Origin of the sequence: Mesorhizobium sp. (assembly GCF_024509055.1) — a bacterium.
Taxonomy (GTDB): Bacteria; Pseudomonadota; Alphaproteobacteria; order Rhizobiales; family Rhizobiaceae; genus Mesorhizobium.
In genome coordinates this window covers 1-57,671 of sequence record NZ_JANINM010000444.1, presented here as the reverse complement: position 1 = coordinate 57,671, position 57,671 = coordinate 1, and the positions used below count along the sequence as shown (strand labels likewise).

The 57,671-nt window shown below is 60.4% G+C and carries 45 protein-coding genes, 1 pseudogene and 1 riboswitch (1 of these 47 running past the window's edge); of the genes and pseudogenes, 34 read left to right on the top strand and 12 right to left on the bottom strand.

Translation table 11 applies throughout. From position 1 onward, the window contains the following. The 6 genes from Q0L57_RS25040 to Q0L57_RS25015 all read left to right on the top strand — a co-directional run. On the top strand, positions 1 to 595 hold the 3' end of the coding sequence (locus Q0L57_RS25040) for a TerB N-terminal domain-containing protein (RefSeq protein ID WP_296745750.1). It extends 1,520 nt beyond the left edge of the window; 595 of the gene's 2,115 nt are visible here — the last part of the coding sequence; its start codon lies beyond the left edge, outside the window; it ends in the stop codon at positions 593 to 595. After that, positions 592 to 1,911, top strand: coding sequence for an ATP-binding protein (locus Q0L57_RS25035; protein WP_296745749.1), 1,320 nt, complete (start codon positions 592 to 594; stop codon positions 1,909 to 1,911). The genes Q0L57_RS25040 and Q0L57_RS25035 overlap by 4 nt, the downstream gene beginning before the upstream one ends. Continuing rightward, on the top strand, positions 1,883 to 4,114 hold the full coding sequence (locus Q0L57_RS25030) for a DEAD/DEAH box helicase (protein WP_296745815.1): 2,232 nt from the start codon (positions 1,883 to 1,885) through the stop codon (positions 4,112 to 4,114). Before Q0L57_RS25035 ends, Q0L57_RS25030 begins: the two co-directional genes overlap by 29 nt. A gap of 97 nt (positions 4,115 to 4,211) precedes the next feature. Further along, the gene (locus tag Q0L57_RS25025; RefSeq protein ID WP_296745748.1) at positions 4,212 to 5,444 is read left to right on the top strand and encodes a hypothetical protein; all 1,233 of its coding nucleotides are present in this window, start codon (positions 4,212 to 4,214) and stop codon (positions 5,442 to 5,444) included. Between the two features lie 115 nt (positions 5,445 to 5,559). Next, positions 5,560 to 6,207, top strand: a complete 648-nt coding sequence (locus tag Q0L57_RS25020) for a hypothetical protein (protein WP_296745747.1) — start codon at positions 5,560 to 5,562, stop codon at positions 6,205 to 6,207. Between the two features lie 507 nt (positions 6,208 to 6,714). Continuing rightward, positions 6,715 to 8,154, top strand: a complete 1,440-nt coding sequence (locus tag Q0L57_RS25015) for an ATP-binding protein (RefSeq protein WP_296745746.1) — start codon at positions 6,715 to 6,717, stop codon at positions 8,152 to 8,154. A 208-nt stretch (positions 8,155 to 8,362) separates the two neighbouring features. On the opposite strand, the gene Q0L57_RS25010 is transcribed toward Q0L57_RS25015, so the two are convergent. The 5 genes from Q0L57_RS25010 to Q0L57_RS24990 all read right to left on the bottom strand — a co-directional run bounded on the left by Q0L57_RS25010 (position 8,363) and on the right by Q0L57_RS24990 (position 15,091). Beyond that, positions 8,363 to 8,824 carry a phasin gene (locus Q0L57_RS25010; RefSeq protein WP_296745745.1) on the bottom strand — a complete coding sequence of 154 codons (462 nt, stop codon included), beginning with the start codon at positions 8,822 to 8,824 and terminating at the stop codon, positions 8,363 to 8,365. Between the two features lie 258 nt (positions 8,825 to 9,082). Next, the gene (locus tag Q0L57_RS25005; protein ID WP_296745744.1) at positions 9,083 to 9,640 is read right to left on the bottom strand and encodes a hypothetical protein; all 558 of its coding nucleotides are present in this window, start codon (positions 9,638 to 9,640) and stop codon (positions 9,083 to 9,085) included. Between the two features lie 161 nt (positions 9,641 to 9,801). After that, entirely contained in the window at positions 9,802 to 11,784 is a 1,983-nt protein-coding gene (locus Q0L57_RS25000; protein WP_296745743.1) for a TniQ family protein, read from the bottom strand. A 2-nt stretch (positions 11,785 to 11,786) separates the two neighbouring features. Continuing rightward, positions 11,787 to 12,833: an ATP-binding protein gene (locus Q0L57_RS24995; RefSeq protein ID WP_296745742.1), complete on the bottom strand. Its 1,047-nt coding sequence runs from the start codon at positions 12,831 to 12,833 to the stop codon at positions 11,787 to 11,789. After that, complete coding sequence (locus Q0L57_RS24990; RefSeq protein WP_296745741.1) at positions 12,830 to 15,091, bottom strand: hypothetical protein; 2,262 nt, start codon at positions 15,089 to 15,091, stop codon at positions 12,830 to 12,832. The genes Q0L57_RS24995 and Q0L57_RS24990 overlap by 4 nt, the downstream gene beginning before the upstream one ends. Positions 15,092 to 15,189: 98 nt before the next feature. On the opposite strand from Q0L57_RS24990, the gene Q0L57_RS24985 reads away from it, so the two are divergent. After that, positions 15,190 to 15,828 (top strand): hypothetical protein, encoded by a 639-nt coding sequence (locus tag Q0L57_RS24985; RefSeq protein ID WP_296745740.1) that lies wholly within the window; start codon positions 15,190 to 15,192, stop codon positions 15,826 to 15,828. 780 nt (positions 15,829 to 16,608) lie between these two features. Here Q0L57_RS24985 and Q0L57_RS24980 read toward each other — a convergent pair. Further along, positions 16,609 to 17,388: a hypothetical protein gene (locus tag Q0L57_RS24980; RefSeq protein WP_296745739.1), complete on the bottom strand. Its 780-nt coding sequence runs from the start codon at positions 17,386 to 17,388 to the stop codon at positions 16,609 to 16,611. 274 nt (positions 17,389 to 17,662) lie between these two features. On the opposite strand from Q0L57_RS24980, the gene Q0L57_RS24975 reads away from it, so the two are divergent. Both Q0L57_RS24975 and Q0L57_RS24970 read left to right on the top strand, forming a co-directional pair. Further along, positions 17,663 to 18,433: a hypothetical protein gene (locus tag Q0L57_RS24975; RefSeq protein ID WP_296745738.1), complete on the top strand. Its 771-nt coding sequence runs from the start codon at positions 17,663 to 17,665 to the stop codon at positions 18,431 to 18,433. 47 nt (positions 18,434 to 18,480) lie between these two features. Next, positions 18,481 to 18,957 carry a hypothetical protein gene (locus Q0L57_RS24970; protein ID WP_296745737.1) on the top strand — a complete coding sequence of 159 codons (477 nt, stop codon included), beginning with the start codon at positions 18,481 to 18,483 and terminating at the stop codon, positions 18,955 to 18,957. Positions 18,958 to 18,962: 5 nt separating this feature from the next. Here Q0L57_RS24970 and Q0L57_RS24965 read toward each other — a convergent pair whose 3' ends face one another. Then, a complete protein-coding gene (locus Q0L57_RS24965) occupies positions 18,963 to 19,748 on the bottom strand; it encodes a hypothetical protein (RefSeq protein ID WP_296745814.1) in 786 nt (261 codons plus the stop codon). A 284-nt stretch (positions 19,749 to 20,032) separates the two neighbouring features. Here Q0L57_RS24965 and Q0L57_RS24960 point away from each other — a divergent pair, with 284 nt between their 5' ends. The 3 genes from Q0L57_RS24960 to Q0L57_RS24950 all read left to right on the top strand — a co-directional run bounded on the left by Q0L57_RS24960 (position 20,033) and on the right by Q0L57_RS24950 (position 23,777). Then, positions 20,033 to 20,644 carry a hypothetical protein gene (locus tag Q0L57_RS24960; protein WP_296745736.1) on the top strand — a complete coding sequence of 204 codons (612 nt, stop codon included), beginning with the start codon at positions 20,033 to 20,035 and terminating at the stop codon, positions 20,642 to 20,644. A gap of 56 nt (positions 20,645 to 20,700) precedes the next feature. Beyond that, positions 20,701 to 22,710 (top strand): AAA family ATPase, encoded by a 2,010-nt coding sequence (locus Q0L57_RS24955; RefSeq protein WP_296745735.1) that lies wholly within the window; start codon positions 20,701 to 20,703, stop codon positions 22,708 to 22,710. 68 nt (positions 22,711 to 22,778) lie between these two features. Beyond that, positions 22,779 to 23,777: a hypothetical protein gene (locus Q0L57_RS24950; protein WP_296745734.1), complete on the top strand. Its 999-nt coding sequence runs from the start codon at positions 22,779 to 22,781 to the stop codon at positions 23,775 to 23,777. Here the strand turns inward: Q0L57_RS24950 and Q0L57_RS24945 are convergent. Together Q0L57_RS24945 and Q0L57_RS24940 are read right to left on the bottom strand one after the other, a co-directional pair. After that, positions 23,754 to 24,617, bottom strand: a complete 864-nt coding sequence (locus Q0L57_RS24945; protein ID WP_296745733.1) for a PIN domain-containing protein — start codon at positions 24,615 to 24,617, stop codon at positions 23,754 to 23,756. The genes Q0L57_RS24950 and Q0L57_RS24945 overlap by 24 nt on opposite strands. A gap of 406 nt (positions 24,618 to 25,023) precedes the next feature. Further along, positions 25,024 to 25,719, bottom strand: coding sequence for a GntR family transcriptional regulator (locus Q0L57_RS24940; RefSeq protein ID WP_296745732.1), 696 nt, complete (start codon positions 25,717 to 25,719; stop codon positions 25,024 to 25,026). A gap of 131 nt (positions 25,720 to 25,850) precedes the next feature. Between Q0L57_RS24940 and Q0L57_RS24935 the strand changes: the two genes are divergently transcribed. From Q0L57_RS24935 to Q0L57_RS24915, 5 genes are all read left to right on the top strand, one after another. Beyond that, positions 25,851 to 26,966 (top strand): cupin domain-containing protein, encoded by a 1,116-nt coding sequence (locus Q0L57_RS24935; RefSeq protein WP_296745731.1) that lies wholly within the window; start codon positions 25,851 to 25,853, stop codon positions 26,964 to 26,966. Positions 26,967 to 26,976: 10 nt separating this feature from the next. Further along, complete coding sequence (locus tag Q0L57_RS24930; RefSeq protein WP_296745730.1) at positions 26,977 to 27,921, top strand: fumarylacetoacetate hydrolase family protein; 945 nt, start codon at positions 26,977 to 26,979, stop codon at positions 27,919 to 27,921. Continuing rightward, the gene (locus Q0L57_RS24925; RefSeq protein ID WP_296745729.1) at positions 27,905 to 28,936 is read left to right on the top strand and encodes a carbon-nitrogen hydrolase family protein; all 1,032 of its coding nucleotides are present in this window, start codon (positions 27,905 to 27,907) and stop codon (positions 28,934 to 28,936) included. Before Q0L57_RS24930 ends, Q0L57_RS24925 begins: the two co-directional genes overlap by 17 nt. Before the next feature lie 44 nt (positions 28,937 to 28,980). Beyond that, positions 28,981 to 29,733, top strand: coding sequence for an Asp/Glu racemase (locus Q0L57_RS24920; protein WP_296745728.1), 753 nt, complete (start codon positions 28,981 to 28,983; stop codon positions 29,731 to 29,733). A gap of 366 nt (positions 29,734 to 30,099) precedes the next feature. Further along, positions 30,100 to 32,274 carry a cytochrome P450 gene (locus Q0L57_RS24915; protein ID WP_296745727.1) on the top strand — a complete coding sequence of 725 codons (2,175 nt, stop codon included), beginning with the start codon at positions 30,100 to 30,102 and terminating at the stop codon, positions 32,272 to 32,274. On the opposite strand, the gene Q0L57_RS34305 is transcribed toward Q0L57_RS24915, so the two are convergent. Together Q0L57_RS34305 and Q0L57_RS24910 are read right to left on the bottom strand one after the other, a co-directional pair. Continuing rightward, positions 32,263 to 32,586 (bottom strand): LysR substrate-binding domain-containing protein, encoded by a 324-nt coding sequence (locus tag Q0L57_RS34305; protein WP_366940946.1) that lies wholly within the window; start codon positions 32,584 to 32,586, stop codon positions 32,263 to 32,265. The genes Q0L57_RS24915 and Q0L57_RS34305 overlap by 12 nt on opposite strands. A gap of 87 nt (positions 32,587 to 32,673) precedes the next feature. Next, entirely contained in the window at positions 32,674 to 33,138 is a 465-nt protein-coding gene (locus Q0L57_RS24910) for an Lrp/AsnC family transcriptional regulator (RefSeq protein WP_296745726.1), read from the bottom strand. Positions 33,139 to 33,640: 502 nt separating this feature from the next. Here Q0L57_RS24910 and Q0L57_RS24905 point away from each other — a divergent pair. After that, entirely contained in the window at positions 33,641 to 34,801 is a 1,161-nt protein-coding gene (locus Q0L57_RS24905; protein WP_296745725.1) for a PLP-dependent aspartate aminotransferase family protein, read from the top strand. 208 nt (positions 34,802 to 35,009) lie between these two features. Further along, the gene (locus Q0L57_RS24900; protein ID WP_296745724.1) at positions 35,010 to 36,251 is read left to right on the top strand and encodes an MFS transporter; all 1,242 of its coding nucleotides are present in this window, start codon (positions 35,010 to 35,012) and stop codon (positions 36,249 to 36,251) included. A 137-nt stretch (positions 36,252 to 36,388) separates the two neighbouring features. On the opposite strand, the gene Q0L57_RS24895 is transcribed toward Q0L57_RS24900, so the two are convergent. Continuing rightward, positions 36,389 to 37,021 (bottom strand): TetR/AcrR family transcriptional regulator, encoded by a 633-nt coding sequence (locus Q0L57_RS24895; protein ID WP_296745723.1) that lies wholly within the window; start codon positions 37,019 to 37,021, stop codon positions 36,389 to 36,391. A gap of 308 nt (positions 37,022 to 37,329) precedes the next feature. On the opposite strand from Q0L57_RS24895, the gene Q0L57_RS24890 reads away from it, so the two are divergent. The 15 genes and pseudogenes from Q0L57_RS24890 to Q0L57_RS24820 form a co-directional block, all read left to right on the top strand. Beyond that, complete coding sequence (locus Q0L57_RS24890; protein ID WP_296745722.1) at positions 37,330 to 39,735, top strand: FAD-dependent oxidoreductase; 2,406 nt, start codon at positions 37,330 to 37,332, stop codon at positions 39,733 to 39,735. A gap of 128 nt (positions 39,736 to 39,863) precedes the next feature. Continuing rightward, positions 39,864 to 41,705 (top strand): PLP-dependent transferase, encoded by a 1,842-nt coding sequence (locus Q0L57_RS24885; protein ID WP_296745721.1) that lies wholly within the window; start codon positions 39,864 to 39,866, stop codon positions 41,703 to 41,705. A gap of 70 nt (positions 41,706 to 41,775) precedes the next feature. Further along, positions 41,776 to 43,029 carry a sarcosine oxidase subunit beta family protein gene (locus Q0L57_RS24880; protein ID WP_296745720.1) on the top strand — a complete coding sequence of 418 codons (1,254 nt, stop codon included), beginning with the start codon at positions 41,776 to 41,778 and terminating at the stop codon, positions 43,027 to 43,029. An 8-nt stretch (positions 43,030 to 43,037) separates the two neighbouring features. After that, positions 43,038 to 43,304 carry a sarcosine oxidase subunit delta gene (locus Q0L57_RS24875; protein ID WP_296745719.1) on the top strand — a complete coding sequence of 89 codons (267 nt, stop codon included), beginning with the start codon at positions 43,038 to 43,040 and terminating at the stop codon, positions 43,302 to 43,304. Further along, a complete protein-coding gene (locus Q0L57_RS24870) occupies positions 43,301 to 46,150 on the top strand; it encodes a 2Fe-2S iron-sulfur cluster-binding protein (RefSeq protein WP_296745718.1) in 2,850 nt (949 codons plus the stop codon). Before Q0L57_RS24875 ends, Q0L57_RS24870 begins: the two co-directional genes overlap by 4 nt. After that, a complete protein-coding gene (locus tag Q0L57_RS24865; protein WP_296745717.1) occupies positions 46,143 to 46,682 on the top strand; it encodes a hypothetical protein in 540 nt (179 codons plus the stop codon). The genes Q0L57_RS24870 and Q0L57_RS24865 overlap by 8 nt, the downstream gene beginning before the upstream one ends. A 10-nt stretch (positions 46,683 to 46,692) precedes the next feature. Next, positions 46,693 to 47,655: a GlxA family transcriptional regulator gene (locus tag Q0L57_RS24860; RefSeq protein WP_296745716.1), complete on the top strand. Its 963-nt coding sequence runs from the start codon at positions 46,693 to 46,695 to the stop codon at positions 47,653 to 47,655. A 401-nt stretch (positions 47,656 to 48,056) separates the two neighbouring features. Further along, on the top strand, positions 48,057 to 49,655 hold the full coding sequence (locus Q0L57_RS24855; protein WP_296745813.1) for an ABC transporter substrate-binding protein: 1,599 nt from the start codon (positions 48,057 to 48,059) through the stop codon (positions 49,653 to 49,655). Positions 49,656 to 49,732: 77 nt separating this feature from the next. Continuing rightward, a complete protein-coding gene (locus Q0L57_RS24850) occupies positions 49,733 to 50,338 on the top strand; it encodes a molybdopterin-dependent oxidoreductase (RefSeq protein WP_296745715.1) in 606 nt (201 codons plus the stop codon). Continuing rightward, a complete protein-coding gene (locus tag Q0L57_RS24845; RefSeq protein WP_296745714.1) occupies positions 50,328 to 51,104 on the top strand; it encodes an FAD-binding oxidoreductase in 777 nt (258 codons plus the stop codon). Before Q0L57_RS24850 ends, Q0L57_RS24845 begins: the two co-directional genes overlap by 11 nt. 273 nt (positions 51,105 to 51,377) lie before the next feature. Continuing rightward, positions 51,378 to 52,922 (top strand): trimethylamine methyltransferase family protein, encoded by a 1,545-nt coding sequence (locus tag Q0L57_RS24840; RefSeq protein ID WP_296745713.1) that lies wholly within the window; start codon positions 51,378 to 51,380, stop codon positions 52,920 to 52,922. A 68-nt stretch (positions 52,923 to 52,990) separates the two neighbouring features. Further along, positions 52,991 to 54,280 (top strand): Xaa-Pro peptidase family protein, encoded by a 1,290-nt coding sequence (locus Q0L57_RS24835; RefSeq protein ID WP_296745712.1) that lies wholly within the window; start codon positions 52,991 to 52,993, stop codon positions 54,278 to 54,280. 98 nt (positions 54,281 to 54,378) lie between these two features. Beyond that, complete coding sequence (locus tag Q0L57_RS24830; RefSeq protein WP_296745711.1) at positions 54,379 to 55,494, top strand: glycine cleavage T C-terminal barrel domain-containing protein; 1,116 nt, start codon at positions 54,379 to 54,381, stop codon at positions 55,492 to 55,494. Positions 55,495 to 55,741: 247 nt separating this feature from the next. Continuing rightward, on the top strand, positions 55,742 to 56,620 hold the full coding sequence (gene dapA, locus Q0L57_RS24825) for a 4-hydroxy-tetrahydrodipicolinate synthase (protein WP_296745710.1): 879 nt from the start codon (positions 55,742 to 55,744) through the stop codon (positions 56,618 to 56,620). A 488-nt stretch (positions 56,621 to 57,108) separates the two neighbouring features. Continuing rightward, a riboswitch (cobalamin riboswitch) is annotated at positions 57,109 to 57,314 on the top strand. 120 nt (positions 57,315 to 57,434) lie between these two features. Then, positions 57,435 to 57,671 (top strand): annotated as a pseudogene (locus tag Q0L57_RS24820) (Rieske (2Fe-2S) protein); the annotation flags it as partial.

Below are 57,671 nucleotides of genomic sequence, written 5' to 3'. Positions count from 1 at the left end.
ATCAGCTGTCCTCGCGGACGGCCACGCCGCGCCCGACGAGGTCAAGTTTCTCGAGCGGCTATACAAGGCGCTCGGCTATCCGCTGGAGGAGCTCTACTCCGCCCTTCATCGCGGGGCGGTCGCGCTTGACGAGCCCGTCGCCGTCGCGCCCGAGACGCGGGCTACAGGCATTCCGATCCCCGCGAAACCTGCCGCATCTCGGTCTGGCGGTGTCAGAATCGATCATGGCCGTTTGGAGCGGATCAGGTCGGAGACGACCGCGGTGTCGGAGCTTCTTGCGGGCATCTTCGTCGAAGAGGAGCCGCCGGCCGCTTTGCCTCAGGTCAGGGAGCTCGTGGCCACGGAAGGGAAGTTCGTCGGCCTTGACGGCGCCCACGCAAGGCTGCTGGCCCTTCTGGTGGAATGCGGCGGGCTGGACCGCGAGGCATTCGAAGGCGAGGCGCGGAACCTGCGATTGTTGCCCGACGGCGCGATCGAAACGATAAACGAATGGGGGTTCGACAGGTTCGACGAACCTGTCGTCGATGGCGATGAGCGCGTTTCCGTCGTCGAACAACTCCGGGACAAGCTGCAGCAAGCAAGGGTGGAAGCATGACGGGTGTGACGACGATCAAGGGACGCGACCGCGACGCCATTCTGCAGGCGCTGGCCGCCGGGGTCGTGCCCAAGACGGGACTACGTCACGTTCAGGTCGGCCGCGCGGCCGAAGTGGGAGCGTTGGTCCGGGATATCGACCGCATCTGCGACGGCGGGGCCGCGATACGTTTCGTCATAGGCGAATACGGAGCCGGCAAGACCTTCTTCTTGAATCTGGTGCGGCTGGTCGCGCTGGAGCGTAAGTGCGTGACGATCCATGCCGACCTTGCGCCAGACCGCAGGATTCATGCGACGGGTGGTCAGGCGAGGGGGCTCTATGCGGAAGCCGTCCGCAACATGGCCACGCGGACCCGGCCCGACGGCGGCGCGTTGTCGAACGTGGTCGAGCGCTTCGTGACGGACTGCATACAGGAGGCTGGCCAGGCGGGCGTGCCAGTCGAGCGCATCATCGACCAGCGTCTCGCGAACTTGCAGGAATACGTCGGCGGCTACGATTACGCGACGGTGCTCAAGGCATATTGGAGGGGAAGCGAGGAGAGCGACGAAGGTCTCAAGGCTTCCGCCCTGCGGTGGCTGCGAGGGGAGTACTCCACGAAGACGGAGGCGCGCCAGGCGCTCGGCGTGCGCAACATCATCGATGACGACAACGTCTATGATTCCCTCAAGCTGCTGGCGGCGTTCGTGCGGTTGGCCGGATACGCCGGCCTGTTCGTCGTCTTCGACGAGATGGTGAACGTGTACAAGCTTCAGAGCGCCCAGGCGCGCAACCAGAATTTCGAGCAGATCCTGCGCATGCTCAACGACGTGTTGCAGGGCAATTTCGGAGGGTTCGGTTTCGCCTTCGGCGGCACCCCGGAGTTCCTGATGGACACCCGCCGCGGCCTGTACAGCTACGCGGCCCTGCAGTCCCGCCTTTCCGAGAATGCGTTCGCGACGAATGGCCTGGTCGATCTTTCCGGTCCGGTGCTGCGCCTCCAAAGTCTAACGCCTGAGGACCTTCTGATCCTGCTTTCGAACATCCGGGCAGTCTTTGCTTCCGGCGATCCGGCAAGGAACCTCGTCCCAGATGAGGCGCTTCCGGCGTTCATGGAGCATTGCAACAAGCGCGTTGGCGACGCCTACTTCCGGACGCCCCGGAACACGATCAAGGCGTTCGTGCAGTTGCTGGCAATCCTTGAGCAGAACCCTGGAACGGACTGGGCGACGTTGGTGGGCGGTGTCGACATCGCGGCGGATGCCGACAGCTCCCTGGAGGACGACAGCGCCCGCGAAAGCGAGGGTGGGGATGAAGATCTTGCCACCGTCAGGCTCTGAGGCGCCCTCTGGCTTCGACAGGCTTCACGAGACGATCCGGCGCTGGATCTGGGAGCGGAAGTGGGAGGAACTCCGCGATGTCCAGGGCAAGGCGATCGCAGCGATCCTGGGCGGCCAGAGCGATGTCCTGATCGCGGCCGCCACGGCAGCCGGGAAGACGGAAGCCGCTTTCCTGCCTATCCTGACGAAATTGGCGGCGCGGAAAGACCCGGGGATTTCAGTTCTTTACGTGAGCCCGCTCAAGGCACTGATCAACGACCAGTTTCGCCGCCTGGACGACCTCTGCGAGCGGATGGAGATCGATGTCGTCCGTTGGCACGGAGACGCGCCGCAAGCCGCCAAGCAGCGGATGAGGCGCGATCCGCGCGGGGTCGTGCTGATAACTCCGGAATCTATCGAGGCGATGCTTCTGCGCCGTCCGGGCGACGCGAAGAGAATGCTGGGCGCGTTGGACTTCATCGTAATCGACGAACTCCACGCCTTCCTGAGCGGGCCGCGCGGCCTCCACCTGTCGACCTTGCTCCGGCGGCTGGATGCCTTGTCCACGAAACCAGCCAGGCGGATCGGACTTTCGGCGACGATAGGAGACCTGTCCATTGCGGCCGGCTGGCTGAACCCGGCTGCGCCAGCATCTGTTTCGATCGTGGAGTCTTCGGCGGACTCGCCCGAGCTCCGGCTGCAGGTACGGGCGTATGCCGACGGAGAGGACGCGGAGGAAATCGACGGGCTGGAGGTTGCGGAGAAACCAGTCGCGCTCGATCTGATCGCCGACCACATGTTCGCCACGCTGCGAGGGGCGAACAACCTGATATTCGCCGGGTCACGCAGGCGGGTGGAGGCCGTTGCGGACAGGCTGCGGACGCGGTCTGAAAACGGCGCAGTGCCGAACGAGTTCTTCCCCCACCATGGCAGCCTTTCGAAGGAGTTGCGGGAGGAGCTCGAGGACAGGCTGAAGAAGGGTGACCTGCCGACGACCGCGGTCGCGACGACGACTTTGGAGCTCGGCATCGACATCGGCTCGATCAAATCCGTGGCTCAGGTCGGGGCGCCGCGGTCTATCGCATCGCTTCGCCAGCGCCTGGGGCGTAGCGGCCGCCGGCGCGGCGTTCCCGCAATCCTTCGCATGTACGTCCGCGAGCGGAGCCTCGGGAAGGATTCCGACGCGATCGATCACCTGAGGCTGGAGACCGTGCGTGCCGTGGCAGCCGTGCGCCTGCTCGTCGCCAAGTTCGTCGAGCCGCCTTCGGTAGTCGACGCCGTCGCGACAGTCGCGCTTCACCAGACTCTGTCCCTGATCGCCCAAGAGGGAGGGCTGCGCGCCGATCGCCTCTTTGAGACAATATGTTCAGTAGGTCCGCTCTCCGCCTTCGGAAAGGGCGACTACGTCGAGCTGCTGCGCGGCATGGCATCCCAGGAAAATCGGCTGCTTGAACAGGCGCCGGACGGAACCCTCATGCTCGGCGAGATGGGGGAGAGGCTTACGGCAGGCCGCGACTTCTACGCCGTGTTCTCGACGGACGAGGAGTGGCGGATCGTCTGTGGCGGGCTGACGCTCGGCACCATCCCCATCTCGAACCCGGTCGCGGTCGGAGTGGTGATTGCGTTCGCGGGACAGCGCTGGCGCATCGCATCGGTGGATGATCGCGGCAAGGTGCTCGAGGTCGAACGGCACCGTTCCGGAAAGATCCCCCAGTTCGACCACGTGATGAATGAACCCGTCCACGACAGGCTCTCGGCCGAGATGCGGGCGGTCCTGGAGGGCGGCGACATCCCAGCCTATCTCGATGCCGCCGCCGCGGACTTCCTGCGCCAGGGGAGGGCGGCGTATCTGGAGCTCGGGCTGGGAGACACCAGGTTTCTGCCGACGGGGAAGGACACGCACGTGCTTACCTGGAGAGGGACGGAAGCCAATGCCGTTCTTGCCTTCGCGCTAGTTGCCGCCGGCCTTGAATGCGCGGTGCACGACGTCGGCGTGACGGTTCTGGAGACTACGCCCGACAAGGCTGCGGCGATCCTAAGGCAGGTAGCTGAACGCCCGCCGGACCTTCAGTCTATTTCGGAGTTCGTCGAGAATCTCGGGACAGCAAAGTTCGACGGCATCGTACCGGAGCCCCTGCTGAGACGGCTCTGGGCCAAGGCGCGCGCGAACATTGGGAAAGAGATTGGAGCGATCGCGGCAGGACTGCTCTACCCGTGCGGCTAAACAGTGCGCCGAGAACTAAGCAATCAATCGCCCGGTGAGGCGATCCGCGCGCTGAATGAATTCCGTTCAGCCGCCGCTCAGATAGGAGGAATGATATATGGCGAGGCAGCATTCAACGCCGCTGATTATCTCTAGCGACGGTGGGAGCGTCGTGGCCGCAAATCTGCTCGAGCTTGGCGGAGCTGGGCACGGCATGTCCGAGGCGGGGATCCAAGACCTTATTCATCGCTTTCCATCCTGTCTGCCCATCGCCGAGATCGATCCTCTTTTCGCGAACCCGGTGCCGATTTGCCGAGAGCTGTCGACGCCAGCGGGCCCCATCGACAACTTTATGGTCACGCCCACAGGCCTGCCAGTGCTCGCTGAATGCAAGCTTTGGCGCAATCCGGAAGGCAGGCGCGAGGTTGTTGGCCAGATCCTCGACTACGCGAAGGAACTAGCGCTTTGGACATCGTCAGACCTGCAGCGCGAGGCGGGCAGGCGGGTCGGCGGGAAAGGAAATGTCCTCCTGGATCTGGTTCGGGCTGCTGGGCATGATGTGGACGAGATAGACTTCAACGATGCGCTGACACTAAATTTGAGGCGGGGACGTTTTCTGCTCTTGATCGTGGGTGATGGTATCCGTGTCGGTGTCGAGACGATCGCCGAGTACCTGCAAGGCCATTCCGGCCTTCATTTCACCCTGGGCCTCATCGAGATGCCGATCTACCAATTCGCAGACGGCGCGCGGATCATCGTGCCGCGCGTGCTCGCGAAGACGCAGACGATCGTGAGGAGCGTTATCGCGCTCCCGGATGGCTTGGCTCTGGCTGAGGACGACGAGGAGGAAGTTTCGGGTTCCGTCGAGTCCCCAGAGAGAAGAGCTGGCCGTGCGCGGCGCAACGCCATCAGGCAGAGCTTCTGGCAAGATTTCCTGTCGGGGCTTCGCCTCGACGATCCGGATCAGCTGCGCCCTCCAGCGGCCCTCGGCGGTCATGTCGTCTTCAAGTTTGGTCTGCCCGGTGGCTCAAGTTGGCTGACGGTCTACCGTGATATGCGCGCCAACCGCGTCGGTCTGGACCTTTCCTCAAACCGTAACTCGGTGGGCGAGCGCGCGTCAAAGGCGCTGGCCCCTCAGGCGGAAGAATTGGCTGCGGAACTGGGCCCTGGAGTGAATATCGATTTCGAGGGCGATAGGCCGATTATTGCGCAGGACTTCACCGTCAAGGACTTGGAGAGCCCAGAAGACCGCGCACGTGCCCTCAATTGGCTTCAGGAGCGAACAAACGCGTTTGTAAACGCACTCCGGCCGCGCATCCGTTCGGCGCTTCGCGATATAACGGACGAATGAGGTGGAGCGAGCCCGTTGGACGGTTTACGGCGAGTTGGCGCTAGCGTCGAGCGATCCGCCATAGTCGCGGTCCAGGCGCAACGCGCGCGGCGGTGTTGAAAAGGGATAAGGCGGCATGGCCCTGAAGGACGAAATCGAGGCAATGGCCCATTTCTGCGTCCATCTGCGGTCCGTCTGGCGCCACTACGAAATCCTGTTCGAGGAGGGTGAGCTTAGGCGCACTCTGCTGCACCGGATCGCTCCGGTGTTCTTCGGCGATCTCAATCAGCTTCTCATTGAGCAGTTGGTGCTCCAAATCTGCCGGCTGACCGATCCGCCCGTGACTATGGGACGGACCAATCTGACGATCGACTATGTAATTGGGGAAGCTGACTTCTCAGGCGCTCCCGCGGACCAAGCTCGTATCAAGACGCTCCGCGATGGCATTCATGATTTCCGATCCAAAATCGTGCCGGCACGCAATCGCCTGATCGGCCACCTCGACCGTGACGCAGTGATGGCGGGGCAGCCGCTAGGTCCGGCCAGCGATGCTGAGTGGAAGCAGTTTTGGGACGACCTGGAGCAGTTTCTCCAACTGGTCCACACCCGCTATGTCGATCCTAACGGCCACTTCATGCTGAACGACGTCGGAACGAGCTCCGATGCGGACTCTCTGGTGGAGGCACTGAAGGAGAGCACCTACTTCCACCATGCGCTGAACGACCACGCCCTGACCCAGCGGGTGGCGGACATCGGCTTCAGTAGCGAGTTTTCCAACGCCTAGCGTTCTGTCCGCAGGGCGGAACCGGACATTGAGGTCAATAATATGCCGGGAGAGTTATGGTGGAGAGGGTTGAGGCGCGGGCTGGTCGTTCCCGCGCCTTAGGCCATTAGCCGTTGCCGATGATCTTGCTGGCCAAGGCAACGCCATCAGCCATCAAAAACATGGTGAGCGCGATCGAGATGCGGAGCATCAGGTAGCTCATAGTAGCGTCCTCCTTTGAACGCCGACATTAGATGTGGGTACTTTAGCAGAGCTTGCAAGTATCAGCCTGACGCGTCACTGAATCTCGCTCAACGTCAAGGTAGATTGCTCATTCGACACTCGAAGTTTGCTCACCGCGGCGGCGGCCGCCGCCGCCACCACCACACTACCTCCACACCACCTCCATCCCGGACCTCTGTGTCCGGGATTTTCGTAGGAGGAACCAGAACGGAAAACGTAGCCCTTGCGCCATGCTGCAAGAGGGATTAGTCTAATCGTAATTAGTCTAATCTTGGGTTGCACATCATGTTCGTCGGACGCAGGCGCGAGTTAGCAAGGCTTGATGAGGAACTCTCCCGGGCACGAGCGTCATTAATCGTCGTTTCGGGACGGCGCCGCGTCGGCAAATCACGGCTACTGCTGGAAGCGGTGCAAAATCGGCGAAAAGTGTTCTTTCAGGCTGCTCGAGTGTCAAGTGAACTCAATCTCGATGCGTTCAAAAAACAGGTTTCGTCCTCACTCGGCCCCTCGCCGATCCTTGATGGAATCGGTGACTGGGAAGGGGTGTTCCACTATATCTCGCAGCTGTCGTCCGAAAATCACGACCACGTTGTCGTGGTGATCGACGAATTCCCCTACATTACGGACAGCGAAAAGAGCCTCCCTTCCGTCCTTCAGAGATTTTGGGATGCGGAAATCCACAAAGGAGGAGGAATGAAACTCATCCTATGCGGGTCCTCGATCTCGCAGATGGATGAGTTATTTGCCGAACGGAATCCGCTATATGGTCGCGCAACCATGCAGATGAACGTCAAACCGCTTCCTTTGCGGGATGCCGCGATGTTTTTCCCGGGTTACTCTGCAGAAGATTTAGTCGTGGCACATGCCATTTTCGGCGGCATGCCTTACTACCTGCAGCTATGCGACCACCAAGCCGATCTTCGCACAAACGTCATCAATCTTCTGCTATCGGAAACCGGCGCGTTGGTCGATGAACCCAATACCCTGCTGCAAAGCGAGCTTCGGGCTCCCGCATTCTATTCGAGCATCCTGTCCGCGATCGCACAAGGATGCACCACGACTAATGAAGTCGCCGGAAGAGTCGGCCGCTCCGACACACGCTCCTTGGGGCCATATCTTGAGACATTAAGACGCCTGGATTTGATTTCAGTGTCGAAGTCGATGGACGCTTCCGAGAAGGCTCGCAACCTGCGGCTTGCCATCAACGACCGTCTCATCGCCTTTTGGCATTGGTTTGTGCGACCAAATCTGACGGCGATCGCCGAAGGCAATGGGCACGAAGTCTACGACGGCATCATCGCTGCGAAACTTCCAGAATACATGGGTGCCGCATTCGAGCGTATCTGCATCGATCACACTAGGCAGTTTGCCAAGGAAATCATGAGTTCATCAACTCAGGAAGTGGGGCAAATCTGGAGCGCCGACTACGATATTGACGTGAGCGGGAGATTGATCGACGGCGCGTTTTTCTACGGCGAATGCAAGTGGAGATCAGCCCGCGTCGACCTCGGGATGGTCAACACGCTCCGGAAACGCGCCGATCTAACTGATTATGGGCGGATGCATCCAGGCAAGCAGTTCCTCTTTTTCAGCAAGAATGGCTTCAAACCCGAAGTAGAGGAGCTTCCCCGGTCTGACGCATCTGTTCATTTGTTAAGCTTGGACGATCTCGCCTACTACCCTTCCACAAAGCCGCAGGCTGTTCCGAGCGCACATAGCCTCTGACTAACTGAGCAGACTTCGAGCGCGGAATCCATGAGCAGCAGTGACGCTGTCGATTTTTCGAGCTAATGATTACAATGCCTTACAGAGGGGTGTAAGCGAGAATTAATGACGCATGAGGATCAGAGGGCGATGCCTCCCCGGAGGGCACCCCTCGTCCTAATGTTTGAATCCAATCCGACCGTCGTCGATAACTTGGAAAACCTGCCTGTCAGGCGGCCTTGAGTTCCTTCAAAGCCCTCTCATAGGCGTCCTGGATCGGCTTGGATACATCCTCGGCCGCTTTCAACATCGCAGCCTGAAGGCTCTTGGCCTGCTCGACGGAGTTTTCGATCTGTCTATCCAGGAAGGCAGCCTGCAGTTCGAAGAACTCGGACGGAGACTTCGCGGCAATCAGCGCTTCAAAGTGATTGAAGGCGGCTTCAGCATTGGCGTGGAGGGCCGCAATCGCCTTCAACGGCACCTCGTTGCGGATAGCCTTGGCCGCTTCAACGGTTGACTCAATGGTCTTTGCAGTGATTTCGGCATTCGATTGAAATTCCAAAATTGCTTCCCTAGCCTGTTCAAGGCCCTGTTCGGCGACAGTGCGAACCTGCTCCATTCCCTCGGATTGGTCGAAGGTGGCGGGTGCGACGTTTTCGATCGTTTCGGTCTTGCCGGGGATTTTGGCCATTTTCCATCCTTTCCAGAGAGCAGCCTCGAGAAGAAAAAGCCCCCGTCCTCATTTAGGAAAACGGAGCGACGGATTTATGAAGCGCGTAAGAGTTGCGTTCGCCAACGGCGCGATTGGCGCTTATCGGCGAGTGGCATGGTGGCCCTTGTGCGCCGAGATTGCGCATATCTATCTAAATCCCAGGGGATACGTCGGCGCCTTCTCGTAACGCTTCATCGGTGTCAGCGGCGCCCGGCATAAAATTGCGCCTGTCGATGATCACGGTCCGCGTTTGGGCTGCCGCAGCGAGTGAAGTCGATCGCGCAGGTGCCGGTCTGCGCTCTTCGCTTCCAGCCTTCTCAACAGAGCTTCCTTGCGCCAGTCATTCGCGGCAATGTCCGCTTCGGTTTGGGTGATCGGGCGGGCTAGGTCAGCGTCGTTGTAATATCGTCCCTCCTTGAACGGCGATCCCGGAGGTGCGGACTTTACCTTGTAGACGAGCAATCCCATCAAGCTCTCGCCGGTGAGCCGCCTGATGTCGTCGGGGAGGTATACCTCCTTGTAGGCCAGCATGAAGTCGACGCGATGCCGCTCAGCCGACGGCTCCGGCAGTTTGTTGATCGCTTTGTCGAGCTGGTCAGCAGGGACGCAGACCATCACCCGATATGAATGCGTCGAGTTTGAGACTGTCATTTCCCAAAAAGGTGGCAGCGCCGGATCGTAGAACTCGTTACGGTGGAAGTGGACCACGAAGTTGGGTGTATGCCGCGTCCCTTGCCGCACGTAATGCGCCATGGGATCGATGCTGTCGTTGTCCGTATTGTTTCGCTTGCCCATGTTCCGCCTCCAGAATCCTAGAGGAAGAATCGGATCGGACCACGCAAGGATCAAAAATTGCCGGGATCGCGGCCGGCACCGCCACGCGGGCGGCAAGGTCTGCGCGTGGTCATAGGCGAGCCTTTGACATCAATCCGCGCGACACGATGCGGCAGACCCAGTCAGAGAGCCGAGCCCGTCGGCTCGGGCGTGATACTCTTGAGGGCAAGCGATCTTCTTTTACGAAGCTGTTTCAGGACAGATGTCTTGTCGTAAGCCCAAGGGTCCGGGGTGCTGGCCTCGAACCGCTCAACCCCTTGTCGATCGTAAAAGAAGGCCCCGACGCCCCCCGGTACTAGGATCGGCATGATCCCGGCCAGCCGGAGAAGGGCACGGACCTTTTTGTGGTGCATATCGGTCTTCTGACAAAGTTCGCCGAGGGCCACGTAGCGCGACTTGAACGCCAGCGCGCTTTCCCGAGAGACCACAGGAATCAGTCGCCTTGCATCAGGACTGAATTCCTCAATGAGATTAAGGTGCCCCGCCTCAATCAACCTGCTGACGACGCGTTCGTGCGTACCGGGAAGAAACGCCTCGGCCTCCTCTTTCGTGAGGTTGGTACGCGCTCCGTCTGAACGCACGATCCGGGTGACCTCGTCGGCGTCCAGAAGCAGCGCCATGTAGTCGTGCCTGCCGGCAAGCCGCCCTTTCCAGGCGAGCTTTCCGTTGAGGATCATGTCGAGTATGTCGGGAATGGTGCAGGTGGCCGCGCGGCGCGCGTCAGTGATGTCAACTTGACGTTCCTTCGGTTCAGAGATTTCCTCGGCGCCATCGAACAGTCGGTCCCTCAGCCGCTCAACGTCGACCTTCGAGAAACGGCGCTTCGCGTTCCGCCTGCTGCCTGTCCCGGCAAGCCCGTCCAGATGTCCGTGAGCGACCAGTTCCTTCAGGTGGATCCGGGGAACGCCAAGCAGCCGCTCGACTTCGGGCGCCGTGAGCGCGTCTTTCAACTCGGCGATTACGTGGCCGACCTCGTCGAAATCCACAAGAATGCGGTGGTCCATCACTCCGGAATGGTCCGAAGCCTCGTCGACGCCCATTCGCTTGAACAGCCGTCGGACGCTCAATGCATGCATTCCGGAATCTCGGGCGGCTGTGCGGACGGTGTGGACCTTGCGTTTGCCAGCTGCCTGGCCAAGCACATCGCTTCCCGGCTCGATCGGCATAGTCTCGAGCGCGAAGCTTCGCACGGCGTCGCGCAGCTTGCCGTATGCCGGATCGTCGACGGTCTTCTGGAGGAGCCCATATGCGTACCCGTAGGTGTCTCGTGGTCCCCAGACACCGCGGGTCGAGGCCTGTCCGAGGTTGAGCCTCTCGAGGAGCTCGCGCAGGGACTCCTCGCCGGCGCTGGCGATCCGAAACCCTTCGTCGGCTGCTTGGGCCCAGTCCGATGGCGCGAAGCGCGCGACCCGAACCTTCGGCGGGTGGAGCGACGATACGCCGAGCGCTTCACAGAACGGAGCGGCGACGTAGAGCGGGAGGTCGTTGAGCCAGTTGTCTGGCGAACGATCTCCGCGCCATCGGTGCTGGAGCCAGGTCTGGAAAGGGGAGAGAGCTGCGGGCACGGCCTCGTCGGCAGCTTGCCGCAGGGTAGGGAACAGGCTCTCCATCGTGCCGTTGAAATCGAACGGGGCAAAGGGCGTGCGAGTGGGATTCGCCGTCGTAAGAAGCACGCCATGCCGGGGACAGGAACGGAAATGGGAAATGGTCCATTGAAGCCGAAGCCATGGCCTGCTGCGGACTGGCCCCTCGTATCGGTCCATGTCCTCGATGGTGCACCTCGGACAGTAGCGGAAGTATGTTCGGTTGACCGCCAACCGCATCAGGGTCTCGCCTGCGACTTCGAACAACTTCGCGTTTTTGCGGACGGGAGTGTACCGAAGCAAGCGCACCGGGTCCGCCCGACCGAGGAGGGCAATGTCGCTCACGGTTGCGGCGAGCCCAAGGTCAAGGTTTCGCTGCCTGATGCTCATGTCGCGAAGAAGGCTCTTCAGGGACTGGCCATTCAAAGCGGCTAGCCGGGATGCGAACCCAGCCGCAGGCTCCAACTCCTCAAGCTGGTAGGCGAATCCTAGCGGCTCGAGAGTCCGACTGTTCAAACTCACGATTACTCATCCGTCTCGATCAGGAAGAGGCCCGGTTCAAGGCTCATCCAGTCGTCGACAAGGAACGGGTTCATGTGGTCGTATCCCCTGGCCTGCGAATGGTCGATGTAGGCATGGGCAAAGTCTTCGCGGGTGAGGGTAGACGCCTCCCTCAGCGCAGCCTGCTCGATCCCAGCGAGAACGACCTGCGCGATGCGCCCGTAACGATACCTAGCAACGTGAGCGATGCGGTCTGGAAGGTCGCTCTCGGTAGTCGGGCGATGGCCGAGCCCCGCCGCTTCGCACATGGCAGTGACAATGTTGAGGACAAGAATGCGCTCTTCAGGAAGCGTGACATCGGAAAGATGCAGATGTCGTGAACGTCGCTCGATCTGTTCGTCGAGCTTGGCAAGAGCGGTGATGCTGGGCATCCCCGACATGAGAAAGCTCACCGGCCACGGCTTGTAGTTCACCACTCCCTTGATTGCCTTCGTGACCGCATCCCGTTCCCTGTCCGATTCGGTGAGCTTCAACAGGTGCTGCGTCTCGTCGATGTGGATGAGCAGGATTTTCCGCAGGTGCAACTGCTGGGGCAAGATGTCCCAGACCTCGCCTTGCTCGTACCTGCGGGTGATCTTGTATCCGGCCTGAGTGAGGATGTTGAGACCCAGAAACTTGAGCGTCGCAGGCCCCATCAACCTGTGGCTGACAACGGGGTTGATTAGGCCGTACGATCTCTGAATAGGAGCCAGGGTTTTGTTCTCCGCGAGCATATGTGCGACAAGCTCTGTTTTGCCTGCCCCGCTTTCCCCAGTGACGAACAAGATGCGCCCGTCGTCCCGTTGGCCAGCTTTCTTCGCAAGCAGCATCGTCACGAAGCGGGAAAGAAGCTTCTTGGCGACTTGATCGCGCCTGCAGGGGACATAGACGCTCTTGGCCAGTTCCAGCACCGCTTTGGAGCGCTTCTCCTCGTCGGTCATGCGTGCGGAGACGGCGTCGAGGAAGTCGTCGTCGTCGGACGCGTCGCTCCACTCCGCTGCCGGCTCGACGGGTTTTGTGGTCCGCTTCATGCGTCTTCTCCGTCGTCGAGGTTCAAGCTTCCGCCGAACGGCTTTGGCTTCGGCAAAGCATCGTGGTCTTGGATCGCGCGGGGTGAGTCGGCGTCGTCGCGGATGCCGCGGCGCCGGGTCGCTGTGGCGACGGGTTCGCCCACCTCTCCGCCTTCAGTCTCCTCCGCCGCATACTGGTCGGGACCAAGAGCAGCCAGGGCGGCGAAGCGGATGCGCTTTTCCAGTAAATCGAGGGCCTTCTCGGTGATGACGTGGCTCGGGATCGCGGCCCTGTCCATGACACCATGGGAGAGGTCGAGGAGATGCCGGTGCGCGCTGAGGCGGATCGGCCGTCCTGCTTCCTCCTCTTGTTTCAGGACGTTCCGGACAGCCTGTTTGGCCAGCAGGTGATCGGCCAGCTTTTTACCTTTGAAACGTTCCTCGTCGACAGCAGGAACCTTCAGGAAATGCCAGTCCGCGGGGATGCCGTCGATCTTCCCCCGGAGATGCCTTGGGATTACCACGTACAAATGGCCGAGATCCTCAGGCTCGACGATAGCGTCGACCTTCCGCTGGCCAACCTTCATGTGAAGGAGCGTCAGTTCCATCGAATTGTAGGAAATGCCGACTGACTCGACGCCATGCTTTGTGATGGACCGTTGCCTCCGCGCAATCCCAAAGGCCACTGCCAGCTGTTCCGCCGAAGGGGGAGGTGGCAGGCCCAGCCCAGCCCGGTTGGCGAGATCCTCCCAGATTGCGTAGGGCGTTCTTCCCTCGAGGCCGCGATGTGGCCTCAAGTGGTAAATGTCGACGATGAACGTGACCAGGCTCTTGTAGAACTCCCCGACGGTGAGCGAGGTGAGCTGTTCGGCAGGATAGTCGCCCCGGTTCACTACGTTGGAGAAAGAGCGGCCCGCGAAATAGCGGCAGAGGCGCTTGACGATCCGGAAGAACGCCTCGATCGTGCCCCGCTTGCGGGGGTCACTTTCCGGGACAACGCGAGGAACGCTGACCCGCGAGGCGGCATTGTCGAATTCGCTGCGAAATACGGGACCCCCGTCCGTAGCTAAGTTGAGAGGGCGACCATGCATGTGCCAGGACGCCTTCGCCCCCACGGCCTCCGCAAGCGAAGTCTTGTCGACCATCACCGACCTGAGTGCGCTCTTGGCCGATGCGGTTGAGGGAGGACCGAAGGTCAGATTGAAGCCAACGATGGCTCGGGACGCGCAGTCGATCGCAGCCGTGAAGGTAGTCCGGATGCGCGGCACGGCGGCGCGTTGCTTAGGCGCCAAGGATTTCCAGTATTTTGACTTGGCGACGAGCGTGAAGAGGTCGACCTCCCAGTCGTCCATCTCGACGCGGCCCAAAGCCTGCGTGACCTGCAATCCCTTACCGACGGGCGCATACTTCCGGAAAGCGTAGTCGAGTCCTTTGCGGCCGGCGTCCAGCATGAAGGGGTCGAGCTGGTGGATCCTGCGCCGGACGGCGTTGTGGCTCGCATACACCTGCCGATCCTTGGGCAGCTTCTTGTTCATTTCGTATAGGGCAAGGTCCACGTTCTCGCAGACGTCAGCCATCCTGGGCTGCAGCAGGCTGGCGAATTTCCTGACCTCGAGCGCGATGACCTCCGCGGCGCGAGGGTCGAGCTGGTTGCGGTTGCCGCAAGCCGAGTATTGGGGGCTCAGGCTCGACATCTTGCAGTTTCCTTGGATGTACCGCGTCACCCATTTCTTCAGGCCGGAAGGACTCGGATAGTCGAATGCCTTGCGAACTTCGCCCTGGAACGTTCGCCCGGGGCGCCTGCGCTCTCCGAACGTGTCGAGGTACCAGCGATCCATGCGGTCGCGGTTCTCTTCGACGAACCGTGCGAAGTCATCGATGACGCGGCGGGGGCGCCAGGACCCTTGCACGTTCGCAGCGGCGTCCAGAAAGCGGACGCACCACTCCTTCTTCCACGCAAGCGTCCTCAGTTCATCTTCCGACAGGTCGACCAGGTTGGAATCGTCGTAGCGCACGCGCAGGATGGTCAATGCCTTCGAGTAGTAGCCTTCGTCGATGCGGACCCGGTCCGACCGGAGCAGCGCGTTGATCTCCTTGTCGGTCTTTGCGACGAAGTAATCTTCCATGATCAGGTCGCCCGTGACTGGCTGCAGCACGTGCGTGTCCTTGACCTTTTTTTCGACCCTGAAAGACTGGCCGTCGATGAGAAGCCGATCATGGCGGCCAAACAAGTGGGCTCTCTCGGCAGCTTTTGCCGAGAGCGGAATCATTACTTTCACGCCGTCCCCCCTTTATTATTTTCTTTTTTGCCTATCAACTTTCCGTGATGAATAGATTAACGGCGCCCGCCGTTGGCGCTGCGGTTCACAAGGATTGCTTGATCGCCGAGCCGGACGTTCTTGGGGACAACCAGAAGTCCCTTCTGGATCAACGTGACGGCAGCCCGAAAACCGCGATTGGCGAGTCCGCTTGCTTCGGCGATCTCGCCGAGCGCAACCTGGGAGGGCAGCCTCAGCAAAGTTGCCTCCACGATCGACTGGCCCTTGAAGTCGTAGTCGCCTCCACAGTCCACGATATCCATGGCGTTCTCGATCTGCGTTCGGGTCACACAGTGCTGGGTGAACAGCCGGAACTCGTCTGCGACACGGTCTCCGACCTGGTCGCATACCAGCTGGATCATTTCGCGCAGATCTCGATCGACATCTTCCTGGTATTTTACGAAATATGCGACCCGGCGGCCGGCTTCCCGCTTAATGAAGTCGATCCAGTGATTGTGCTTCGTCCCACGAAGGACATATTGCACCTTCTGTTGCTCGCGCAGCTCCCGCGTTTGGCATTGCGCGATAAAGAAATACGCTGCCGATTCCTCGAGTTCGCTCTCGTACCGGATCTTCCGCAAGCGGAATGGATCGAGGACAGAGCCGACCTTGGAGTTGCGCTTCTTGGGCTGCGGGTCGCGGTCAGCGAAGCCTTCCTCAATGTCCAGGGCAGGGGCGTCCTGGCCCCAGTCACGTGAAGGGTCATCGGTATGGACAAGCCCCCGGCCGAAGTACGGACGCTCGTCAACCGATGGACAATGACAGGCGCGTCCCCGGTCTGGAATCCGTTGGAAAAGTTGTTCAGGGCTTCGGCGAGGAGCAGGTTATGAGTACGCATTTCAGTTTCCCTTTCTTGTCGGCGTGCGCATGCCGGCGGACGGCGGGCGCCCGCAAGCCGATGGAAGGGCGAACCAAAACGGGCAGCGGTGGGGCTACGCGACCGTCAAGTCGCGGAGTCCTCACGCGCGAAGCCGCGGTTTGACCGCCTCGCCGTCGCTCGATAGTGAAGGGACCGAAAAGCCGGACTTGACGCCCGGCAAAACATACCGGGGCATCAGCCCTGAGCTTCGCGGACCTTCCGCACAGCTATCGATATGTTCATCGTCATAGTGACCTACCTCATGGGCGGACCTGGTGGGCCGCGAGTGGGTGGCGGATATAGCTTTGCGGGAGCAGCTGTCAACGCTTTCAGGTGGCCAAGCCTGTCTTTTTGCGAGCTTGGTTAACGGCGCCTCAGCAAAGTGAGGTGCGTTAATACCAAACCTCCATTGCCGAGCGATCGGGGCGGCCAGCGACAAGGGCCGTTGACGTCTCTGCCAATTGGTGCCCGACCTTTGCTGAGTTCACATTTCAAGGGAGCAAAAGAGACATGGCCGACGGCAGCCCGAAGATCTATCTTACGAGCGAGGCCGAGAAGATCGAAATTCTTGCCGCACTCGAATTGCGGATCTGACGGGATAAGCCATCAATCGAATTGCCTAACATTCTTTATCCCACGGATTATCCTTGCACCAATCTTCTTTGACGCCATCGACTATTTCACCAACCTTCCTGCGGATGCCGGCCTCATCTAGATCTCGCTTCATCGCCTCCTTATCTATCGATAGATACCATGTCACTACGATTAACATAAGAATTAAGAAAATTGACGTTTTGACCAGTACCCCTCGTATTTCTAACCAATCTTCCGATCGCTGAGATTGTTCTATCCACCCTTTTCGAAGTGGTTGAGCGCAATGAGGGCAAACGTCAGATTTGGTCCAGACCTTGTTGCCGCATGTCGGGCAAGGGAGAGCCACTGGAACGGATACAGGAGGAGTTGGCATTCTCTCACCGAGATCGCCGGGGGCAACGGGTGACTGGAATTCCAGGCCATGCCCACACCCATTGCATTTTTGCTTTTTTGTTCCCGCAATGATTTCCACGGAGTTGCCGCAACTAGGGCATTCGGCCACATAATGCTTACCAAGCAAAAATACAGCTGCAGCAAGCGCAGAAAGTAAGGCTAGAGGGATGCCGGCATATGGAATGAGATACAAAGCAGGCGCGGCACAAAGAAAACCAAGCCCTCTCCAAAATAGGCTTACGCGAACAAACGGCGGCCCTTTCACTACCTGTAGGCCGCCATGCAAATCCGATGTGGCTCGGACTTTGTCCGTATTGTTCTCCGGCATAGGATGGGCACAGCCCGGGCAAGAATCCGCCTCCGGCGACAGAAATCGCCCACAGGCTGGACACGGAACAAGTTCAAGTGCCACTGCCGTCCCCCGGATATCTCACCCCATCACACGCTAGCCGACGTTGCTCTACGTGTAAAATTGTCCCCGTTCGGAAGGACGGGGCAGGGACGCGGACTATCTCCTTGTCAGCGGGAGCTTCCCTCACATCTTTATGTTAGCAATTCCTAAAGTTCAGATGGGAAGTCTTCCGGTACTATGTTACGGTCCCAGCGTGGGGAGACACCGAAGCCGCCGTGGAGCGGGCGCGCTAGCATCTCGATAAGCCAGTTCGCGGCAAGCGACGGGTGGATGCATGGTAGACGGTCAGGCAAGTGGCCCAGAGCCTACACCGGGCGGTGCACCCGAGATCGAAAGCGCGGCACGTAAAAGTTCGCGTTTGATCTCCGGCCTCAAGAAGCTGTCGATCACGATCGTAACGTTCCTGGTTTTTGGATTGCCGATCTCCCTGGCGATCGAGCACCTAGCTAGCAAGGAAGCGCTAGCCGCGGCGCTCGGGTTTCAGGAGGATTTTTACGATGCGGTGGAGAACATCAATCCGCTGAGCTTGTTCGCATACCTTCACGACGCACACGAGTGGGCGTTCTTTAAGATCGACGATACGCTCGGATTTGTCCTTCCTTTGTTTGCCCTGAACAAGATTATGTATTTCGTCTATATGTTGCTTTGGATCGTTTTTGTTGGCCTCTCTCCGATTATCATACCCATTTCCGCCTTTTTCGAAGCAAGCACGTTCGAGTTCATATTGATCGTTATCGTATTGATTCCGCTGTTCTGCGTTATGTATATGGGGAACAACACGGGTGGAGGCCCTGGCCCCTTGGGGGCACTGATCGGGCTAGCTATAACGGCGCTGTTCTACTGGCTGTTGAAGATGGCGATGCTCGGCTCGGCCGTCATCTTCGGGGACGCGCTGAGCCTCGCCTCAGGCTGGTGCGGCACCTGCACGCTCGGCGGGTTCCTATACGCCTGCTTCTCCAAGACGACGGAACATTCCCTGATGGAGGGGGCGATGCACGCAGGCAAGAAGGCAGCAGGGCAACTGGGAAAGCGGCTCATGGGGTAGCGTCCCGCATTGGCAGGCTCAAAGAAGGCGCAAGCGCGCTCGACCGCTTGGCTGCCGCAGCCCTACTCGCCGTCGCCGTTTTCTCCTCATTGCAACCCAGCGCCGCATACGGCAGCTTCGTCAATGTGCCTTTGAGCGCCGCTGAGTGCTGGAGCATGGGTCAAGACGCCGCCGCCGCGGAAAGCGCCGACAACCAGGACAAGCTTAGCGAGACCGCCCTTGCAATTGTCCAAAGCTGCGACTTTGACACGCTGGAAGATTTGATCGCGTACTACAACGATCACGACCTGCAATTGGCGCTCTTGCTGGGGCAGGGTTGTGCGATTGTCTACACGCAGGAAAGCCGTTGTTGGTTTCTCAAGGGAACGGAGCTCATACTTGCGTCGCGGTATGCCGAGGCTGAGGCAGCGCTCGGGCAAGCTCTGGCTCTCTCCAAGAGCGGCGATCCACGACACAAGAGGATAAGCGACCAACTGGTGACGGCGCATCGATCGCGACGGTACTCCGAGATCTTTGGCTGGTAAGAACCTTAGGCGAACCGCTCAATCGCGTGGTTTACCGCATGCCGAGCAAGACGGCCGAATTCGCTTCGCGGGTGATCCTGGTGCTTCCCTTCTCCGAGCCACTGGGGAATCAGGTCGCCCTGCGAGGCGAAGTGCTCCACATGCACGACGGTCACATGATCGTCCTCGTAGGCCACCTGGCTGATCTCCCGCATGCGATTGCCGCGAGCCTGTGACATCAGGCTGCGCGCTTCCCTCACGTAGTTCTGGTTCGATCCCATGCCGAACATCACGATGAGTTTGCTCGCTTTTGGCAAATTTACGAGATGCTTGGACACGCAATTCCCGGCGATTTCCGCGCCAAACGGCATCCCAACGAATCTGTCCAGCATTCCGCCGCCTGAACCTTTCCATTCACCTTTTGCCCGGTCATAGCGCTCGACGCTGCACCTGATGAGTGAGCCGAAATGGAAGAGACCATTTCTGTCGGCGATCATCCGGTCGATGGCGGCTGCCTGGGATTCGCGCGTACCCACCTTCACGAGCCCCACATGCGCCAGAATGCGGCCAACGTTGGGACGGTTGCCCTTGTAGGCAATCTGGTCATGGGGCGTTCTGGCAAGGTCTCCCGCTTGAGTCTGTCCTTTGGAGAAGCCGAGAATGATGATTGGCGCGTTCGGATTGCCCCAGGCCAATGGATTAGCTGTTATCCGCCAGTCGCGATCGTCCCGTTTGGTCCGATCGAAATGCACGATTTCGCCCCTGAAACATTCGGTGCAGTCGATGCGACCATGCGCAGGAAGGCAGCCCATACTCACCCCACGTGATTCCTTGTGATCAAGTTACGTCCACGAACCTCGCGTGATGTGCAAGATGCATTGATGGAAGCGCTGATCTAGCTGCATATGCGGAAAGGCTGAGGTCAGCGGCGGGATATCCTGCGCTTCGGTATCCGGGAAATCGGGTAGAAAAAGCATATTGACTCCCTTTCCGATGTTCACTATTCGTTCCCATCATGAAAACCGCGCACCTCATACGCTGACCGTTCCGAGCCCGCACTCTGCGGGCAAGTCTGAACGTGTCCGCGGGTGCAGCAGTGACCAGCCTTACATACCAGCCGAACGAAGTCCTCGAAGCCGTGCGCGGCAGCGCGCACTCAAACACCTTCCTGCCCAGGGGGACGGTCCGCTGCCAGGGCCTGCCATCCTTCCGGACGCAACTGGCGCGCGACCTCGGCTGCCTTCTCGACGTCGACGGAGACGTCGACGCCTGGTCCTGCCTCCCGGCAACGTTGTCTTCGGGCGAGCACACGCACATTCCAGACTTCCTTGTCAGGCGGGGGCGGCGGCACACGCTTGTGGACGCAGGGCAGGGGCCGGGACATCCTTGGCTTGAAGATGCTGCCCAAGACCGTGGCTGCGACTACGAGGTATGGCCGAAGGCTTTGATCCGGGATGGATTTCGCCTCGCCAACGCGAAGGATCTCCTGAGATACGCCAGGTGGGAATGTCCCCTGGGCGACCGCATTCGGCTGTTGGGCGCGCTCGATGAAGCAGGATCGCTCACCGTCGCCGAATGCCTTGCCGCCTTCCGGGAAACCCGGCCCGTAGCGGGACTGGCTTGCCTCGTACTCCAGCGCTTCATCGAGGTCGAGCTCGACGAGGCAAGGATAGGACCGGAGACGGCCGTGCGCCGCCGGCGCGACTGAAACTACCCCTCGACATCCAATCTATCGCTCACCACCCCATTCATCGGAACCCATCCATGAAAAATTTGTCACCACGACTGCGTGCCAAGCTCATTTCCAAACCTGCACGCTTCCTCGCGCTCTGCGGCGTTATGCGCGCCTTACGCGGGCAGCGGACGTTCCTACTGGGAGGCACCGGAATTTTCGTACTTGTCGTGCCTCCAGGCCATGGCATCGAATTCTACGAAGACGCCTCCAGGCTTCTGACATACGGGGAATACCTTGTCGGCGGACACGGTGTGAACCGCGACCGCGCCGACGTCATCGCATTGAAGACAATCCACGGCAAGCGCACCGGGAGCTTCGACATCCTCGAGGAGTCCATTGGGAAGGATCGCTTGGTCGTGGTGACGCAGGCGCGCGATCTCGTGTCCGAGGACTTCGAAAGGTTCGCCGACGCTGTCCTCGATATTGAACCGCTGGACCCTCGCCATGTGCTCGCGGCCGCAAAGGTTTGCTGCGATATGTATTTGACTGCAGAGCAAGCTGAAGCAATTGCCGCGGCGCCACTGAAAGAGGTGGCGGCAGCTTTGCGCAAGGGGCGCCCGATCAAGAAGACGCTGGAAATGCTCAAGGGTGCCGCACGCCCGACAACGATGGTCCAACCCGTGCTCGATAACGCGCAGCCGTCGCTGGACGATCTCGCCGGGATGGGCGAAGCCGCTGAATGGGGCAAGGAGCTTGCCATCGACCTGTCCGACTGGCTGGCAGGAAAGATTCGATGGGCCGACGTAGACAAGGGCGTTCTGCTCTCGGGGCCACCTGGATGCGGGAAGACCATGTTCGCGAAGGCCCTGGCGCGCACGTGCGGCGTTCACCTTGTACTCGGATCCCTGGCTCAGTGGCAGGCTTGCGGCCATCTCGGAGATCTCTTGAAGGCAATGCGGAAGGCGTTCGACGATGCCAAGAAGAACGCTCCCGCAATCATGTTTATCGATGAAATCGATTCCATGGGAGACCGAACCAAGTTCACGGGCGACCACGTCCACTATTGCCGCGAAGTGGTCAACGGCCTCCTCGAATGCATGGACGGCGCGGCGGGCAGGGATGGCGTGGTTGTCGTTGGAGCGACGAACTTTCCCGACATGATCGACGCGGCCATCAAACGGCCTGGACGCCTGGACAGGCATATCCGCATCCCGTTGCCGGATGCCGAGGCCCGCAGAGGGATCCTTCGATTTCATCTCGCAGGCAGCCTGGAAGAAGCTGACCGCGCCCTCATTGCAGACCGGACGGAAGGATGGACCGGGGCTCGACTTGAACAAGTGGTCCGCGACGCCCGCCGGCGCGCGCGCCGTGCCAGGCGCGAAATCAGCCTCGCCGATATCCAGTCACAACTCCCTGAAATCGTGACTATGCCGGAGGCGGTGTTGCGGCGTGCCGCAATTCATGAAGCAGGCCACACGCTCGTGGGACTCGAGCTTGGGATTGGCGCATTCGTTTATGTGGAGATCAAGGATGCCTTCGATCCGTCGCAAGGCGTCGAACAATGGGGCGGAGGCGCCAGGTTCGACCGCCCATGCCTGTCGGAAAGAACGGCGTGCGAGTTCCTCGACTTGATCGCGACCGGACTTGCCGGGATGGCGGCCGAAGAGGTGATGCTCGGACAGAGAGCCGCAGGCTCAGGCGGCAGGAGGGGATCCGACCTGCACGAGGCGACGATGGTGGCGCTGAGGCTCGAAGCCGCGTACGGGTTGGGCAGCGGGCTGACATACTTGTCGGGCACGTCGGACGAGGAGCTGCTCGTCACGCTGCACATGGACGCCGATCTAAGAAAGCGGGTCGAACGAGTCCTCGCCGCCGAGTTCGCACACGCCAAAGCGCTGGTCGAGTCAAAGCGAACCGAGTTGGCCAAAATCGCAGATTCGCTATGCGAGCGAAAGAAGCTGATGGCCGACGAAGTGCGAGCGCTCGTAGGCATCGATGCATCGGTCGCGCAGGGCAACGAGAAGCCATCCGTCCCGGAATCCCTTCTGAGAGGTTGCGGAAATGGGAAAACATTTCCCGACATTGTCGAGCATCCATAAATGAATATGACTTAAGTCACTGTTCGCAATTGCATTGTTGATCGAAGTCTAACTGGGGGATTATATTGATGGATAGTTCGAAAAATTTGAGCGTCTCCGCGCAGAATCTGGAGCAAGTCGCGTCGCCGAACGACGTCGTCGCGCCCGGCAAGGGGACCCGCAACAGCCGTCAGTCTGGCTCGGCGAACGACAACGGCCACTCGATCGACTACGCTGGACTTGGGATCTCCCCATCCGCCGTGGCCTCGTTCGAGGAGGCGCGCGAGCTTTTCGCTTCGCTCGGCCGGAAGCGCACCGAAGAAGTTTTCACCTGCGGTGAGATGCTTGCGAAGGTGCGTGGCAAGTCGCCGAGCCAGGAGGCTTTCGACAGTTGGTCAAAGCAAGCGTGCCGGCTCACAAGGCGAGGGGCGGCCAATTACATTGCCGTACACAGCCACTTGCGGGCCCACCGAAAAATTTTGGTCGACTGCAGCGTGCCTGCCGCGGCCATGTATGTACTGGCTACGGCGGAAAGCGAAACGGTCTCGTCGGTGGTGAAAGATCTCAAGGCCGGCAAGCGGCCGACCGTTCGCGAATTCAAAGTCCTGGTTTCCGGCGAAACGCACACCGCGCAGCCGGACCCGGCCGATGTCGGCGGCGCCAACGGGTTGAAAACCTTGGCTCGGGCGAAGGCCGAAAGCGGAGTGCTCGTCCTCACCGACCGGCTTCGGTGGATTCTCGAGGACATCCAGGCGGCCCTTGAACCACATTTCGCTGGCAAGAAGGTGTCGAAGGGAGCACTCGCGGCGAAAGTGGAGCATTCTGCACGCAGGGCCAACAGCGAACTGCAGAATCTGGCGCTTTTCGTCGTACCAAACCCCGAGGGCAGCGAAACCTGGCGATTGTTTCCAGCGATCTTCCCCCACGAGAGTAAGTGGAGAAAGGTCACGCTCATCCTTTATACTCTCGGAGGCCGCGATGACTGGCCTGACGCCAGCGGGTTGGGCGATTGGCTCGTCAAGGACGTCGTGCCTGCGTTGGAGTTCGCCGTGGGAGCGAAGCCCTCAAAGGGTGCCTCGAAAGAGTGATGGCGGGGCGCTCGCCTCGTGGTGCGGGCGTGCTACCGACGCCCGCCCGGCGGCCGTCACCTTTGGTCGCCGCCGCCCGCCTTTCGGCAGGACGCTCCACTGGTTCGAGGCGGGGTCGAAAAGTCCAGGCAGGGGGAAGTGCCGGTCGATCCGGAGGAAATCCTTGGTATTCATCGAGGCCACGACAGCTCGGTGCACGATTGCAGACGCGGCAATCGCAAGGTCCTGGTTTATTTTCGCAGCTTTGGCCTGTGGGGATTGCGTCCATAAGTCCTTGAGGCCGGGAACTAGCGTCATGCGGGCGTAGAGCTTGGAGGTGTCTTCGTCCATGGGCAGGAAAGAGATATCCGACTTCAGGAGCCGCTCCAGCCAAGCCTGCAGTTCAAGGGACCTCGTGACGTTCCTCTGCTGGAGCATCGTGATGCCCCGTTGAATTTCGATTACACAAGCAAACGGGATCGCAAGCGGTATGTCGTTTTCCGTCACCCATCTGGCCACGATCGGATGTGGCCGCTTTCGGGAAAGCTCGCTAGCCACGTTCGTGTCCAATGCGAACATTTTCACATGTGGGCTCAACGGTCGGATCCGATTACTATAGTGGCTGGACGGTGCGGCGCGAAAATATGCAGAAAGCACCGGCAAATCGTTAAGCGGCGTCAGAGTGAGCAGAAAGGATTCGACATGGGCAAGCGTCCTGAAAACGAGCGAGGACCGAAGCGGGCTGAAGCCGAGTCGAACGCTTGGCCGGTTGCTGATGCGCTGCAAAGATTCGCTGACCTTCTCGATGCCGCGGCCACTCGCGGACCGCAGATGATCGTCGATAACAACCGCGGCTTCCAACTGAGACTTGCATGGAGCCGCCGCTCGCCCAAGGCCAAGGAGCTGCTACTGAGCCGTGGGCGTCTCCCAGTGACCGAAAAGCCGGAGGGTTCCAAGAAGTGACGGGCGGGTCCCGGCATCTCCCGGATTATTGTTTTGGGGTCGGCCATTAGAACAATGTCGTCTGCCCGGCGTTTTGGCTCTCCGACAGCTTGTCTCCACGTCGCCCAGGCTGCTGCTGACGCCGGCCGTGAAGATGATGGAAGTGGGTGGGCACGGCGTCGGCCACGCATCCTCTGGACGCTCGCTTGCTTAATTGGCGTCGCAGCAGTCGGTTTCGCCTTCAACGACCGCGACAGTTGATGACGTGGCGCTCTACGCCTGCTTGGCGCAAGGCAAGTTCAGCTTGAGTCCGGTGGCCGATGTTTTAGACGCAGAGGTCGGCATCCAGGGACTCGTTAGGGGCTAGGTCAGGAGTATTCATAGCTTGGGCCAAATAATTGACGGTCTTGCGGTAATGTTCCTCAAGGAGAGCCGTCGCCTTGTCGGCATCTCGATCGAGAACCGCCTGTCCGAGCATCCCATGCTCAGCCTGTAAGTCTCGGCCCGCGGGGTGCGACGCGGCGAGGAGAACTGGGATGCGGTAGCGCTCGGTGGCGGCGTAAAGGCGTTCGAAAAATTCCAACATCCATGGCGATCTGCATGCCGCTAGCAAGGCCCTATGGAACGCGTAGTGTCGCGCCTCAAGGGTCCAGATGTCTGCATCCGCACCGATGCGGCCAGCCTGAATATTGAGCGCGTAGAGGGCAGATACGATTCCCGCTGCCCACTCGTCGTCGCCAAAGCGGATCGCTGCGCGCAGCGCCGTCTTTTCGATGAGAATGCGTGACGACATAGAATCGTGCAGTTCGTCCAGCGACAATGACGCCACGCGGAAACCCCGAAGCGATTCCGCCGTCACCAGTCGTTCAGCTTGCAGTCGGTTCAACGCTTCGCGGAGTGGCGAAAACCCCATCCCGTAGCGTGCCGCGAGGTCAGCAAGACGCAGGGGGCCTCCCTGCACAAACTCACCCCTGATGATATCGTGACGCAGCGCGTTATACGCTTTCTCGGCAAGAGTCATTCTCATCCTCCAGGAGCAAGGATTACCCTAGGGAGGTGCTTGTCGGCAATTCTATTATTTTCGAAAATATCTGTTGCGTTCGAAAATAAGGCGCGCCATGCTAGGTTAACAGCCCACAAACAGGAGGTCCCATGGCACGGGAAAACCATCGCGAGGACATGGTCGGGCGGGCAAACGTCGAGGATACGCCGGAGCTTCTTGCCTATTATGACGAGCTGGAGCGCCACAAGGCAGGCGCGCTCTGGACCGTCGCCAATAAGATCGAGCCCTGGCAGCCGAAGTCACAGTCCGTCCCGGTGGTTTGGTGCTATCGCGACCTGCGCGCGCATGTGCTGCGCTCGGTCGATCTGGTGACGCCGGAGAAGGCCGGGCGGCGCGTTGTCTACCTGAACAATCCGGGGCGCACTGACGTCGCCGCGGCGGTCGGCTGGATCTTTGGCGGGCTTCAGGTGATGAATCCCGGCGAGGTCGCGTCAGCCCATCGTCACTCGGCCTCGGCGATCCGCTTCATCATCGAGGGCTCCGGCGCCTACACGGTCGTCGACGGACACAAGATGACGCTCGGCGCCAACGACTTCGTGCTGACGCCAAACGGCACCTGGCACGAACATGGCGTGGAGGCCAATGGTTCACCTTGCATCTGGCAGGACGGCCTGGACATTCCTTTCGTCAACGCGATGGAAGCCAATTTCTACGAGGTGCATCCGGATCTGAGCCAAGCCGTCGGCTACACGGTCGACGACATGACGAAGACTTGGGGAAACCCGGGGCTGAAGCCCATGGGCGAGGCGTGGGCGGCGGGCTACAGCCCGATGTTCAAATACGAATGGGCGCCAACCTATGAGTCGCTGCTGAAATATGCCGGCTGCACGGAAGGCTCGCCCTTCGACGGCGTGCTGATGGAATATGTGAACCCCGTCACCAACGGTCCAGTCATGCAGACGCTTGGCGCGTCGATGCAGATGTTGCGGGCCGGCGAGCACACCAAGGCGCACCGACATACCGGCAGCAGTCTCTACCACGTGGCCAAGGGCAGCGGCCATTCGATCATCAACGGCCAGCGCCACGACTGGCAGGAACATGACATCTTCTGCGTGCCGTCCTGGGCCTGGCACGAGCATGTCAACGGCTCGGATCGCGACGATGCCTGCCTGTTTTGCTTGTCAGACCTGCCGGTGATGCGCGCGCTTGGGCTCTACCGGGAGCAGGCATTCGGCGACAATGGCGGCATGCAGCCGCTTCTTTGAAGGGACGATCATGAAATTTGTGACCTATCGCGCTTCGGTCGAGGCGGCGGCAAGGCTCGGCGTTGTCGTGGACGATCTCGTGGTGAACGTCGGAGCGCTTGCCGCGGCGCAGGACAAGGTCCTGCCCGACACCATGCTCGGCCTGATCGATGCCGGGCGCGCCGGGCTGGACACGCTGCGCGATTGCCTCGGCAGCGCTGCCGGGCGCTTCCCGGCCGGCACGGCCACCGCGATAGGCAATGTGAAGCTCTTGGCTCCCATCCCCCGGCCACGCAAGAACATCTTCGGCATCGGCCTCAACTTCGTCGAGCATGTCGCTGAAAGCGCGAAGTCGCTCGACACGTCGAAAGACCTGCCGAAGCAGCCGGTAGTCTTCTCGAAACCACCGACCACGGTGATTGGGCCGGGCGACGCCATCGAGCACAACAAAAAGATCACGCAGCAGCTCGATTGGGAGGTGGAGCTCGCGGTGATCATCGGTACGACCGCGCGTCGCGCTCGCAAGCAAGACGCGCTCAGCCACGTCTTCGGCTACTCGGTGATGATCGACGTTTCGGCGCGCGACAACCGCCGCGCTGGGCAATGGATTTTCTCCAAGGGACAGGACACCTACGCGCCCTTCGGGCCATGCATCGTGACGGCCGACGAGATCCCCGACCCGCAGGTGCTCGACCTGTGGCTGACGGTGAACGGGGTCGAGAAACAGCGCTCTAACACGCGCCACATGCTGTTCAAGGTTGACCACCTGATCGCAGACATCTCGTCGGGGATCACCCTCGAACCGGGTGACATCATCGCCAGCGGTACGCCGGAAGGCGTCGGCGCTGGGCGCAACCCGCAGGAATGGATGTGGCCAGGCGACGTGGTCGTGGCGTGTGTCGAAGGGATCGGCACGCTGCGGCATCCGGTTGTGGACGCGACACCAGAGGAGAACTGTCGTGCTGAAGCTTCCTAAATTCGTCGCCGCGGCCGTGCAGGCCTCGCCCGTCTTTCTCGACACGCCGGCGACAATCGAGAAGGCGATCGGCCTGATCCGCGAGGCCAGGGCCAACGGCGCCGATCTCATCGCTTTCCCCGAAGTGTTCGTCCCGGCCTATCCATACTGGAGCTGGATCGCCGATCCGGTCACGGGCGGCGCCTGGTTCGACAAGCTCGCCCGCGCGGCCATCACCGAACCCGGCCCAGAGGTCGATATCCTGCGCGGCGCGGCGCGCGAAGCCGGCATCCATGTCGTGATCGGCATCAATGAGCGCAGCACGCGTTCGATCGGAACGCTCTACAATACGCTCCTGACCATCGGACCCGACGGCTCCTTGCTTGGCAAGCACCGCAAATTGATGCCGACCTGGGCCGAGAAGCTGACCTGGGCGCCGGGCGACGGGGCGGGGCTTAAAGTCCACGACACGGCTGTCGGGCCGCTCGGCGCGCTTGCCTGTGGCGAGAACACCAACACGCTCGCGCGCTTTACCCTTCTCGCTCAAGGCGAGCTGGTCCACGTCGCCAGCTACATCTCGCTGCCCGTCGCGCCGCCCGACTACGACATGGCCGAAGCCATCAAGCTGCGCGCGATCGCCCACTCCTTCGAAGGCAAGCTCTTCACCATCGTGTCCTGTTCGACCGTCTCTGAGGAAATCATAAAGGCAATGGAAGGTGTCGTCCCGGATGCGCGGGCGCGCCTGCAGCGCAAGTCCAGCGCCTTCTCCGGCGTAATTGGTCCCGACGGACGCTTGGTCGGCAAGCCTCTGATCGATGAAGAGGGCATCGTCTATGCCGAGATCGATCTCGCACGCTGCATCCAGCCGAAGCAGATGCACGACATTGTTGGGCACTACAATCGCTTCGACGTTTTCGACCTGAAAGTGAACAGGCGCAGGCTGGAGCCGATATCGCTGATCGAACGGACGCAGGCGTCCGATAGTGACGATGCCGGCGCGACGGAAGCGGGACAGTTGGCCGGCCACCAGGCCTGAGCCGGCCGACATCAGCAATTCAACAACCAGACGGACGGATGACGATGCCGAAGACCTATCGGATCGGGCAGATTGTGCCTTCCTCCAACACCACGATGGAGACGGAAATCCCCGCTATTTTCCGTACCCGCGAGGTGTTCCTGCCGGAACGCTTCAGCTTCCACTCCAGCCGGATGCGGATGAAGAAGGTCGTCAAGGAGGAGCGCGAGGCCATGGATCGCGACAGTGACCGCTGCGCGATCGAGCTTTCCGATGCTCGTGTCGACGTCCTCGGTTACGCCTGTCTTGTGGCGATCATGAGCATGGGAAAGGGTTATCACCGCACCTCGGAAGCCCGTCTCCATAAGCGCACTGTGGAAAACGGCGCGCCCGCTCCCGTGGTCACCAGCGCCGGCGCTCTTGTCGATGGCCTCAAGGTGCTTGGCGCGAAGAAGATTGCGATCATATGCCCATACATGAAGCCGCTTACCCAACTGGTGGTCGACTATGTCGAGCATGAGGGAATTGAGGTGAAGGACTTCATCGCGCTCGAAATCCCCGACAACATCGAGGTCGGCAGGCACGACCCGGACAGGTTGCTTGATATCTACAAGAAGGTCGACACTGCGGGGATCGACGCGTTCGTCGCGTCGGCCTGCGTGCAAATGCCTTCCCTGCCGGTGATCGACGATCTCCAGAAAGCATTGGGGCTTCCAGTCGTCAGCGCCTCCATCTGTACCGGCTATCAACTGATGTCGCGGCTCGGACTGCAGGCCGCGTCGCCCGGGGCAGGCGAACTGCTCTCAGGCAAATATTGAAGGACGACGTCCGCAAACAAGTTGTGACGATCGTGCTGAAGCAGTTCACTCATGCCGGGCGAGGAAATCTTGGTCGCCGTGCCTTCGTCGCAACTTGGTGGAAAGACCATGTCAATGGTCGGAGTGGCTGCTCGAGCATCGAAGCCCGGCACAGAACTCAAGCTTGCCGAGCATCCAGGATTGAGCGCCGAGGTGGTTTCGATGCCCATGTACGACCCGGATCGCGTGCTAGTCCGGTCCTAGGCCAGCGCTGCGCAGTTTGGAAACCTGATCGGACGGAGACGTGTGCGCCATCCGGCCAGGTCGGGAAACAAGCAGATATATGCACACCTGAGCACGATTGGCTTGAGAAAGAGGGAGATTCGCGTGAACCCCATCCCGGAATACCGCGAAGACTTTTATTCAGACGAGTTCATTGCGGACCCCTGGCCCCACTATGCCAGGATGCGCGCGTTGGGTCCTGTTGTGTGGCTTCCACAGCACCAGAACTTTGCCTTGACGCACCACTCGGCGGTGGCAGCCGCTGTCAGGGACCACGAGACCTTCATCAGCGGTAAGGGAGTTGCCGCAGATGAAGTCGCGAACGAAATGACGAAGGGAAATTCAGCTGCGTCGGACGGCGCCCGCCATGCAGCCATTCGCGGTGCGACATCAGTTCCTCTGCTGCCCGGAGCGCTCGAAAGTGTACGCGGCCAGATCGAAAGTTCCGCGGAAGGGCTGATTGAGAGTCTTTTGACCAGGGAGTCTTTCGATGCGGTCGTTGATTTTGCGCGACATCTGCCGCTGACGATTGTTCGCGATCTTGTTGGGCTCCCCGACTTTGGGCGCGACAACATGCTCCGATGGGCAAATGCCACTTTCGATCTAATCGGTGTTCAGAACGAGCGTGGCAGGACGGCAGTCGAAACCTTCCTGGAGCAACGCAAGTTCGCCCAGACTCAGGCGAAGCCGGAGGTGCTGCAACCCGGAAGCTGGACGCGACGGTTGTTCGATCTCGTCGACCAGGGATTGCTCGCGCCGGATTTGGCTCCCGTAGCCATGCGCGACTATCTCAATCCCAGCCTGGATACGACGATCTCGGCAATCAGCCAGCTCATCTATCAACTGGGCATGAATCCGGATCAATGGCAGTTGCTGCGGCAGAACCCCGCATTGATGCGGGGGGCGGCAAACGAAGCTGTGCGTATGGCATCGCCGGTGCGTTCCTTCGTGCGGCACACCTCGCGGGACGTCGAAATCGCCGGATTTGTTGTTCCCGAAGGCGCGCGAGTCATGATGGTTTTCGCCAGCGCCAACCGGGACGAGCAAGTATTTTCGAACCCCGATAAGTTCGACATTGAACGCAATCCACGCCACCATCTTGGCTTTGGTAGCGGCATTCACATGTGTGTGGGCCAGCATCTTGCCCAGCTTGAAATGATATCCATCCTGAAGGCGATGATCCCGCGCGTCGAAAGCATCGTCGTTGGCAGACCAGTCATCGCGCTCAACAATACCATCTACAATTATGGCTCGCTGCCAGCGACGTTCAGGGGAAGGTCACTGCCCAGCACGAGTGCCGCGCGCGGTGCCAGGGGTCCTACTGGAGACAGCTCGAAGATCGCTGCACGAATTTTGAGCTGCAAGATGGTAGCCAAGGACGTAGTAGCGCTCACAATCGCGCCACTTGATGACGGCGCGCTTCCAGTTTGGTCCCCCGGCGCACACATAGACGTCCACATTAATGATGCGTTGGTGCGGCAGTACTCGCTGACGGGCCCCTCGCGCTCCGATGCCTATGTGATTGCGGTGCAGCGCGAACCGCAGTCCAGGGGAGGATCCGCCAACATCCATTCGAGCTTTGGCGAGGGCGCGGCGATTATGATCTCCAAACCTCGCAACCATTTCAAATTGGTTGAAGATGGTTCTCCCGTGGCGTTGTTTTCCGGCGGAATTGGGTTGACGCCTATTCTGTCCATGGCCTGGCGGCTGCATCAGCTTGGGCAAGAGTTCACATGGCACGTCTCTGCACATGACAGTCTAAGAGTGCCTTGGGGCAGTGAGCTCAAGGATTTGCCGTTTGCCGGTCGCATTCGTCTTCATCTGAGTGAGGGCCCGGACGCGTCGCGCCTGGATGCCGGCAAGGTGGTCGATGAATTGGGGGAGGGGACCCACATCTACATATGCGGGCCAAAGCGCTACATAGATTCTCTCCACGCTGCGGCGACGAACGCTGGGTTCGACGCCGAACATATCCATCGTGAGCATTTCGCCGCTGAAATCGATGTCAATGGTGATCCCTTCACGGTGATAGCGTCTCGCTCTGGAAGGGCAGTTCCCGTTGGCCCGGGCGAGACCATCCTTCAAGCACTGCGGCGAGATGGTTTCCATATCGAGTCGTCATGCCAGAACGGAGTATGTGGAACTTGCGTGACTCGGCTCTTGGAAGGCAGGGCTGATCACCGCGATATGGTGCTTACTGCAACGGAAAAGGCAGAGAATTCCAAGATTGCCGTGTGTTGCTCGCGATCCCAGACACCGAGATTGATATTAGACATCTAAGGTCGCCATAATGGCACCGCATGAATCATGGCATGGATGAGATAGAATTGGAACAATGTGATGATCGCTGAGGGCAGTCTTGCCGCAACTGCTTGATGGTAGAGCCATAACGAGATGGCGCGAAATCCGCGGCTGAACGAGGCGCGTTATCTTATACAGGCCTTCCTCCTGTTCGCGATAGAAGGCAGACAGTGGCAGGATCGTGTGGCCAAGGCCCGCCGCCACAATTTCTTTCAGAACGCGGAAGCTGTCGGCCTGGTATTTGACATGAATGACGGAGGCTAGCCAGTTTCGGGAAATGTTTTCCGACAAGCGCCGCAGAGTTGCGCAGCCCGACGAATGAGAATTAGGCCAGGGACCTGAGGTTCGTCAGGCGCGTTTATTGAAGCGCTAGGGAGCCTATCTTTTTGCAGTGGGACCGATCAGCTCCTGCATGGCGACATAGGTGTGGTACTCCGAAACCGTCTCGTCTTCATGGAAGACCTCACGTGCAAATTCCGCATATGCCGCCATGCTTTCCACCTGCAAACGCAGGACAAAGTCGGCCCCGCCGGTCACGTAGGATGCGTGTTTTACCTCGGGGCGACGTTTAAGCTTGCGCGCAAACTCGCTGTAGGTCCGTGAGCCCCGGTCGATACGCACAAGCACGTGGACAGTGACGGGAATGCCTAGAACTTCCGGGTTTACGATCGATATGTCGGCCGTGATGATCCGCTCGGCGCGCAGGCGTCGTAAACGCCGCAGTACCGCGCTCTGAGACAAGCCCACGCGCTCGGCCAGGACCCGCGCCGGCGTTTGATTGTCAGTTTGAACCTCGGTGAGCAGCGCGTGATCGAATTGATCAAGGTCGACTGTTTTCGCCATTAGCTAGCCCTATCTCAGCGATTTTCAGCGTAGAATAACCAAATTTGCCGAAAATGTCCGCTTCCTTTCGACCATGATCAACTCAGGCCCCAGGCCAGATAGGCTGGCTCTAGGGGAGCGGACCGAAACCATGAACTCGACAAGTTGGACAAGGCGTTCCCTGGCCGCCCAGGCTATGGGCAAGATCGATCTACAAGGCGCCGTGTCAAGCTCCTTGGCGTGCACCTTGATTGCCCCCTAGGGGCAAGGTGGCAATTCATACCTAAGAAAGAAGCACGACGGCGCGCCGCGTGTGTCGGCTGACCTGAAGTTGCTTGTTCTTTCTTCCCGACACGCGCGCTGCTCGCAGTTGCTGACGCAGTCCTCTCTGCGCGCACAGCAATATGCGCAAAGGGCAACGATATTCCCGGCGGGTATGGGTGGGCTGACCGCTGCTGCCCAGGGCCGAGATGCACATTGAGGAACTTAAAAACAACTCTTATATTCAAGGAGATCAGTTCTGATGACCAAACAAAACGACCGAAAATACTCACTCGCCACGCGAATTGCACAGGCTTTGCACTTTATAGATCCGGACACCGGGTCTGTAGTGCCTGCGATCCAGCACGCGGCAACTTACGCGCGAGATGAAGAATATAAAGAGCGTAAACCTTACTGGTACCGGAGGGACGGTAACCAAACCACCAGCCTCGCCGAGCAGATCATTGCCGAGCTAGAGAACGCGGAGGGAACTTATCTCTTTTCTTCCGGTATGTCGGCCTGCACCGCTGCAATCGAACACCTTCCTGCTGGTGCGCACATCGTGGTTCCTCGGGTTATGTACCACGGGGTTCTGGCTCAAATTCAGATTTATGAAGCAAAGAAGCGTCTATTCGTTAGTTATTATACTGCCGGAAATCTGGATGAACTGGCTTCTGCCATTCGGCCAGGAGAAACTAAACTGGTTTGGGTCGAAACGCCCAACAACCCGAACTGGGAGGTCACAGACATAGCCAAAGCGGCAGAAATTGCCCATGCAGCTGGAGCTAAAATACTGGTCGATGCTACCGCCACGCCCCCCTGCATGACCAAAGCCCTCGATCTCGGAGCGGACTTCTCGTTTCATTCGGCAACCAAATACCTCAATGGGCATTCCGACATCACTGCCGGGGTGCTGTCGGTCAGAACGGTGGATGAGGATTGGAAAGAAATCTACATGGTACGCAAATTGGGGGGTACCGTGCTGCAATCCCAAGACGCTTGGCTGTTAATCAGGGGGATGCGCACGCTGTTCCTCCGCGTCGAAAAGTCATGCAAGAACGCTTTGGCCATTGCTCGGCATTTCGAAGGGCACAAACATATCGAGGCGGTTTATTATCCGGGGTTGCCCTCTGATCCGGGCCATGAGGTTGCCAAACGTCAGACTAACGGCCAGTTCGGCGGCATGATGTCAATCATTGTCAAGGGCACCGAGCAAAACGCTATCGATGTCGCCAAGTATTGTCATCTCTTCTACCCGGCCACCTCCTTGGGCGGAGTGGAAAGCCTGATCGAGCATCGCAAGACCGTATCGGGCGCGGGCTTCCCCGTCCATGAACGCCTTCTGCGGCTGTCCATCGGCATCGAAGAGACCGAAGACCTGATCCATGACCTCGAACAGGCCTTGGAAAGGGCTCTTGGTTGAAAACCAGCTCAAAATGCCCCTTTCACCGGCCGAAAAGATGGGATGACACTCTTCTTGTGACATAGCTGCCATGGCGGCAAAATCCATCCTGATAGCCGATTGTTGAAGGTTAGATCGCTCCTCTGGCATGGCGTGACAGCGAACGCCGGAAGAAATGCAAGGTGGACAAGCGGGCCTGCGCCGATGCTTTTATGGCGGAAAGAAACACATGATCGCGAAGCAGCCTGGCTTAGCCCGCGGACGCAGCCTAGGTCTTCTTCTTGTGGCGGAGATCGGGGCGATGTCGCTATGGTTCGTCTCGTCCGCGATCCTCCCGGAGTTGACGCGTGAAGCGCAACTCGGCGCCTGGCGACTAGGACTTCTATCCGCGGCGGTCCAACTAGGTTTCGTCATCGGCGCTCTTGCAATGGCCATCCACGGCACCTCGGATCGCTACAATCCGCGTGCCGTCTTCGCAGTCAGCGCCCTTGGGGCCGCGCTGGCGAACGCACTTCTTGTCGTTACGCCACCAGGCGGGGACGTGCAGATTCTACTGCGGGCTCTGACCGGCGTGTGCCTTGCCGGAGTCTATCCAGTCGGCATGAAGATCGCGGTCGGCTGGACGCTGCGGCGCCGCGGCCTTGTAGTAGGGATGCTGGTTGGAGCCCTAACGCTGGGTTCTGCCGCCCCGCACGGGCTTGCACTTGTCGGCGGACCTGATTGGCGTACTACGGTGATGCTGGCAAGCATTCTGGCCGTCCTCGCCGCTGCGCTGATCCTGGCCACCCGCCTGGGGCCGCATCACGTCACCGCGCCACATTTCGACCCGACCACGCTTAAGCTCGCTTGGCGGTTGCGCCCCGTCCGCCTGGCCTATTCCGGGTACCTCTGCCACATGTGGGAACTATACGCATTCTGGGCCTGGATCGGCGCGGCGCTTACCGCTTCCTTGACCCAGGCGGGATCGGCCGACGCAACCCAAACGGCGCGGCTCGCGACGTTCTTCGCGATCGGGCTCGGGGGCGTTTTCTGCGTCCCAGCAGGGGCTCTGGCTGATCGCTTTGGCAAGGCGCCGGTCGCAGGAGGCACGATGGGGCTAAGTGGTTGTCTGGCCATAGCCACCGCCCTAAGCTTCGGTGGCCCGCCGGCGCTGACGGTGACGCTGGCCATCCTGTGGGGGATTTGTGTCATCCCTGACAGCGCCCTATTTTCTGCGTTGGTCGCCGATACTGCCCCGGCGGACCGTGCCGGAAGCCTGATGACCCTTCAGACCGCACTTGGCTTCCTGCTGACCGCGATCACCATTCAAGCCGCACCCTTGCTGGCGGATAGGTTCGGTTGGCCTGTTACGCTGGCTGTGTTCGGAATAGGCCCGCTGCTTGGGGTCGAGACGATGCGGCGTCTGACCCGGCTGCTACGCAACCCTCAGAAGGCGGCTCCCAAGCCCTTCGCGACAGTTCGCAACAGATAGTCTCGCTGACCCTATCGCGCGGCTGAGGCGATCTCAGGAGGCAAGCCGATCAGATATCGTGCCATAGTTGTTGCCGGGTTGGTTCTTAGGCTGATCCGAGCCAGCCGGAAACTTCCAGGCTCAGTGGTTACAGCGTTTCAGGCAATCAAGCCTTTGAGCTCCTTGATAAAGGGCTCGACCCGTCCGGAATCGATCTGCGCACCCGTCAAGAGACTACAATACTCCGACAGATAGCCGGCGCGCAGTTCGGGTGGATCCTGAACACCCATCATGTAGTAGCCCATCTGCTGGAAATAGAGAATACGGGCGCGTGTGAAGGCGATCCTCTCGTTCTCGCAACCGTAGGCCTCGAATGCGCGCTTGAGCCGATCGACCCGCACCGAGTCTTCGGACTGGGCAAGCTCGAAGACGGCTCGGTCTTTCCTGGCCCAATCACGCATGGCGATGTCGAGCTGTACGTCAAATTGAGTGGCATCGAGCCAGACACGCATCAGATTGACATACCATTCGCCCAGACTGGCCGGCCTTGCGTTGGCGGCCTCGATCAGTGCCGACGTGTTGGTTCGATGCCAAACGTCGATGAGTTCTTGCAAAAGGTCTTCGCGGCTCTCGAAATGCCAGTAGAAGCTGCCTCGCGTAACGTTCAGAGCCTCAGCCAGGTTGAGGACTTTGACGTTCTCTATTCCCCGTTCCACGAGAGTGCGGCAGGCTGCCTTCACCCAAGCCTCGCGGCTCAGGGATTCTCGCTGTTTCTTGGCTTGGGCATCCATAGACCGAACCTTACCAGATTTTTGTGCACTCAACCTGATCGTTTGCCAGCCACATAACCAACAATCGGTGGATCGCAAACCGTTCGGGCATAGCAACAAGTCCTTCCAATTGTAAGCGCGCCCGGCGTCGCAAGCCGCGTCCGGGTCATTCCTCGTCACCCACCTTACGCACATCACCACCTTAGCCGCAAAGGCTCCGCGCCAAAGAGCAGATATTTTGAGAGTCACCATACACAAGTGTATTGACCGCGAAAAGACACATGTGTATGGATGGCTCATCATCCTGTTTTTGGCTCGTGGGGGCGTTCTTGCGGACTGCGCGTGTTGTCGTAATCGGGGGCGGGGTTGTCGGCGCCTCTGTGCTCTACCATCTCACCAAGCTCGGCTGGACCGACGTCATAATGCTTGAGCGAAAGGTGCTGACGGCCGGCTCGACCTGGCATGCCGCGGCAGGCTTTTTCGCGCTGAACGGCGACCCCAACATGGCCAAGCTTCAGGCCTATGGCATTGGACTGTTCAAGGAAATCGAGAAGGAGAGCGGCCAGAACGTTGGGCTGCACATGTGCGGCGGCATCAATGTCGCGTCGACCGACGCCCGATGGGAGTTCCTTCGGGCCGAAGCCGCGAAACACAAGGTGATGGGCCTTGAATCCCACCTTATCGGGCCCGACGAGGTCAAGGCCCTCAACCCGTTGATCGACACCGATGGCGTGAAGGGGGCTCTTTACGACCCCAATGAAGGCCACCTCGACCCCTATGGCTGCACCCACGCTTATGTGAAAGCGGCGCGAGCCCGCGGCGCTACGCTTCTTGAGCAAACCCGCGTTACGGATCTGAAGCAGCGTGCCGATGGCGGCTGGGACGTCATTACGGACAATGAGGTCATCGTCGCGGAACACGTGGTGAATGCGGGAGGGCTCTGGGCGCGCGAAGTCGGGGCCATGGCCGGAGTGAGCCTCCCACTGACGCCCTTTGAACACCACTACCTCATCACTGAAGAAATCCCCGAACTTAAGGCGCATGGCAGGGAAATCGCCCTGACCGTCGACCTGGACAACGAACTCTACATGCGCCAGGAGCACAATGGCGTTTTGCTCGGTGTCTACGAGACGCCGGCGACGCCTTGGTCGCTTTCGGGAACGCCTTGGACCTACGGCGAGAGCGACCTGCTTCCGCCAAGGCTCGATCGGCTAGAAGACGCCCTCGTGCGTGGCTTCGCCCGCTTTCCGTCAGTCGCTGAGGCGGGTATCAAGCGGATCGTCAACGGGCCTTTCACGTTCTCGCCGGACGGCAATCCGCTCGTCGGGCCGGTTCCCGGCCTCAGGAATTACTGGGCAGCCTGCGGCGTTATGGCCGGCTTCAGCCAGGGCGGCGGCATAGGCCTGACGTTGGCGCAGTGGATGATCAACGGTGATCCCGGCTCCGACGTCTTCTTCGCAATGGATGTTTCACGTTTCGGGGATTTTGCGTCGCGGGACTACTGCGTCGCGAAGGGCAAGCAGTTCTACGAGCGCCGCTTCCGGATCGCCTATCCGAATGAAACCTGGCCGGCGGCGCGACCCTGTCGCACGTCTCCGGTCTATGATGATTTGAAAGAGCAGGGGGCGCGTTTCGCAGAGAGTTTCGGGCTTGAGGTCCCGCTTTATTTCGCCCCCAGGGACTTCGACGAAGAATACACGTTCCGACGCAACAACGCCTTGCAATTCGTCAACGCCGAAGTCCAGGCGACAGCGAATGCAGCGGGCCTCCTCGATGCCTCCAGCTTTTCAAAGTTTCTGATCACGGGTTCGAAAGCCGAAAAGTTTCTCGATCGGTTGATCGCAGGCAAGTTGCCGAAGCCCGGCCGCGTCAGGCTCGCGACCCTTCTTAACGAGGAGGGGCGGCTGATGGGCGACATGACCTGCGCCAGGCTCTCCGACAACGGCTTCTTGCTCATGGGATCGGGTTACCTCCAAGGATTCCATACACGCTGGTTTGAGGAGAACCTCTCGGAGTCTCACGTCGCCATCCGCAATCTGACGCGCGAGAATCCGGGCTTCGTACTCTCCGGACCAGCCTCGCGACAGATCATAGCCGAAGCCCTCGGGATCGATGCGTCAAACGCAGCAATCCCGATGCTGTCGGTCCATACGATCGCGACCGATTTCCCGATCACGTTGGCGCGCATCTCGCTGTCCGGAGAGCTGGGCTACGAAGTCTACTGCGACGCGAAGAACATGCCGGATCTGAGGCGCAAGTTGCTGGCGGCAGGCGCGGGGCATGGTCTGAGGGAAATAGGGATGCGCTCGCTCAACGCCATGCGCGTCGAGAAGAGTGCCGGGGTCTGGTCGCTCGAGTTTACGCCAAACTATACCCCCGCGATGTGCGGCCTCGACCGCTTCGTCGACTACGAAAAGAGCTATTTCGTCGGCCGCGACGCGGCCTTGCGCGACCGCGATGCGCCGCCGGCGCGCAAGCTCGTGACGTTCGAACTCGCGGCCGAGGACGCCGACGTTTCCGGATACGAACCCGTCTCAGCCGGCAAGCAACTCGTTGGCTTCGTCACTTCGGGCGCCTGGGGCCCTCGCACGAAAAAGAGCCTCGCGATGGCCTACGTCGATCGTGCCGCCTTAACGCATGACGATTTCTCCGTGGAAATCCTGTCCCGAAAGATTCCCGCGAGGCTCCTTGAGGGATGCGCCTACGACCCGGCCGGAACTCGGATGCGGAGCTGAGCGATCACCGCGGTTTCTCAGTAGATCCAGCGCGACACCCCAAGACGGTCGCCAAAAAACTGAACGGCACCTGAACTAATAGCGGCTTCCGCTGAAGCAGCTTGGAACAACTAACCGGGAGATTTCAAATGGACAACAACACGAAGGTCGACACCAAGCTCGCCGATATGCGCTTGCTCAGCCCCTTGCGCCATACGACCGACGCCGAGTCGTCCCTCGAATTGGCCGAGGAACAAGCGCGCCATTTCGGCATCGACACAACCACCCCTTTCGGCCGCTCGCTGGTCAACCTGGCGATCCGAATCTATGAGACGAACAGCGCCTCGGGCGACCTCCTCCGCGCTACGATGGAAGGCCTGTCGCAGGTCGACAGGAAGAACCGCATCGCGTGGTTCAATGCCAAGCGTTTCATCAGCTTCCAGCTGGCGAAAATCCTGGACACGCACCAGAACCCGTCGCGCGCCACGTACCAGTCGATCACAACCCACGACGGCAGCTCGATCTCCCGCGGCGCATACCCGCTTTTCGACAACGTCACCGCGCTCTTCTCCGCGAACCCCGTCATCACCCGCACCGCGACGTACATGTTCGCCTGCTCGGAATGGGTTGAAGACGCCTTCAATGGGCGCGAACCCCTCCATCACATCTACTCGCGCCTGCTGAACCCGACCTCAATCGCCCTCGCCAACCATATCGTCGACGTCGAATGCGGCGAACTATCCAATCAATACATGGCGTGGAACTTCAACTCGGGCATGGCCGCGATCGACGGCATCCTCAGCCACCTGCTCGGCGCGCGCGACATCCTGCTGGTGTCCCGCAACATTTACGGCGGCGCCTACCAGCTGATTCACGACTGGTACGGCAAGTCGTCGAACCTCGACGTAGCGGTCATGTTCGTTGACGGGTTCGAAGGGTGGGATTTCGCCAAGGCCATCGCCCAGTGCAAGATTAAATACGCCGAGCGCATCGCCGAAGGGCGGAAAGTCTACTGCTACATCGAAAGCCCCTGCAACCCGCATGGCTACGTCCTGGATGTCGCCGCGATCTCGCGCGCATGCCACGAAGAAGACATCACCGTTATTTGCGACTCGACGGTAGGTACGCCGCTTCTGTGCCCGGTCCTGAAGCGTCAAGACCCGATGGAGCGGCCGGACTTCGTCATGCACTCGTACACCAAGGATCTCGCCGGCTTCGGCTCGACCACTGCAGGCGTCATCATTGGGCGGAACGAAGACATGTTCCTTCCCAAGGGCACCAGCACTACGGCGAAGGCTCCCAATGGAAAGGAGCGCACGATCAACTGGAACGAGACCATGTTCTGGAACGTGTACTACATCAAGGGCGCGTTCCTCGATGCGGACAAGGCCTTCGAGGTGATGACTGGCATGAAGACCTTCGAAATGCGCGTCGTTGCGAAGGCCATCAACACCATCACGCTAGCCAGGGCCCTGGACGCGCATCCCGACATCAACGTGTCGTGTCCGGTCCTTCCCTCAAGTCCCAGCCATGCCCAGTTCAAGAAGGGCATGTGGCAGGAGCTTCCGGCAGGTCTCTTCACCATCAACATGGAGGGAAAGAGTTCCCGCGTCGAGATTCCCCGGGAAGCCTTCAAGCGCTTTTTCGACATGCTCGAGCCCGCGATCGGCATGCAGGTCAGCCTGGGCCAGACCAACACGGTCGCCCTTTGCCCGGCTCTCACGACGCACTCCGAACTCGATGCCAAAGCGCTGGCGGAATCGGGAATTCTCCTCACCACCACCCGCATCGCGGTCGGTCTCGAGGATCCGCGCGCGCTGCTCGCCCACATGCAGCGCGCGGCCGAGCTTGCGATTGACGAGTACGTGCCCGGGTTCTCGCGCGGCTTCCTGCCACCCGAGCAGATCGATGCGATTTACCGCGAGACGTATCTCGAAGTGCACAGGAAGTTCATTGATGCCCAGCCGAGCTACAGCCGTCTCGTGAACTGACCGCGCAGGCCCACAGGCGGATCCGCCTGTGGGCCGACGAGGTGCCCGGATCGGTTGAAGAGAAGTCGAGATGACAAGAAGCTTTTCCGCGCTCACGCTCTTCAAGGAGGGGGTCACCGGCCACGCCGGCTGGGCACCACTGTGGCGACGAGCCCAGCCGAAGCCGAGCTACGACGCTGTCGTCGTGGGGGGCGGGGGCCATGGCCTGGCCACCGCCTACTACCTTGCCAAGAACCACGGCATCACCAACGTCGCCGTAATCGAGAAGGGATTCATCGGCGGCGGCAACACCGGGCGCAACACCACCATCGTCAGGTCCAACTATTTCTATCCGGAATCTGTGGCGCTCTACGACTTCGCGCTGCGGCTCTACGAAGGGCTATCGAAGGAACTGAACTTCAACATCATGTTGAGCCAGCGGGGAATGTTGATCGTCGCGCACACCCCCGCGCAGATGGAAATTGCCAACCGCATCGCAAATGCCATGCAGATCAACGGCGTCGATGCGGAGCTTTGGACACCCGAGCAGGTCCGCCGAAAGATTCCCATCCTCAACGACGGACCTGACGCGCGCTATCTCCCTCATGGGGGTGTCTGGCAGGGTCGCGCAGGCGTCGCCCGGCACGACGCGGTTGCTTGGGGCTATGCCCGCGGCGCGTCCAACTTGGGCGTAGACATCATCGAGAACTGCGAGGTCGCCGACTTCATCATAGAGAACGGCGCCTGCGCAGGCGTTGAAACCTCGAAGGGCCGTATCCAGGCCCCAACCGTCGGCGTTGCGGTCGCCGGTCACTCTTCGGTCCTGGCGGGCAAGGCCGGCGTGTCGCTTCCCATCCAGTCATACGCCCTCCAGGCGTTTGTATCCGAGCCCTTGAAGCCCTGTTTCGACACCGTTCTGCTCTACCTCGGCACCGGCACATACCTGAGCCAGTCCGACAAGGGCGAACTGGTCATCGGCGGTGGCCTGGACCGCATTCCGTCCTATCGGCAACGGGGCAATCCGGCTTTGCAGGAAACCATCATCTCGGGCCTACTCGAAATGATCCCCGCCTTGGGCCAGACCCGCCTGATGCGCCAGTGGGCGGGCATCGTCGACGTCGTGCCCGACAGCTCTCCGATCATCGGGCCGACGCTAGTCAGGGGTCTTTACCTGAACTGTGGCTGGGGAACCGGGGGCTTCAAGGCCATTCCCGCCGGCGGCTGGCTGCTGGCACATCTGATGGCGAAAGGAGAGCACCATCCGATCAGCCGACCTTTCGATCTGGACCGTTTCGCAGCAGGCCGCCTCATCGATGAGGCCGCCGGCGCCGGCATCGCGCACTAGAGGGCCCCATGCATATCTTCTCGTGTCCATATTGCGGGCCAAGGGATGAGACCGAATTCCATTTCGCGCTCGAATCCGGAAAGCACAGGCCCGAGCCCGCGGCCGCCGTGTCGAATGTCGACTGGGCCCACTATCTCCACTTCAAGCGCAACCCGAAGGGTGAGACCAGTGAGGTTTGGCTTCACTTGACCTGCGGGGAGTACTTCGTCATGCGCCGGGACACCCTGTCCCATGACGTGCACGAAACACGGTGTCTGCACGGAGGCCGGCCATGACCAGTTGGAGGCTACAGCAGGGCGGCGGCATCAATCGACAAAAGCCCATAAGCTTCACGTTCGATGGCCAAACCTTCTCCGGCTACGAAGGGGATACCATCGCGTCAGCCTTGCTCGCGAACGGCGTGAAGACCGTTGGGCGGAGTTTCAAGTACCACCGTCCCCGCGGCATATGGGGTTCCTGGACGGAGGAACCCAACGGCCTGATGGACGTCACCATCAATGGCCTAACTACCCCTAACGTCAGGGCGACCACCGAACACCTTGTGCCGGGGATGTCGATCCGGGCGGTGAACGCGAAGCCCACAGCCGCGCAGGACCGGCGGAAGCTGCTCGACGTGCTTTCTCCGTTTCTGCCGGCTGGCTTCTATTACAAGACATTCATGCGGCCGAGCTGGCGTGCCTGGGAGCCGATGATCCGCGCCCTCGCGGGCCTCGGAAAACTTGATCCCGACCATCGTCCTCCGGCTGACGTGCCGCAGATGAACGTCACTGCGGACGTGCTTGTCATCGGTGGAGGCCCGTCCGGCTTGGCGGCGGCGCGTTCGTCTGCAGCTTCGGGCCGGAACGTCATCCTTGTCGACGACCATCCCCTGTTGGGCGGATCGCTTGTCCACCGGGGCGGAGAAGTTGATGGAGCGGGCTGGCAGCAGTGGGTCGAAGGAACCAGGCAGGCAATCGTTGAAGCCGGGGGGCAGATCCTCCTTAACACCACAGCATACGGCATCTACGACCACAATCTGGTCTGTGCCTGGCAGCGCTCGGCCAGCGGGCACGTGTACTGGCGCATCCGGCCGCGCGAAATCATCATCGCGGCCGGCGCGATCGAACGGCCGCTTGTCTTCGGGAACAACGACGTTCCCGGGGTTATGTCGGCCGATGCGGGGCTGAGCTACCTTCGGCGGTATGGGGTTGCACCGGGGCGGAAGGTCGTGATCGCGACCAACAACTCGAGCGCCCATCCGGTCGCAACAGCGCTGCTTGAGGCGGGTTGCAGGGTCGAGCTATTCGACGTGAAGGGCCATCCACGGAATCACGGCGACATCGCAATCAGAACCGCTATCACGCCGCCGGCCGTGATCGGAAAGTCTGAGGTTTCTGGCGTCGCGGTCGACGGCCAGTACTTCGACGCCGACGCATGCTTGGTAAGCGGCGGATGGACACCGACCGTGCACCTGTTCTGTCAGGCCGGAGGCAAACTTGCCTATGACGAAGCCCGGGCCGCGTTCGTGCCAGGGACGCGCCTGGCCGGGATCACCGTGGTAGGCGCAGCAAACGGACAGTTCGATCTGTCGGCCGCCCTCGAGGATGGACACTCGGCGGGAGGTGCAGCTGCCAAGCCCCCTGCCGCAAAACACGAAGCCTACCGCGTCAGCGCATCCTGGCCTCATAAGCCGCCGCGGGGCCGGGCCTGGATCGATTACCAGAGCGACGTCACTGCCAAGGACGTCGCGTTGGCCGCCCGGGAGGGCATGCACTCTGTCGAGCATCTCAAGCGTTACACGACGCTCGGCATGGCGACCGACCAGGGCAAGTCCTCGAACATGAACGGTCTGGCGCTCATGGCCTCGCTTACAGGACGCTCGATCCAGGAGACCGGCACGACCACCTATCGGCCACCGTTTACGCCCGTGCCACTTACGGTGATTGCCGGCCGCAGGCGTGGCAGCCTGTTCAATCCGCTCAAGCGGCTTGAGCTTGAAGTGGAGCACCGCCGGCTAGGCGCTCAGCTGCGCGAATACGGCGGCTGGCTGAGACCCGCCTGGTTCGGCCGGGGCGCCGACGGCAAGCTGGAGATTGAGCGGGAAGCCAGGACCGCAAGGGACAGCGTGGCGCTCTTTGATGGGTCTCCCCTCGGAAAAATCGAAGTCATCGGACCGGACGGGGAGCAGCTTGTCGACTTCCATAGCTACAACCGGCTCTCGAACCTCGCGCCGGGCCGCATCCGCTATGGCTTCCTCCTGTCTGAGGCCGGTGCTGTCTACGACGACGGCGTCACCATGCGGCTGGCCGACGGCCGCTTCATCGTGTCCTGTTCATCGGGGCACGTGGAGGCCGTGCGCTTCCGCCTGGAGGATGCGCGTCAGGACCGGTTCCCCGCCGCGAGGGTCGCAATCCACGACAGCACGTCGCAGTGGGTGACACTGACCGTCACCGGACCGCGCTCCCGCGACCTGCTTCAGGGCTGTGACCTTGGAATCGACCTCGATGACCGGCAGCTCCCGCATATGGCAGTGGCCGAAGGGACGTTCGCCGGGGAGAGGCTGCGTATTGCCCGGGTCAGCTTCACGGGTGACCGGTCCTACGAAGTCTCCGTTCCGGGGTACAAAGCGCGGGAGCTCAAATCCCGGTTGGAGAGGAACCTCGAAAGGTTTCAAGGGACCTGGATGGGTTCCGAGGCTCTGCTAATCCTGCGAGCTGAAAAGGGCTACATCATTGTCGGCAAGGACACCGACAGCGAGACCTTCCCGCATGACCTTGGTGTTTCCGGTCCCCGCGACAAACGGGCCGACGAATACATCGGCAAACGCTCCCTGTTCATGCCGGAAGCGCAAAGGGCAGGGCGGCGCCAATTTGTCGGACTTAGAGTCGGGCCTAACGAGCCAGCCCTGACACCGGGTTCCCACATCGTGGAACGTGACGGAAACCGCAGAAGGTCCGTTGGCTATGTCACGTCAAGCTATCCCAGCCCGACACTCGGTGCGCCGATCGCCCTTGGACTGCTTCAGAACGGTTTCAAACGGATGGGCGAGGAAGTGATGGTCTATCACGATGGTCTCGAGCGTCGCGCCGTCGTTGCCGATCCGGTTGCAGTCGACAGCGAGGGAGCTCGCCTCAATGCGTGAACTCGAGTGGCCCACACCCCTTTGGCGTCCTGACCTGCGTCTGGCGGTCAACCAGGAGATCGAAATCACGTCGCCGCAGGGACTGAGCCAGCTTCAAGTTACCGGCGACCTGGATGAAGCAACGAAAGCGCTATCCTCCACTGCCACGCTTTTGCGGCCCCTTGGACTTTGCGAGCCCATTGGCGATGGACCTTATGCCGCCAGCATCGGCCGGAACAGTTGCCTGTTCGTCTCCAAGAGACGGCCAGACTGCAAAGAGGGTTGGGACAACCGTGGCTTCGCGGTCAGCTTCGCTCAGTGCGCCTACACGATTTTGGACGTGACGGGGGCCGAAGCAGAGACGGTGTTGCGGAAGTCCTCCAACGCAGCCTTTTCGGCGGGCTCAAAGTCAGCGGCCATCAAGTTCGCCGGGCAGGCGGTGCTCCTGCTGCGGCTCGAGGGCGGTTTCCGCCTGCACGTGCCGAGCCCTTCAAGGGAATACCTGATCGAATGGCTTCTCGGTACCTGTCCCGGCGGAATCGTGAGGACGTGAGGAGGGCAAGATGTTGCAGCCAATTCCACGGACACAGCATTTCGCGTTTCTGCTGGCCGACAAATTTTCGATGTATTCGCTCGCTGCGGCCATTGACACGCTCCGCGTGGCGAACCGTTTTGCCGGAGGGGACGTGTACAGCTGGACAACTGTCTCGGCGGCAGGCGACCCGGTGGTCGCGTCCAACGACCTGCCTATCAAGATCGACTATGCCATCAGTGACCTGCAGAAAGCCGATATCCTCTTCGCCTGCCTAGGCGTCACCACGGATTTTTCCGGGAAGTCCAAGGCCCTGGCAGCCCTGCGCACGTGGGGACGTCGCGGCGCTGCCCTCGGGGGGCTATCTGTAGGCGCCTACCTTCTCGCCGAAGCGGGCCAACTGGACGGGCATCGATGCACGATCCATTGGGAGTATCGCGCAGGGTTTCTCGAAAATTTCCCCGACATCGATTGCACGTCGAACGTCTATGAAATCGACCGCAAGAGATACAGCTGCGCCGGTGGGACGACGTCGACGGACCTGATGCTGGAGATCGTCCGCAGAGACCTCGGCCCGGAAATGGCCAATCGTGTAGCCAATTACCTTCAGCATGATCGCATACGTTCGTCCCACGATCGGCAGCGGGTCGGCCAGGAGCGTGACCTCAACGGCGTTTCCGACAAACTCCAAAAGATTCTGCGGTTCATGGCGGACAGCTTTGACAGTCCCTATTCGGCCAAGGCCTTGGCTCGAGAGGCGGGCATCTCGGTCCGGCAGGTGGAACGCCTTTTCCTTCGCCACCTCAAAACTCCTCCTGGCCGCTACTTCATGCGCATGCGCCTGGAGCGAGCCCGGGAATTGCTGCACCAGACCAACATGCCGATCCTCAACGTCGCGATGGCCACCGGCTTCACGTCCCACAGCTACTTTGCGCAAAGCTATCGATCGGAGTTCGGGCGACCGCCGTCAGAAGACCGCCGTCAAACCTATTGAGATTCCGGTTCAAGACGGCCGGGCGAATGGAAGCTTAACAGCCCGTTTTCTGCTTGTCGCGCCGCTGCACTTGGATCTGGCGTCCGCAACCGATCAGAGCGTCATCCGGGAGTCGCGATTGCTGCAGTGGGAGGCGAAACAGAGTTTGTCGTTTCCATACACACCTGTCTAGCTTGGCTTGGAACGGCGGTGCGGAGGAACCCAACGTCTCAAGAGCCTAGGCGGACACGGGGGGCGACGAAATGTCCCCTCCGCCAGGAACGATCCTCCCGAAATCGACTGTTCAGCATGAAATCTTCACTCAACAACAACAAAGGATAAGGGGAATGTCCAACAGCAAAGTCACTGGCGAAGGGTTCCTGAACCGGAATGGAAAGCCGGTCTCACCAAGGGTCCTCTCCATGGCGGAAGACACGCGGGCGGGCCGGATGGACCGACGCGAGTTTCTCGCGATCGCTTGCGGCATGGGCGCTTCGGCAGCGGTCGCTTACGGAATGCTCGGATTGGCGTTGCCCACGGCAGCCAAGGCCGAAGAGCCTCGCAAGGGCGGAACGCTTAAAGTTTCGATGTCCTGCAAGGACCTGGCCGATCCCCGTATCGCAGCGTGGGCGGAGTCCGGCAACCTTGCCCGCACCTTCCTTGAGCCATTGGTGAAGTACGAGCATGATTTCTCGTTCAAGCCGATGCTGCTCGAAAGCTGGGAAGTCAACGACGATGCGACCGAATACGTTCTCCATCTGCGCAAGAACGCGGTGTGGAACAACGGCGACCCGTTCAACGCCGACGACGTGATCTTCAACATCAAGCGCTGGTGCGAGAAGGATGCCGCCGGCAACTCCATGGCCGCCCGCATGACGAGCCTGATGGACCCGAAGACTGGCAAGCTCAAAGACGGGGTTGTGATCAAGGTGGACGATCACACCGTAAAGCTGGCGTTGCCAACGTCCGACATCACGCTGGTCGCCAGCTTCACCGACTACCCCGGTCTGATCGTGCACCGTGATTTTGAAAAAATGGGTGGCGACATCGTCAAGCATCCCGTCGGAACCGGGGCATTCGAGCTTGTGAGCTACTCGGCCGGGAACAAGGCATCGTTCAAGCGCCGGACGGATGGCAAGTGGTGGGGAGGCGAAGCCCACCTCGACGGCATCGATTTCATCGACTACGGGACCGACCCGAACGCGATGATCAACGCCTTCGAGTCCAAGGAAATCCACACGAACTACGAGACGACAGGCGACACCGTCAAAATCCTTGATGGCATGGGCCTGGTGCGCTCCGAGGTCGAGACTGCCGGAACGATCGTGGCGCGGACCAACGTCAAGGCGAAGCCATATGACGACAAGCGCGTGCGGCAAGCCCTGCAGGCCGCCGTTGACAACGCGGTGGTCCTCAAGCTCGGATACGACGATCTAGGGACGGTGGCTGAGAACCATCACGTTTCTCCGATCCATCCGGAATACTTCAAATTGCCGGAGCAGAAGCGCGACCTTGAGAAGGCCAAGAAGCTCATGGCGGACTCGGGCCAAGCCGCCTTTGAGCACGAGTTGATCACGGTCGACGAGGATTGGCAGAAGAACAGCGGCGACGCGATTGCGGAGCAAATCCGCGAGGCAGGTATCAAAATCAAGCGGACCGTTTTGCCGGGCTCAACGTTCTGGAACGACTGGACGAAGTATCCCTATTCGATCACCGTCTGGAACATGAGGCCGCTGGGCGTCCAGGTGCTGGCTCTTGCCTATCGCACGGGCGAAGCCTGGAACGAGAGCGGCTTTTCGAATGCCGAGTTCGACCAGAAGCTCGGTGAGGCGCTCAAGATCGCCGACGTCGAGAAACGGCGCGCGATTATGGGCGACCTCGAACGCATCCTTCAGAGCGAAGGCGTTCTGATCCAGCCGTTCTGGCGCAAGCTCGTCAATCACTCGGCGCCCAGCGTGAAAAACGTCTTCATGCAGCAGTCGAATGAGCTGAACTACGAGCAGGTTTGGCTCGCCGAGTAGCCGGGCCAACCATTGACCGCAACGAGCGACAGGATCGGGTCGGCGCCCGGTCCTGTCCATGAACCTGGATTGCACCATTGGAAACAAGAGGTTTCATCGGCCGGAGGCCCCGCGCTGAAGTCGCGCACCGGGTTCCCCCCGGGCAACATGAGACGACGGAATTCCCCGTTCTCTCGATCGGGCCGACGCCCCTCATCGACATGCCACGATGGGCGCTGTCAGTGAAGTTGCAAGGCAAGCTCATGGCCCGCATGGACTGGGAGCAGTTTACCAGCCTGGAGAACTCGCGCTGGCAGGTCGACATCCACTGCGTGACCCGCTGGTCCAAGTTCGATACGAAATGGCGCGGCATTTCCCTGGACACGATCATAGCCCACGTCGGCATGGGCGACGTGCCGGCGTACCTGTCCGCTGTTTCGCTCGACGGATACTCGACCAACATTCCGACTGCCGACCTGTGTGGCAGCCGCGCGATGATCGCGACCCACTACGAGGACGAGCCGCTGACGCGCCACCATGGCGGGCCTGCGCGCCTGCTCGTGCCGCATCTCTACTTCTGGAAGAGCGCCAAGTGGGTGTGCGAGCTGAATTTCACCGACACGGAAGTGCAGGGGTTCTGGGAAACCCGCGGCTATCACAACTACGGCAATCCCTTTGCGGAGCAGCGGTTCGATGGAGAGTGACATCAAGCTTGCCGACGTTCCGATCCTTCTGCAGAGCGCGCCGCTATGGATGCCGACGGCAATCAAGGAGGTCCGCCAGGTAACTCCGACGATCAAAGCCTTGCGCTTTGACGTTCCTTGGGGCGATGCCTTCAGGGCGGGCCAATGCATTGATTTCAGGCTGACGGCAGCCGACGGCTACACTGCCCAGCGCTACTATTCGATCGCGACCGCGCCGGATGCCAGCAAGACGGTCGAGGTCATGGTCGAAAGGCAGGAGGGGGGCGAAGTTTCGACCTTCTTCCATGACATTCTGGAGTTGGGCGACCTCCTCGAGGTTAGAGGCCCCATCGGTGGCGGTCCATTCACGTGGCAGCCATCGGACCCGGGCCCGATCCTGCTGATCGGTGGCGGGTCCGGCGTCGTTCCCCTGCTGTCGATGGTCCGCCATCGGCAGGCGGTCGGCTCACATACGCCGTTCACGCTCATCTACTCGGCAAAGACCCACGATGACATCCTGGCCCGTGAAGAGCTTCTGGCCGCTGCCGCCGATGATCCGCATCTTCAACTCGTCATTACGCTCACTCGCGAAAGCGTCATTCGCCCGGGCTTCAGAATAGGGCGTTTGACCAAAGAGGTGGTGCGTTCGACCCTGAGGGGCGCTTGGTCCAGGCCCGAAACGTGCTTCATTTGCGGATCCAACGCGTTCGTCGGCGATATGTCGGACTACCTGCTCGAGGAGGGGCTTGAAATCCACCAAGTCCGCACCGAGCGCTTCGGCGGATGATCGCAAACGGCAAGCCGGAGTGACATCGTGAGCACAGGGGATCGATCGAGAGGGCGGATTCAACCTGTCCGACGGGCCTGCTTCGCCTGGTCGGCATTGAAGATCTCGAAGACCTCCACACCGTCTTGGATGCCGCCATTTCAGATTCGGTCGGCATCTAGAAGGAACCCTGTCATCAGGCGGAGATGGTGGCAGGTCTTCACGGATTTTGTCTGGATTGTTCTTCGCTAGCCACACCCGCTAGCGGTGCTTTGATAACGAAGGAACATTTGCATGAGCCAGCTACCGAGACCGCCTAGGCGTGAGCGCCGCCGCGCCAGCGGCGAGGGGGACAAAACGGCGCCGAGACAGGAATCCTACCGGTCCCTTCGCACACCGTTCGCCCCGCTGTCTGTGTTCACGGACGACCGGATTCACGCAATCCATGAGACCGCCCTGAAGGTGCTCGAAGAACTCGGGATCAAGATACTGCTTCCCGAAGCGCGCTCAATCCTCGCTCGGGCGGGGGCCCTGGTCGATGAGAACACGGAAATGGTCCGCATCGGCCGGGATATCGTGAACGCCGCGCTCGCATCGGCGCCCAAGTCGTTCAAGCTGCGGGCAGGCGATGCAAGCCGCGATGTAGTGATGGAACTTGGAACCATGGCCTTTGTCGCAGGGTCCGGAGCTCCGAATGTCACGGATCGGGAACGGGGGCGGCGTCCAGGGACGCTTGCTGACTACGAAGAGCTGGTCCGGCTGGTCCAGGCATTTGATGTGCTGCACTTGCAGGGACCGTACATCGAGCCCCAGGATGTCGATATGCGCTTCCGCCACTATGCGACCTTGCGCGCCCAGCTCACGCTATCCGACAAAGTTCCGTTCATCTTCGCCCGTGGCACGCCGCAGACTGAAGATGGCTTCGAGCTTATCCGCATCGCTCGCGGGCTGTCCGCCGAGGAATTCCAGAACGGCGTTCATACCTACACCGTGATCAACACGAACTCGCCACGTCAGCTCGATATCCCGATGAGCCAAGGGATCATTGATTTCGCGCGTGCGGGGCAAGCCTCGATCATAACGCCGTTCTGCCTCGCCGGAGCGATGGCTCCCATCACGATAGCAGGGGCCCTCACGCTCCAACACTGCGAGGCGCTGGCCGGAATCGCTCTGGCCCAGCTAAGCAAAGCGGGTGCCCCTGTGGTCTATGGAAGCTTCTCGTCCAACGTGGACATGAAGTCGGGCTCGCCGGCGTTCGGCACGCCGGAGCACTTCAAGGCCACATTGGGCGCAGGTCAGCTAGCCCGCATGCTTGGACTGCCATGGCGCTCGGGTGGCGGGAGCGCCGCGAACGCATCGGATGCCCAAGCTGCTCACGAAACCCAGTTCGCGCTGTGGGGGTCGGTCCTGGCTGGCGGCACGGTCTGCCTGCACTCGGCGGGTTGGCTGGAGGGCGGGCTCAGCGTCTCGTTTGAAAAGCTGGTCACGGATGTGGAGGCGCTGCAGATGGTGGCGGAGGTTTGCCAACCGACGCCCAGCGACGACGATGCCATAGGATTCGATGCCATTTCAGAGGTGCTACCCGGCGGACACTTCTTCTCGGCTGCCCACACCATGGCGCGCTATCGCACTGCCTTCTACGAGCCCCTGGTCGCCGACTGGTCCAATTTCGGAAACTGGACGCAGGCCGGCAGCCAGACGGCTACGGAACGCGCGACGGGTATCTGGCAGCGGATAGTCGCGGAATCCCGACCGTTGGATAACGCAACCTTTAACGAAGCGCTTGACGCATTCATCGTACGGCGAACCGCCGAAGGCGGAGCCGCTCCCGTCTCCTGAAGTGGCGCGCTCCGTGAAGCTCACAAGCGATCCTCAAGCCTCGTACCGTTCCCAAGGGGGCCAGCCTGATGTCAGAACTTCCCGCGATGTCCCAGCCAGAGGCTGCTCAATTCCGCGACGACGTTTTCAAGGATGAGAGGAAGAAGACGTACCTGAATCCTGAAGGGGCTGACCGTCCGCTCAAAAGTCCTCTTTCTCCGGACATCCTTCAGCGCGCGCGCCTGCACCGCATCGGCCGCATTCGAGAGCAATTGCGGAAGCGAAACTATGACGGACTGCTGCTCTATGATCCTGTCAACATCCGCTATGCGCTCGACAGCTCCAACATGGCCATCTGGACCATGCACAATTCAACACGCTACGCGCTGATCCTTACCGACGGGCCGGCCGTCATGTTCGAGTTCGCGGGGTGCGAGCACCTGAACGCGGGCCTGCCCGGCGTGGATGAAGTTCGGAACTCGATTAGCTGGATTTACTTCACGTCCGGCGACCGCCTGGAAGGCAATGTCGCCAGGTGGGCTGACGAGATCGCGGACCTGCTTCGGGCCGGGCAGGGGAAACGCAGGCTGGCGGCGGACAAGGTCGAGCCCCTCGGCGTATTTGCGCTCCAGCAGAGAGGGGTCGAAGTCCTCGAAGGGCAGGAGGTAACCGAGCACGCCAGATGCATCAAAAGCAAGGACGAGCTGGCGTTGATGCGTTGGACCATTCGCGTCTGCGAAGCCGGGATGGCGAGGATGTACGAGATGTCTGAGCCTGGCCGTACCGAACAGGAGATCTGGGCTGAGTTGCATTTCGAGAACGCGAGGTCGGGCGGGGAATGGCTCGAAACCAAGCTACTTTCGGCCGGCGCCAGAACCAACCCTTGGTACAGCGAATGCTCTGATTACGTGATTCAGCGAGGGGATATGATCTCCTTTGATACCGACATGGTGGGACCGTACGGCTACTGCGCCGATCTATCGCGCTCTTGGACCTGCGGGCATATCCGGATGGGCAACAAGCAGCGCGAGCTTTACGCCGCGGCCCGCGACCAGATCGAGCACAACCTCGCGCTCTTGAAGCCAGGGCTTGATTTCAGGGATTTCAACGCGATGTCCTGGCAGATCCCGGAGAGATATCTGCCCTATCGCTATACCTGCGCGGTGCACGGCACCGGCATGGCGGATGAATGGCCTGTGGTTTGGCTGCACCCAGACTTCGCGACGAACCCGTCGGGCAGGTTCGAAGAGAACATGGTCGTCAACGTGGAAAGCCTGATCGCGGAGGAGGGGTCCGAGAGCATCAAGCTGGAGACGCAAGTGCTCATCACTGCACATGGTGCCGAAAGGTTGGACACGTTCCCCTGGGAAGACCAATAGCCGGCAGAAGATGTCCGGCGATGCCTGGAGGTGCCAACGATCGGCGGCCGTTCTTTAAGATGCAGCCGTTTCCTTTCACGACTTCGACAGGACAGATCATGACATTTCATATCAGCCTTGGGGCGAGCATCCGGAAGTCGGTCTTCTTCGATGCGACGGTAGCCGACGGTGCCAAAAGCTTCACCGTTTACAACCACATGTACATGCCCGCGCATTTTGGTGACCCGGCGTCGGAGTATGAGAAATTGATCCACGATGTGGCGATGTGGGATGTCGCCGCGCAGCGCCAGGTCGAAATAGCAGGTCCCGACGCGGAGACGCTTGTCCGCTATCTGACGACTAGAGATCTTGGACAAGTCATTCCGGGCGTTGGTCGATACGTTCCGCTCTGCAATTACGAGGGAAGCCTCATCAACGACCCGGTACTGCTGCCGATCGAGGCTGATCGGTTCTGGTTCTCGATCGCGGACAGCGATATCGAGTTGTGGTCACAAGCGATCGCCCGCGAAAAGGGATTGGACGTCCGCATCTCCGAACCCGACGCCTCGCCGCTGGCGATCCAAGGCCCGAAGGCCTTCCGCCTGGCTGAGGCATTGTTCGGTTCCTGGACGCGGGACCTTCGCTACTTTCATTTCCGCGAAGCAAAGCTCGACGGCATCCCACTGCTTGTCGCCCGGTCCGGGTGGTCCAAGCAAGGCGGCTTCGAACTCTACCTCCTCGACCACACGCGGGGCACCGAACTTTACGCCAAGGTCAAAGAGGCGGGGCGACCCTTTGGCATCGGGCCAGGTGCCCCTGGCGATCAGGAACGCATAGAGAGCGGACTGCTGTCCTACGGCACAGACTGTCGCCATCTGAACCATCCGGCAAATCCATTCGAACTCGGGTTGGGTAAGCTGGTCGGGCTCGATCGAGCGGACGACTTCGTTGGCAAGCGTGCTCTGCGAAGGATCCTTGCCGATGGCGTCAAACGCCGCCGCACGGGTTTCATCGTCGAGGGCCCCGCAGTGACGGCTAATCAGGAAGCGATCCCGATTTTGAGCCTTGGCCAAGAGGTCGGCTACATCAGCGAAATGGTCTGGTCCACCCGGCTCACCCAAAACATCGCGACAGGCATCATCGGCAACCAAGTCGAAGACGAAGCGAGCGACCTGGCAATCATGTTCAATGGGGAGGTGCGATCTCTGACGATCGCGGCGCTGCCATTCATCTGACCTGTCCTACCGCTTTCCCGTTGAAGAGTTCGATTTGATCTGTGGGCCCCTCGCGCAAGGGCACTTGAGACCGCGGCAGCTCAAAAGCGAGCGGAGGGAGCGGCTTTGCATTGGGCGCGGCTCGGTGCTGGGGCGATGGGACAGGTCGCAGACCGGATAGCCCGCTCCAAAGCGACAATCTTATCCGTGAATGCCGAGGCCAAATGGCCGCGTCCAAAACCCAAAAACTCTGAGGAGTTTAATGCAAATGCTGAGTGGCTCGATGACCGCGCTCGTGACACCGTTCCACATGGATGGCCGGATCGATGACAAAGCCTTTCGCGACCTCGTCGAATGGCAGATCGCCGAAGGCACCGACGGCCTGGTCCCGGTCGGCACCACGGGTGAGTCACCGACGCTGAGCCGCGACGAGCATCATCAGGTAGTCAAAACATGCGTGGAAGTGGCGCGCGGCCGCGTTCCGGTGATAGCGGGCGCCAGCTCTAACAGCACCGAGGAGGCGATCGGGTTCGTAATGTACGCCGAGCAGGTCGGCGCCGATGCTGCTTTGGTAGTGACGCCGTACTACAACAAGCCGACCCAGCGCGGGCTCTACGAGCATTTCGCGGCCGTTGCCAAGGCGACAAAGCTGCCCATTATCGTCTACAACATCCCGCCGCGGTCCGTCATCGACATGACACCAGAGACGATGGGCCGGCTCGCGCACGATTTTAAGAACATCGTCGGGGTGAAGGATGCGACCGGCAAGGTCGAGCGCGTATCTGAGCAGCGCGCCGCTTGTGGCAAGGATTTCATCCAACTATCCGGTGAGGATGCTTCCGCGCTCGGCTTCAACGCCCATGGTGGCGTCGGATGCATTTCGGTGACGTCAAATGTAGCGCCACGACTCTGCGCCGAGTTTCAGGCGGCGACCCTTGCCAACGACAAGGAGCGATCGCTCGAGCTGCAGGACAAGCTCCTGCCGCTGCACAAGGCGATCTTCCTGGAGCCGGGCTTGTCTGGCGCGAAATATGCCCTTTCGCGGCTGGGTCGGCTGCAGAACGTGGTGCGCTCTCCGCTCGTAACGGTGGAGACGGAAACAGGTAAGAAGATCGATGAGGCGATGAAGTTTGCCGGGTTGATGTGAATCGATGCGGATATGACTGCGGCCGGCGGAATTCGAAACGTCGCCATATATGTACGCCACGTCGGCCGCATTCTTGATTGGGTTTTCTGCACACGGATGAAGTCTCGGCGTTTCCGAGCTTGTTGCGACCATTGCGACAAGGCGGAGATCAAACGCCGAGGGGCGACGGGATACATTGCTCGAGTGATTGCTGGCTAGAGTTCATAGGGCCAATGCCAGCTGGCTGCGTCCGCTTGGTTGGGAATGCTTTCCCGAGTTGGCGGATCAGCCGCTTGGTTGAACGTACCGACGCTGGAGGCGACTCGGCTCGTCGGACAGCCGCACTTACGGGCGGGGTTCGATGGAATCATTGACGCGCTAAAGCGGCGCAGAACCTGAACGTGACGATGAAGAGCAAAATCAGTCTGGCCTCTATGCACAGTCATCGCATTGTCGCAGTTGAGCGGCGGTGGGTCGCTTTTCTATGAACGAACATCGGAAAGCCATGGGAACATCACCGTGTTCAAGGTGCTCTCCGGCAAGTCCGCCGGAGGGATAATTGGGAAGCCGGATTTATGCCGGCGCTGCCCCCGCAACGGTAGCGAAGTTCGTCCCGACGACGAGCCACTGGGTGACGAGCCTGGGAAGGTGTCGGGACAAGTCCGCCAAGGACGGCTTCGGAGCCCGGAAACCAGCCTCGAACCTGTTGAACTCGACTGATCGCGGTGGGCGATTAAGAGGCTGGACTATCGCGGTCGGGTCGCCAGACCTCTGAAAGACCGGGGCAGCTTTCCTCCAACGCGCCACCACGTTCGGTCCCTTGGCGAGGATGGACATGGACGCGCGCAACGAAATGCTGAAGCTAATCCGCGAAAGGCGCGATGGCTTTTCGCTGGAACAACCCTTCTACATCGACCCGGACTTCTTCAAGCTCGATATGGAGTTGATCTGGTACCGCGACTGGCTGTTCATAGGCCATGATTGCGAATTGCCGAAGCCGGGCTCCTTCATCACCGCCCAGGTCGGCGACTATCCGGTGGTGCTGGTGCGCGACCAGCAGGGCAGGATCAAC

What these genes read in the sequence shown, in the direction of transcription:
- Q0L57_RS24835 (WP_296745712.1), top strand. Translation starts at nt 52,991, where the DNA reads ATGTCAGAACTTCCCGCGATGTCCCAGCCAGAGGCTGCTCAATTCCGC.
- Q0L57_RS24900 (WP_296745724.1), top strand. Translation starts at nt 35,010, where the DNA reads ATGATCGCGAAGCAGCCTGGCTTAGCCCGCGGACGCAGCCTAGGTCTT.
- Q0L57_RS25020 (WP_296745747.1), top strand. Translation starts at nt 5,560, where the DNA reads ATGGCCCTGAAGGACGAAATCGAGGCAATGGCCCATTTCTGCGTCCAT.
- Q0L57_RS24905 (WP_296745725.1), top strand. Translation starts at nt 33,641, where the DNA reads ATGACCAAACAAAACGACCGAAAATACTCACTCGCCACGCGAATTGCA.
- dapA (WP_296745710.1), top strand. Translation starts at nt 55,742, where the DNA reads ATGCTGAGTGGCTCGATGACCGCGCTCGTGACACCGTTCCACATGGAT.
- Q0L57_RS24880 (WP_296745720.1), top strand. Translation starts at nt 41,776, where the DNA reads ATGACAAGAAGCTTTTCCGCGCTCACGCTCTTCAAGGAGGGGGTCACC.
- Q0L57_RS25035 (WP_296745749.1), top strand. Translation starts at nt 592, where the DNA reads ATGACGGGTGTGACGACGATCAAGGGACGCGACCGCGACGCCATTCTG.
- Q0L57_RS25015 (WP_296745746.1), top strand. Translation starts at nt 6,715, where the DNA reads ATGTTCGTCGGACGCAGGCGCGAGTTAGCAAGGCTTGATGAGGAACTC.
- Q0L57_RS24965 (WP_296745814.1), bottom strand. Translation starts at nt 19,748, where the DNA reads ATGGGCTGCCTTCCTGCGCATGGTCGCATCGACTGCACCGAATGTTTC.
- Q0L57_RS24895 (WP_296745723.1), bottom strand. Translation starts at nt 37,021, where the DNA reads ATGGATGCCCAAGCCAAGAAACAGCGAGAATCCCTGAGCCGCGAGGCT.
- Q0L57_RS25030 (WP_296745815.1), top strand. Translation starts at nt 1,883, where the DNA reads ATGAAGATCTTGCCACCGTCAGGCTCTGAGGCGCCCTCTGGCTTCGAC.
- Q0L57_RS25010 (WP_296745745.1), bottom strand. Translation starts at nt 8,824, where the DNA reads ATGGCCAAAATCCCCGGCAAGACCGAAACGATCGAAAACGTCGCACCC.
- Q0L57_RS24940 (WP_296745732.1), bottom strand. Translation starts at nt 25,719, where the DNA reads ATGACTCTTGCCGAGAAAGCGTATAACGCGCTGCGTCACGATATCATC.
- Q0L57_RS24935 (WP_296745731.1), top strand. Translation starts at nt 25,851, where the DNA reads ATGGCACGGGAAAACCATCGCGAGGACATGGTCGGGCGGGCAAACGTC.
- Q0L57_RS24975 (WP_296745738.1), top strand. Translation starts at nt 17,663, where the DNA reads ATGGTAGACGGTCAGGCAAGTGGCCCAGAGCCTACACCGGGCGGTGCA.
- Q0L57_RS24845 (WP_296745714.1), top strand. Translation starts at nt 50,328, where the DNA reads ATGGAGAGTGACATCAAGCTTGCCGACGTTCCGATCCTTCTGCAGAGC.
- Q0L57_RS24860 (WP_296745716.1), top strand. Translation starts at nt 46,693, where the DNA reads ATGTTGCAGCCAATTCCACGGACACAGCATTTCGCGTTTCTGCTGGCC.
- Q0L57_RS24855 (WP_296745813.1), top strand. Translation starts at nt 48,057, where the DNA reads ATGGCGGAAGACACGCGGGCGGGCCGGATGGACCGACGCGAGTTTCTC.
- Q0L57_RS24885 (WP_296745721.1), top strand. Translation starts at nt 39,864, where the DNA reads ATGGACAACAACACGAAGGTCGACACCAAGCTCGCCGATATGCGCTTG.
- Q0L57_RS24870 (WP_296745718.1), top strand. Translation starts at nt 43,301, where the DNA reads ATGACCAGTTGGAGGCTACAGCAGGGCGGCGGCATCAATCGACAAAAG.
- Q0L57_RS25005 (WP_296745744.1), bottom strand. Translation starts at nt 9,640, where the DNA reads ATGGGCAAGCGAAACAATACGGACAACGACAGCATCGATCCCATGGCG.
- Q0L57_RS24865 (WP_296745717.1), top strand. Translation starts at nt 46,143, where the DNA reads ATGCGTGAACTCGAGTGGCCCACACCCCTTTGGCGTCCTGACCTGCGT.
- Q0L57_RS24875 (WP_296745719.1), top strand. Translation starts at nt 43,038, where the DNA reads ATGCATATCTTCTCGTGTCCATATTGCGGGCCAAGGGATGAGACCGAA.
- Q0L57_RS24840 (WP_296745713.1), top strand. Translation starts at nt 51,378, where the DNA reads ATGAGCCAGCTACCGAGACCGCCTAGGCGTGAGCGCCGCCGCGCCAGC.
- Q0L57_RS24830 (WP_296745711.1), top strand. Translation starts at nt 54,379, where the DNA reads ATGACATTTCATATCAGCCTTGGGGCGAGCATCCGGAAGTCGGTCTTC.
- Q0L57_RS24950 (WP_296745734.1), top strand. Translation starts at nt 22,779, where the DNA reads ATGGATAGTTCGAAAAATTTGAGCGTCTCCGCGCAGAATCTGGAGCAA.
- Q0L57_RS24910 (WP_296745726.1), bottom strand. Translation starts at nt 33,138, where the DNA reads ATGGCGAAAACAGTCGACCTTGATCAATTCGATCACGCGCTGCTCACC.
- Q0L57_RS24920 (WP_296745728.1), top strand. Translation starts at nt 28,981, where the DNA reads ATGCCGAAGACCTATCGGATCGGGCAGATTGTGCCTTCCTCCAACACC.
- Q0L57_RS24955 (WP_296745735.1), top strand. Translation starts at nt 20,701, where the DNA reads ATGAAAAATTTGTCACCACGACTGCGTGCCAAGCTCATTTCCAAACCT.
- Q0L57_RS24930 (WP_296745730.1), top strand. Translation starts at nt 26,977, where the DNA reads ATGAAATTTGTGACCTATCGCGCTTCGGTCGAGGCGGCGGCAAGGCTC.
- Q0L57_RS24995 (WP_296745742.1), bottom strand. Translation starts at nt 12,833, where the DNA reads ATGAAGCGGACCACAAAACCCGTCGAGCCGGCAGCGGAGTGGAGCGAC.
- Q0L57_RS25025 (WP_296745748.1), top strand. Translation starts at nt 4,212, where the DNA reads ATGGCGAGGCAGCATTCAACGCCGCTGATTATCTCTAGCGACGGTGGG.